At 66.8% G+C, this 57671-nt stretch carries 52 protein-coding genes and 1 tRNA gene (2 of these 53 running past the window's edge); 31 read left to right on the forward strand and 22 right to left on the reverse strand.

The window, feature by feature from the left end; translation table 11 throughout:
• A protein-coding gene (kdpA, locus tag QQ25_RS24810; RefSeq protein WP_082017679.1) for a potassium-transporting ATPase subunit KdpA crosses the window boundary here: on the reverse strand, positions 1-776 show its 5' portion. 883 nt of this gene lie to the left of the window's left edge; 776 of the gene's 1659 nt are visible here — the first part of the coding sequence; it begins with the start codon at positions 774-776; its stop codon lies off the left edge, out of view.
• Between the two features lie 373 nt (positions 777-1149).
• On the opposite strand from kdpA (QQ25_RS24810), the gene QQ25_RS30280 reads away from it, so the two are divergent.
• The 8 genes from QQ25_RS30280 to QQ25_RS24850 all read left to right on the forward strand — a co-directional run bounded on the left by QQ25_RS30280 (position 1150) and on the right by QQ25_RS24850 (position 12145).
• Positions 1150-1239, forward strand: coding sequence for a potassium-transporting ATPase subunit F (locus QQ25_RS30280; RefSeq protein WP_064875884.1), 90 nt, complete (start codon positions 1150-1152; stop codon positions 1237-1239).
• Complete coding sequence (kdpA, locus tag QQ25_RS24820; protein WP_039381586.1) at positions 1239-2909, forward strand: potassium-transporting ATPase subunit KdpA; 1671 nt, start codon at positions 1239-1241, stop codon at positions 2907-2909. Before QQ25_RS30280 ends, kdpA (QQ25_RS24820) begins: the two co-directional genes overlap by 1 nt.
• Before the next feature lies 1 nt (position 2910).
• On the forward strand, positions 2911-5061 hold the full coding sequence (gene kdpB / locus QQ25_RS24825) for a potassium-transporting ATPase subunit KdpB (RefSeq protein ID WP_039381587.1): 2151 nt from the start codon (positions 2911-2913) through the stop codon (positions 5059-5061).
• Position 5062: 1 nt separating this feature from the next.
• Positions 5063-5923: a potassium-transporting ATPase subunit C gene (locus QQ25_RS24830; protein ID WP_039381588.1), complete on the forward strand. Its 861-nt coding sequence runs from the start codon at positions 5063-5065 to the stop codon at positions 5921-5923.
• 19 nt (positions 5924-5942) lie between these two features.
• Positions 5943-8480, forward strand: a complete 2538-nt coding sequence (locus QQ25_RS24835; RefSeq protein ID WP_039324250.1) for a DUF4118 domain-containing protein — start codon at positions 5943-5945, stop codon at positions 8478-8480.
• Positions 8477-9178, forward strand: a complete 702-nt coding sequence (locus QQ25_RS24840; RefSeq protein ID WP_039324252.1) for a response regulator — start codon at positions 8477-8479, stop codon at positions 9176-9178. The genes QQ25_RS24835 and QQ25_RS24840 overlap by 4 nt, the downstream gene beginning before the upstream one ends.
• Before the next feature lie 110 nt (positions 9179-9288).
• Positions 9289-10194: a hypothetical protein gene (locus QQ25_RS24845; RefSeq protein ID WP_039381589.1), complete on the forward strand. Its 906-nt coding sequence runs from the start codon at positions 9289-9291 to the stop codon at positions 10192-10194.
• Between the two features lie 70 nt (positions 10195-10264).
• The gene (locus tag QQ25_RS24850) at positions 10265-12145 is read left to right on the forward strand and encodes a propionyl-CoA synthetase (RefSeq protein ID WP_039381590.1); all 1881 of its coding nucleotides are present in this window, start codon (positions 10265-10267) and stop codon (positions 12143-12145) included.
• Positions 12146-12214: 69 nt separating this feature from the next.
• Here the strand turns inward: QQ25_RS24850 and QQ25_RS24855 are convergent, their stop codons facing one another.
• Positions 12215-14158: a heavy metal translocating P-type ATPase gene (locus tag QQ25_RS24855; protein ID WP_039381781.1), complete on the reverse strand. Its 1944-nt coding sequence runs from the start codon at positions 14156-14158 to the stop codon at positions 12215-12217.
• A gap of 107 nt (positions 14159-14265) precedes the next feature.
• Here QQ25_RS24855 and QQ25_RS24860 point away from each other — a divergent pair, with 107 nt between their 5' ends.
• The 6 genes from QQ25_RS24860 (at position 14266) to QQ25_RS24885 (ending at position 19973) form a co-directional block, all read left to right on the forward strand.
• Positions 14266-14619 (forward strand): ArsR/SmtB family transcription factor, encoded by a 354-nt coding sequence (locus QQ25_RS24860; RefSeq protein WP_039324567.1) that lies wholly within the window; start codon positions 14266-14268, stop codon positions 14617-14619.
• Between the two features lie 500 nt (positions 14620-15119).
• Positions 15120-15824, forward strand: coding sequence for a ZIP family metal transporter (locus QQ25_RS24865; RefSeq protein ID WP_039381591.1), 705 nt, complete (start codon positions 15120-15122; stop codon positions 15822-15824).
• 25 nt (positions 15825-15849) lie between these two features.
• Positions 15850-16635 (forward strand): prolipoprotein diacylglyceryl transferase, encoded by a 786-nt coding sequence (locus tag QQ25_RS24870; RefSeq protein ID WP_039324262.1) that lies wholly within the window; start codon positions 15850-15852, stop codon positions 16633-16635.
• Positions 16632-17135 carry a hypothetical protein gene (locus tag QQ25_RS31415; RefSeq protein WP_234706190.1) on the forward strand — a complete coding sequence of 168 codons (504 nt, stop codon included), beginning with the start codon at positions 16632-16634 and terminating at the stop codon, positions 17133-17135. The genes QQ25_RS24870 and QQ25_RS31415 overlap by 4 nt, the downstream gene beginning before the upstream one ends.
• Before the next feature lie 8 nt (positions 17136-17143).
• Complete coding sequence (locus QQ25_RS24880; protein ID WP_039324568.1) at positions 17144-18703, forward strand: radical SAM protein; 1560 nt, start codon at positions 17144-17146, stop codon at positions 18701-18703.
• A 220-nt stretch (positions 18704-18923) separates the two neighbouring features.
• Complete coding sequence (locus QQ25_RS24885) at positions 18924-19973, forward strand: MPT63 family protein (protein WP_039381783.1); 1050 nt, start codon at positions 18924-18926, stop codon at positions 19971-19973.
• A gap of 265 nt (positions 19974-20238) precedes the next feature.
• Here QQ25_RS24885 and QQ25_RS24890 read toward each other — a convergent pair whose 3' ends face one another.
• From QQ25_RS24890 to QQ25_RS24910, 5 genes are all read right to left on the reverse strand, one after another.
• Positions 20239-21204: a Ppx/GppA phosphatase family protein gene (locus tag QQ25_RS24890; protein WP_052236062.1), complete on the reverse strand. Its 966-nt coding sequence runs from the start codon at positions 21202-21204 to the stop codon at positions 20239-20241.
• Positions 21201-21692, reverse strand: coding sequence for a DUF501 domain-containing protein (locus tag QQ25_RS24895; protein ID WP_039381786.1), 492 nt, complete (start codon positions 21690-21692; stop codon positions 21201-21203). Before QQ25_RS24895 ends, QQ25_RS24890 begins: the two co-directional genes overlap by 4 nt.
• The gene (locus QQ25_RS24900) at positions 21685-22395 is read right to left on the reverse strand and encodes an FtsB family cell division protein (RefSeq protein WP_039381592.1); all 711 of its coding nucleotides are present in this window, start codon (positions 22393-22395) and stop codon (positions 21685-21687) included. Before QQ25_RS24900 ends, QQ25_RS24895 begins: the two co-directional genes overlap by 8 nt.
• Positions 22396-22422: 27 nt before the next feature.
• Positions 22423-23706, reverse strand: a complete 1284-nt coding sequence (gene eno, locus QQ25_RS24905; protein WP_029107819.1) for a phosphopyruvate hydratase — start codon at positions 23704-23706, stop codon at positions 22423-22425.
• Between the two features lie 96 nt (positions 23707-23802).
• On the reverse strand, positions 23803-24534 hold the full coding sequence (locus tag QQ25_RS24910; protein WP_039324272.1) for a lytic transglycosylase domain-containing protein: 732 nt from the start codon (positions 24532-24534) through the stop codon (positions 23803-23805).
• Positions 24535-24742: 208 nt separating this feature from the next.
• Here QQ25_RS24910 and efeU point away from each other — a divergent pair, with 208 nt between their 5' ends.
• Genes efeU through efeB form a run of 3 tightly spaced genes read left to right on the forward strand, consistent with a single transcriptional unit; the run spans position 24743 to position 28198 of the window.
• Positions 24743-25720 carry an iron uptake transporter permease EfeU gene (efeU, locus tag QQ25_RS24915; protein WP_039381594.1) on the forward strand — a complete coding sequence of 326 codons (978 nt, stop codon included), beginning with the start codon at positions 24743-24745 and terminating at the stop codon, positions 25718-25720.
• Positions 25717-26889 carry an iron uptake system protein EfeO gene (gene efeO, locus QQ25_RS24920; protein WP_039324277.1) on the forward strand — a complete coding sequence of 391 codons (1173 nt, stop codon included), beginning with the start codon at positions 25717-25719 and terminating at the stop codon, positions 26887-26889. The genes efeU and efeO overlap by 4 nt, the downstream gene beginning before the upstream one ends.
• Positions 26870-28198 (forward strand): iron uptake transporter deferrochelatase/peroxidase subunit, encoded by a 1329-nt coding sequence (gene efeB / locus QQ25_RS24925; RefSeq protein WP_039324280.1) that lies wholly within the window; start codon positions 26870-26872, stop codon positions 28196-28198. The genes efeO and efeB overlap by 20 nt, the downstream gene beginning before the upstream one ends.
• A gap of 8 nt (positions 28199-28206) precedes the next feature.
• Here the strand turns inward: efeB and QQ25_RS24930 are convergent, their stop codons facing one another.
• From QQ25_RS24930 to mfd, 4 genes are all read right to left on the reverse strand, one after another.
• Positions 28207-29022 (reverse strand): serine hydrolase, encoded by an 816-nt coding sequence (locus QQ25_RS24930; RefSeq protein WP_039381596.1) that lies wholly within the window; start codon positions 29020-29022, stop codon positions 28207-28209.
• Between the two features lie 176 nt (positions 29023-29198).
• Entirely contained in the window at positions 29199-30404 is a 1206-nt protein-coding gene (locus QQ25_RS24935; protein ID WP_082017666.1) for a nucleoside triphosphate pyrophosphohydrolase, read from the reverse strand.
• A gap of 179 nt (positions 30405-30583) precedes the next feature.
• Complete coding sequence (locus QQ25_RS24940; RefSeq protein WP_039381789.1) at positions 30584-31177, reverse strand: hypothetical protein; 594 nt, start codon at positions 31175-31177, stop codon at positions 30584-30586.
• Positions 31178-31412: 235 nt separating this feature from the next.
• Entirely contained in the window at positions 31413-35045 is a 3633-nt protein-coding gene (mfd, locus tag QQ25_RS24945; RefSeq protein ID WP_039381597.1) for a transcription-repair coupling factor, read from the reverse strand.
• A 67-nt stretch (positions 35046-35112) separates the two neighbouring features.
• Between mfd and QQ25_RS24950 the strand changes: the two genes are divergently transcribed.
• Together QQ25_RS24950 and lysA are read left to right on the forward strand one after the other, a co-directional pair.
• Entirely contained in the window at positions 35113-35682 is a 570-nt protein-coding gene (locus QQ25_RS24950; protein WP_039324287.1) for a hypothetical protein, read from the forward strand.
• A gap of 81 nt (positions 35683-35763) precedes the next feature.
• Positions 35764-37104: a diaminopimelate decarboxylase gene (gene lysA, locus QQ25_RS24955; protein WP_039381599.1), complete on the forward strand. Its 1341-nt coding sequence runs from the start codon at positions 35764-35766 to the stop codon at positions 37102-37104.
• Here lysA and QQ25_RS24960 read toward each other — a convergent pair.
• From QQ25_RS24960 to QQ25_RS24970, 3 genes are all read right to left on the reverse strand, one after another.
• Positions 37084-37425 carry an ArsR/SmtB family transcription factor gene (locus QQ25_RS24960; RefSeq protein ID WP_039324291.1) on the reverse strand — a complete coding sequence of 114 codons (342 nt, stop codon included), beginning with the start codon at positions 37423-37425 and terminating at the stop codon, positions 37084-37086. The two genes, lysA and QQ25_RS24960, sit on opposite strands and share 21 nt — an antisense overlap.
• Positions 37418-37867, reverse strand: coding sequence for an SRPBCC domain-containing protein (locus tag QQ25_RS24965; protein WP_039381601.1), 450 nt, complete (start codon positions 37865-37867; stop codon positions 37418-37420). The genes QQ25_RS24960 and QQ25_RS24965 overlap by 8 nt, the downstream gene beginning before the upstream one ends.
• Positions 37868-37969: 102 nt before the next feature.
• Complete coding sequence (locus tag QQ25_RS24970; protein ID WP_039324587.1) at positions 37970-38563, reverse strand: TetR/AcrR family transcriptional regulator; 594 nt, start codon at positions 38561-38563, stop codon at positions 37970-37972.
• A gap of 85 nt (positions 38564-38648) precedes the next feature.
• Here QQ25_RS24970 and QQ25_RS24975 point away from each other — a divergent pair.
• The 8 genes from QQ25_RS24975 (at position 38649) to pth (ending at position 44775) form a co-directional block, all read left to right on the forward strand.
• A tRNA-Gln gene (locus QQ25_RS24975) sits at positions 38649-38720 on the forward strand.
• Between the two features lie 73 nt (positions 38721-38793).
• Positions 38794-40239, forward strand: coding sequence for a bifunctional UDP-N-acetylglucosamine diphosphorylase/glucosamine-1-phosphate N-acetyltransferase GlmU (gene glmU / locus QQ25_RS24980; protein ID WP_039324295.1), 1446 nt, complete (start codon positions 38794-38796; stop codon positions 40237-40239).
• 201 nt (positions 40240-40440) lie between these two features.
• Positions 40441-41421 (forward strand): ribose-phosphate diphosphokinase, encoded by a 981-nt coding sequence (locus tag QQ25_RS24985; protein WP_039324298.1) that lies wholly within the window; start codon positions 40441-40443, stop codon positions 41419-41421.
• Positions 41422-41787: an arsenate reductase (glutaredoxin) gene (gene arsC, locus QQ25_RS24990; RefSeq protein ID WP_039381603.1), complete on the forward strand. Its 366-nt coding sequence runs from the start codon at positions 41422-41424 to the stop codon at positions 41785-41787. It begins immediately after the preceding gene.
• 5 nt (positions 41788-41792) lie between these two features.
• Positions 41793-42428, forward strand: a complete 636-nt coding sequence (locus QQ25_RS24995) for an LpqN/LpqT family lipoprotein (RefSeq protein ID WP_039324591.1) — start codon at positions 41793-41795, stop codon at positions 42426-42428.
• 40 nt (positions 42429-42468) lie between these two features.
• The gene (locus QQ25_RS25000) at positions 42469-43341 is read left to right on the forward strand and encodes an oxidoreductase (RefSeq protein ID WP_039381605.1); all 873 of its coding nucleotides are present in this window, start codon (positions 42469-42471) and stop codon (positions 43339-43341) included.
• A gap of 169 nt (positions 43342-43510) precedes the next feature.
• The gene (locus tag QQ25_RS25005) at positions 43511-44167 is read left to right on the forward strand and encodes a 50S ribosomal protein L25/general stress protein Ctc (RefSeq protein WP_039324303.1); all 657 of its coding nucleotides are present in this window, start codon (positions 43511-43513) and stop codon (positions 44165-44167) included.
• A 32-nt stretch (positions 44168-44199) separates the two neighbouring features.
• Positions 44200-44775 (forward strand): aminoacyl-tRNA hydrolase, encoded by a 576-nt coding sequence (pth, locus tag QQ25_RS25010; RefSeq protein WP_039324305.1) that lies wholly within the window; start codon positions 44200-44202, stop codon positions 44773-44775.
• A gap of 10 nt (positions 44776-44785) precedes the next feature.
• On the opposite strand, the gene QQ25_RS25015 is transcribed toward pth, so the two are convergent.
• Together QQ25_RS25015 and QQ25_RS25020 are read right to left on the reverse strand one after the other, a co-directional pair.
• Positions 44786-45871, reverse strand: a complete 1086-nt coding sequence (locus tag QQ25_RS25015; protein WP_039381609.1) for a metallophosphoesterase family protein — start codon at positions 45869-45871, stop codon at positions 44786-44788.
• 70 nt (positions 45872-45941) lie between these two features.
• Positions 45942-46976, reverse strand: coding sequence for a 4Fe-4S binding protein (locus tag QQ25_RS25020; protein ID WP_039381791.1), 1035 nt, complete (start codon positions 46974-46976; stop codon positions 45942-45944).
• 108 nt (positions 46977-47084) lie between these two features.
• Between QQ25_RS25020 and QQ25_RS25025 the strand changes: the two genes are divergently transcribed.
• The gene (locus QQ25_RS25025) at positions 47085-47612 is read left to right on the forward strand and encodes a DUF6611 family protein (protein WP_039381792.1); all 528 of its coding nucleotides are present in this window, start codon (positions 47085-47087) and stop codon (positions 47610-47612) included.
• Between the two features lie 367 nt (positions 47613-47979).
• Here the strand turns inward: QQ25_RS25025 and QQ25_RS25030 are convergent, their stop codons facing one another.
• The 3 genes from QQ25_RS25030 to QQ25_RS25040 form a co-directional block, all read right to left on the reverse strand.
• Positions 47980-48414, reverse strand: coding sequence for a DUF4189 domain-containing protein (locus QQ25_RS25030; protein ID WP_039381612.1), 435 nt, complete (start codon positions 48412-48414; stop codon positions 47980-47982).
• 262 nt (positions 48415-48676) lie between these two features.
• Positions 48677-50314: a fatty acyl-AMP ligase gene (locus QQ25_RS25035; RefSeq protein ID WP_039324314.1), complete on the reverse strand. Its 1638-nt coding sequence runs from the start codon at positions 50312-50314 to the stop codon at positions 48677-48679.
• A 421-nt stretch (positions 50315-50735) separates the two neighbouring features.
• A complete protein-coding gene (locus tag QQ25_RS25040; RefSeq protein ID WP_201774267.1) occupies positions 50736-51704 on the reverse strand; it encodes a 4-(cytidine 5'-diphospho)-2-C-methyl-D-erythritol kinase in 969 nt (322 codons plus the stop codon).
• Between the two features lie 55 nt (positions 51705-51759).
• On the opposite strand from QQ25_RS25040, the gene QQ25_RS25045 reads away from it, so the two are divergent.
• Complete coding sequence (locus tag QQ25_RS25045) at positions 51760-52626, forward strand: serine/threonine-protein kinase (RefSeq protein ID WP_039381615.1); 867 nt, start codon at positions 51760-51762, stop codon at positions 52624-52626.
• A gap of 68 nt (positions 52627-52694) precedes the next feature.
• Here the strand turns inward: QQ25_RS25045 and rsmA are convergent, their stop codons facing one another.
• From rsmA to QQ25_RS25060, 3 genes are all read right to left on the reverse strand, one after another.
• Positions 52695-53594 (reverse strand): 16S rRNA (adenine(1518)-N(6)/adenine(1519)-N(6))-dimethyltransferase RsmA, encoded by a 900-nt coding sequence (gene rsmA / locus QQ25_RS25050; RefSeq protein WP_039381617.1) that lies wholly within the window; start codon positions 53592-53594, stop codon positions 52695-52697.
• Entirely contained in the window at positions 53591-54718 is a 1128-nt protein-coding gene (locus tag QQ25_RS25055) for a resuscitation-promoting factor (RefSeq protein WP_039324597.1), read from the reverse strand. Before QQ25_RS25055 ends, rsmA begins: the two co-directional genes overlap by 4 nt.
• Positions 54719-54815: 97 nt before the next feature.
• The gene (locus QQ25_RS25060) at positions 54816-55670 is read right to left on the reverse strand and encodes a TatD family hydrolase (protein WP_039381618.1); all 855 of its coding nucleotides are present in this window, start codon (positions 55668-55670) and stop codon (positions 54816-54818) included.
• A gap of 24 nt (positions 55671-55694) precedes the next feature.
• On the opposite strand from QQ25_RS25060, the gene metG reads away from it, so the two are divergent.
• The gene (gene metG, locus QQ25_RS25065; protein WP_039381620.1) at positions 55695-57242 is read left to right on the forward strand and encodes a methionine--tRNA ligase; all 1548 of its coding nucleotides are present in this window, start codon (positions 55695-55697) and stop codon (positions 57240-57242) included.
• A gap of 1 nt (position 57243) precedes the next feature.
• Positions 57244-57671, forward strand: the beginning of a protein-coding gene (gene gdhA, locus QQ25_RS25070) for an NADP-specific glutamate dehydrogenase (RefSeq protein ID WP_039324326.1). It continues 922 nt past the right edge of the window; only the first 428 of its 1350 coding nucleotides appear in the window; its start codon is at positions 57244-57246; the stop codon falls past the right edge of the window.

Below are 57671 nucleotides of genomic sequence, written 5' to 3' on the forward strand. Positions count from 1 at the left end.
AGCAGCATCGCAACGATTTCCACGACGTTGGTCAACGGTGTCGGGTTCTCGAACGGATGCGCACTGTTGACGTTGAAGGCGCCGCCACCGTCGCCCGACATCAACTTGATCGACTCCCAGGTGGCCACCGGACCACCGAGCAACGTCTGGCTGCCGCCGGAGATGGCCGAAACATCCTGAGCACCATGGACGTTGTTGACGACGCCGAGGGTCAGCAGGATCAAGGTGACGATCACCGACAGCGGCAGCAGGATCCGGACCACGGTGCGCACCAGATCCACCCAGAAGTTGCCGATCTCCTGGTTCTGATACTGTGCCAGCCCGCGGATCAAAACCACCGCGACGCACATGCCGACCGCAAGGCTCGTAAAGGCGTGCACGCCAAGGCCGGCCACCAGACCGACATGGCCGAGGGTCGCCTCACCCGGATAATTCTGCCAACTTGTATTGGTCGTAAACGAAATTGCCGTATTGAACGCTAATGCAGGCGTCATACCTTTATGACCCCATGGCTCGGGCAAATTCACCTGAAAAAGTAAAAGCCCGTACAGCAGCAGAACACTGACAGCCGAAAATGCCAGTACCGCACTCAGATAGCCGGTCCACCGCTGCTGCCCGTCTGACCGCACCCCGACCAGCCGGTAGATCACCCGCTCCACCCGCCAGTCAGTGCGTGCGGTGTAGACGGCCGCGATGTAATTACCCAGCGGGACATGCAGAAACACCACTAACGCGGCGATCGCGACCAGCTGGCCCCAGGCCGCCGGTCCCCACAGCGATGGATTGTCGATGACTCCAGCTCCTTCACGCGCCGACACTGTCGGCACACGGTAGGAACCAGCGCCGCGAGAAAGCGATGGCGATTACGTATTTCCTACGCCTCCGCCGGGTGCTGTTGACACCATCTTTACGCCGCTGACGAGGGCGGGGGCGGCCCCCGGGAAAGAACCCGTAAAGGTCCGGCAGCCGAGCGTAAAGAAGACATAAAGATCGTCGCCGGCCCCCGACGGCGGACGCACCCTTGATCAGTCGCCGAGAGCCGGCGGCCGTAAAACGTGTTGGAGAACCCATGTCCGTAGTGGTGTTCATCGTGCTGACAGTGGCGATCTTTGCGCTGCTGGGCCTGGTGCAGAAGTTGGTCGAAGGACTGTGAGCTACGAAAACATCGTCGGTCTGGGCCTGGCGATCCTCATCGCGCTGTTTCTCTTCGCGGCGCTGCTGTTTCCGGAGAGGTTCTAGTGACTACTACAACCGCGGGGATCGTTTTCCTCGTCGTCCTCGTCGTCGCGGTGGCTGCTGTGCACGTACCGCTCGGCGATTACATGTACCGCGTCTACACCAACGACAAGCACTCGCGGGCCGAACGCGTCATCTACCGCCTGATCGGCGCCGACCCGAAGGCCGAGCAGACCTGGGGCGCCTATGCCCGCAGCGTGCTCGCCTTCTCCGCGATCAGCGTCCTGTTCCTGTTCATCCTGCAGCTGGTGCAGGGCAGATTGCCGCTGCACCTCAACGATCCAGGCACTCCGATGACACCGGCGCTCGCCTGGAACACCGCCATCAGCTTCGTGACCAACACGAACTGGCAGGCCTATTCGGGTGAATCAACCCAGGGCCACCTGGTGCAGATGGCCGGCCTGGCGGTGCAGAACTTCGTCTCGGCCGCGGTCGGCATGGCCGTGGCGATGGCCTTCGTTCGTGGCCTGGTCCGGCGTAACACCGGCGACCTCGGCAACTTCTGGGTCGACCTGGTGCGCGGCAATCTTCGTATCCTGCTGCCGATTTCGATCGTCGGCGTACTGATCCTGCTCGGAGGCGGCGCGATCCAGAACTTCGCGCTACACAGCGAGGTCGTCAACACCCTCGTCGGCGGCACCCAGACCATCCCGGGTGGCCCGGTCGCCAGCCAGGAGGTCATCAAGCTGCTCGGCACCAACGGCGGCGGCTTCTACAACGCCAACTCCGCGCACCCGTTCGAGAACCCCACCACCTGGACCAACTGGGTGGAGATCTTCCTGATCCTGATGATCCCGTTCTCGCTGCCGCGCGCATTCGGACGGATGGTCGGTAACCCCAAGCAGGGGTACGCGATTGCCGCGGTGATGGGAATCATCGCGACCATCAGCGTCAGTCTGATGATGCTGTTCCAGCTGCAGGCCCACGGCACCGTCCCCACCGCCGCGGGTTCGGCGATGGAAGGTGTCGAGCAGCGGTTCGGTATCGCCAACTCGGCTGTGTTCGCGGATGCGACGACGCTGACCTCGACCGGCGCGGTGGACTCGTTCCACGACTCCTACACCAGCCTCGGCGGCATGATCACGATGTTCAACATGCAGCTCGGTGAGGTCGCTCCCGGCGGCGTCGGCTCCGGCCTGTACGGCATGCTGGTGCTGGCGATCCTCACCGTGTTCGTCGCGGGCCTGATGGTCGGCCGCACCCCGGAATACCTCGGCAAGAAGATCACCCCGCGCGAGATCAAGCTGGCCGCAACCTATTTCCTGATCACTCCGCTGCTCGTACTGACCGGCACCGCGGTGGCCATGGCCATGCCGGGCCAGCGGGCGGGGATGCTCAACACCGGGCCGCACGGCCTTTCGGAAGTGCTGTACGCCTTCACGTCGGCCTCCAACAACAACGGCTCCGCGTTCGCCGGCATCAGCGTCAACACCGAGTGGTACAACACCGCCCTGGGCCTCGCGATGGTGCTCGGCCGGTTCCTGCCGATCATCTTCGTGCTGGCGCTGGCCGGATCCCTGGCCCGCCAAGGCAGGACACCCGAATCCGTCGGCACACTGCCCACCCATCGGCCTCAGTTCGTCGGCATGGTCGCCGGCGTCACGCTGATCCTGGTCGCCCTCACCTTCTTGCCCGTGCTCGCGCTCGGACCCCTCGCTGAAGGAATTCACTGAAATGTCCGTACCTACCCTCGCTTCACCGTCGTCGCCCGCTCAGCAGAAACCCACTGGTTCCAATCGAATCAAGGGCGGCCTGCTGGACCCGAAGATGTTGTGGAAATCGACGCCCGACGCGCTGCGCAAGCTCGACCCACGCACGCTGTGGCGCAACCCGGTGATGTTCATCGTTGAGATCGGCGCTGTCTGGAGCACCATCCTTGCCGTGCTCAACCCGTCCTGGTTCTCCGGGCTGATCGTCGTCTGGCTCTGGCTGACGGTGATCTTCGCGAACCTGGCCGAGGCCGTCGCCGAGGGGCGCGGCAAGGCCCAGGCCGAGTCGCTCCGTAAGACCAAGACCTCCACGATGGCTCGTCGGCTGACCGGCTGGACCCCGGGGAGTCCAGGCCGCGAAGAAGATGTCGCCGCACCTCTGTTGCAGCAGGGCGACGTCGTCGTGGTCGAGGCCGGCCAGGTCATCCCCGGAGATGGCGATGTCGTGGAAGGCATTGCCTCAGTGGACGAATCGGCGATCACCGGTGAATCGGCCCCCGTCATCAGGGAGTCCGGTGGCGACCGCAGCGCCGTCACCGGCGGCACCACCGTGCTCTCCGACCGCATCGTCGTCAAGATCACCCAGAAGCCGGGCGAGAGCTTCATCGACCGGATGATCAACCTCGTCGAGGGCGCCAACCGGCAGAAGACCCCCAACGAGATCGCCCTGAACATCCTGCTGTCCTCGTTGACGATCATCTTCGTCTTCGCCGTCGCCACCCTGCAGCCGCTGGCCATCTTCTCCAAGGCCAACAACCCGGGTGTCGCAGACACCCTGGCGCTCAACGGAAACGGCATCTCCGGCATCGTCATGGTGTCGCTGCTGGTGTGCCTCATTCCCACCACCATCGGTGCCCTGCTCTCGGCGATCGGCATCGCAGGCATGGACCGGCTGGTGCAGCGCAACGTGCTGGCCATGTCCGGCCGCGCGGTCGAGGCCGCCGGTGACGTCAACACCCTGCTGCTCGACAAGACCGGCACCATCACGCTCGGCAACCGCCAGGCGGCCGCGTTCGTACCGCTGTCCGGTGTGACACCCGAGCAGCTCGCCGATGCGGCGCAACTGTCCAGCCTGGCCGACGAGACCCCGGAGGGGCGCTCCATCGTCGTGTTCGCCAAGCAGGAGTACGGGTTACGCGGCCGCACACCCGGCGAACTCGACCACGCGCACTGGGTGGAATTCAGCGCCAACACCCGGATGTCCGGTGTCGATCTTTCCGGTGACCATCGGCTGCGTAAGGGCGCCACAGGCGCGGTCGCCGAATGGATCCGCTCCGAAGGCGGTCGAGTGCCGACCGAACTCGGCGACATCGTCGACGGAATCTCCGCCGCCGGGGGAACCCCCCTTGCCGTCGGTCACGTGGTCGACGGAAAAGCCGAAGTGCTCGGCGTCATCCATCTCAAGGACGTCGTCAAACAGGGCATGCGGGAACGCTTCGACGAGATGCGCCGGATGGGTATCCGCACCGTGATGATCACCGGCGACAATCCGTTGACCGCCAAGGCGATTGCTGATGAGGCCGGCGTGGACGACTTCCTCGCCGAGGCCACGCCCGAGGACAAGATGGCGCTGATCAAGAAGGAGCAGGCCGGCGGCAAGCTCGTCGCGATGACCGGTGACGGCACCAACGATGCGCCCGCTCTGGCTCAGGCCGATGTCGGCGTCGCGATGAACAGCGGAACGTCGGCGGCCAAAGAGGCCGGCAACATGGTCGATCTGGACTCCGACCCCACCAAGCTCATCGAGATCGTCGAGATCGGCAAGCAGTTGCTGATCACCCGCGGGGCGCTGACCACATTCTCGATCGCCAACGACATCGCGAAGTATTTCGCGATCATCCCGGCGCTGTTCGTGGCCCTGTTCCCCGGCCTGGATCTGCTGAACATCATGCGGTTGCACAGCCCGCAATCGGCGATCCTGTCCGCGGTGATCTTCAACGCGATCATCATCGTTGCGCTGATCCCCTTGGCGCTCAAGGGCGTCCGATACACGCCGAGCAGCGCGTCCAAACTGTTGAGCCGCAACCTGTACGTCTACGGCCTCGGCGGCATCATCGCGCCGTTCATCGGCATCAAGCTGATCGACCTCGTCGTCCAACTCTTCCCGGGAATGTGACATGAAATTCTCCAACTTGCTCCGTCAACATGCAGCCGCCCTGCGGGCCCTTCTGGTGCTCACCGTGATCCTGGGCATCGGGTATCCGATCTTCATCTGGCTGGTGGCCCAGATCCCGGGCCTGCGCGACAAGGCCGACGGATCGCTGATCGAGGTGAACGGAAAGCCGGTGGGCAGCAGTCTGATCGGCCAGTCCTTCACCGATGCCGACGGCAATCCCCTACCCCGCTACTTCCAGAGCCGCCCGTCGATGGCCGGTGACGGCTACGACCCCATGGCCACCAGCGCGAGCAACCTGGGCCCGGAGAGCATCGTCGATGCACCCGACAAGCCGAGCCTGCTCACCCTGGTGTGCTCGCGCAGCGCCGCGATCGGAAAGCTCGACGGCGTCGACGGTGCCCGCCCGTTCTGCACCGGAGGCGGTGTCGGAGCGGTGCTGTCGGTGCTCGGTCCGCGGGACGCACGCGGAAACGTCATCCACCCGACACGGGTGATCAGCGTCAACGAGCCATGCGACACCGCGAGGGCGCCGTTCCTGGACGCCTATGAGGGCGTGCGGGTCGAATGCGCAAAGTCAGGTGAGGACTACAGCGCAGGCCAGATCGTGCCGATCCGCGGCAGCGCACCTGCCGAACCGCAGGTGCCGGCCGATGCGGTCACCGCCAGCGGCAGCGGGCTCGATCCGCACGTCTCGTTGGCCTACGCGGATCTGCAGGTCAACCGGGTGGCGAAAGCCCGCGGCCTGAACGCCGAACTGGTACGCGCCATGGTGGCCCAGCACACCGAGGGACGGACCTTGGGCTTCTTCGGTGAACCTCGGGTCAACGTACTCGAACTCAACATCGCCCTCGACTCGCTGTAGGCGCGAGGATGATGGTCTTGTGAGTACGCCGTCGTCGGGACCCGTCAAACGCGGTGAGCTGCGCATATACCTGGGCGCAGCTCCAGGCGTGGGCAAGACCTACGCGATGCTCGGCGAGGCGCACCGCAGGCTCGAACGGGGTACCGACGTGGTTGCGGCAGTGGTTGAGACGCACGGGCGCAAGAAAACCGCGAACCTGCTCGACGGCATCGAGACGATCCCACCGCGCTACGTCGAATACCGGGGAGGCCACTTCCCCGAACTCGACGTGGCCGCGGTGCTGGCGCGCCATCCGCAGGTCGTGTTGGTCGACGAGCTCGCCCACACGAACACCCCGGGCAGCAAGAACCCCAAGCGCTGGCAGGACGTCGAGGAGCTGCTCGCCGCCGGGATCACCGTGATCTCCACGGTCAACGTCCAGCATCTGGAAAGCCTCAACGACGTGGTCACCCAGATCACCGGAATCGAGCAGCAGGAGAAGGTCCCCGACGAAGTGGTCCGGGCAGCCGACCAGATCGAGCTGGTCGACATCACCCCGGAGGCACTGCGCCGCAGGCTGTCTCACGGCAACGTGTACGCGCCCGAGCGCGTCGATGCCGCGCTGTCCAACTACTTCCGGCGCGGAAATCTCACCGCGCTACGGGAATTGGCCTTGCTGTGGCTGGCGGACCAGGTCGACGCCGCGTTGGCCAAGTACCGTGCCGACAACAAGATCACGGACACGTGGGAGGCCCGCGAACGCGTGGTGGTCGCCGTCACCGGCGGTGCCGAGTCGGAAACCCTGGTGCGCAGGGCATCCCGGATCGCGTCGAAATCGAGTGCCGAACTGATGGTGGTGCACGTCGTCCGCGGGGACGGCCTGTCGGGGGTTTCGGCACCGCAGATGGGCAAGGTGCGGGAGCTGGCCATCAGCCTCGGGGCCACCCTGCACACCGTCGTCGGCGACGACGTACCGACCGCACTCATGGATTTCGCCCGTGAACGCAACGCCACCCAGCTGGTCCTCGGCACGTCGAGGCGGTCCCGCTGGGCCCGGATCTTCGATGAGGGCATCGGCGCCGCGGTGGTGCAGCAGTCCGGCAAGATCGACGTGCACATGGTGACCCACGAGCAGGCCCGCCGCGGGTTCGGGTGGTCGACGGCCACGCCGCGGCAGCGCCATGTCGTGTCCTGGCTGGCCGGCCTCGTGGTTCCCTCGGCGATCTGCCTGGCCATCGTCACCGTGCTGGACCCGTATCTCGGCGTCGGCGGCGAGAGCGCCTTGTTCTTCATCGGCGTGCTGATCGTCGCACTACTCGGCGGCGTTGCACCCGCGGGACTTTCGGCGCTGCTGTCCGGGCTGCTGCTCAACTACTTCCTGGTCGATCCGCGCCACACGTTCACCATCTCCGAACCCGACAGTGCCGTCACCGTTGTGGTGCTCCTGTTGGTCGCGGTGGCGGTCGCGGCGCTCGTCGACGGCGCCGCGAGCCGGGCTCGCGAGGCCAGGAAGGCCTCGCAGGAGGCGGAGCTGTTGACCCTGTTCGCCGGGTCGGTGCTGCGCGGTGCCGATCTGACCACCCTGCTGGAACGGTTGCGAGAGACGTACTCTCAGCGGGCGGTGAGCCTGCTCAGGGAAAGCGATGGGACGGCGGACATCGTGGCGTGCGTGGGCACCAAGCCGTGTGCCGACGTGGACACCGCCGACACCGCGATCGAAGTCGGCGACGACGAATTCTGGCTGTTGATGTCCGGGCGCAAACTGGCCGCCCGCGACCGGCGGGTGCTCAGTGCCGTCGCCAAACAGGCTGCCGGGCTGGTCAAACAGCGCGAACTCACCGAGGAGGCCGGCAAGGCGGAGGCCATCGCGCAGGCCGACGAGCTGCGCCGCTCGCTGCTCTCGGCGGTCAGCCACGACCTGCGCACCCCGCTGGCCGCGGCCAAGGCGGCGGCCTCGAGCCTGCGCAGCGAGGACATCGACTTCTCGGCCGAGGACACCGCCGAGTTGCTGGCCACCATCGAGGAATCGGTCGACGCACTCACCGCGCTCGTCGGCAACCTGCTCGACTCGTCCCGCTTGTCGGCTGGGGTGGTCCGCCCCGAACTGCGCCGGGTCTACCTGGAGGAGACGACGCAGCGCGCGCTGCTGGGAATCAGCAAGGGCGCCACCGGATTCACGCGAGAGGGGCTGGACCGGGTGAAGGTCGAGGTCGGCGATGCGGTGGCGATGGCCGACGCCGGGTTGCTCGAGCGGGTGCTGGCCAACCTGATCGACAACGCCCTGCGGTATGCACCCGACGGCCCCATCCGGGTCAGCGCCGGGCAGATCGCCGACCGGGTTCTGATCGCGGTGATCGACGAGGGGCCCGGGATGCCGCGCGGCGCCGAGGAACAACTTTTCGCACCGTTCCAGCGCCTGGGCGATCACAACACCACCATCGGCGTCGGGCTCGGTCTGTCCGTCGCCCGCGGCTTCGTCGAGGCCATGGGCGGGACAATCTCGGCGACCGATACCCCCGGCGGTGGCCTGACCGTCGAAATCGACCTTGCTGCACCGCCGAAGGACGAATCAGCATGACATCCACCAACGCTGCCAAGACCCGTGTCCTGGTGATCGATGACGAACCCCAGATCCTGCGTGCGCTGCGGATCAACCTGTCAGTGCGCGGCTATGAGGTCGACACCGCCACCAACGGCGGGCAGGGGCTGCGCGCTGCGGCCGATCACCGACCCGACGTGATCGTGCTCGATCTCGGCCTTCCCGACATGTCGGGAATCGACGTGCTGGCCGGCCTCCGCGGCTGGTTGTCGGCACCGGTGATCGTGCTCTCGGCCCGCACCGACTCGTCCGACAAGGTGGAGGCTCTCGATGCCGGCGCCGATGATTACGTCACGAAACCCTTCGGTATGGACGAGTTCCTGGCCCGGCTGCGTGCCGCGGTACGCCGCGGGGCGGCGGCATCCGAAACCGATGAGCCGGTGATCGAAACATCGTCGTTCACAGTGGATCTGGCCGCCAAGAAGGTGACCAAGAACAACACCGAGGTGCACCTGACCCCCACCGAGTGGGGCATGCTCGAGATGCTGGTGCGTAACCGCGGCAAGCTGGTGGGCCGCGAAGAGCTGTTGCGTGAGGTGTGGGGACCGGCCTACGCCAAGGAGACTCACTATCTGCGGGTGTATCTGGCGCAGCTGCGCCGCAAGCTCGAGGACGATCCGTCGCACCCGGTGCACCTGCTGACCGAGGCGGGTATGGGCTACCGCTTCCAGGAGTGAATTTTCTCCGACGAGCAGGTGCTGAAGTCCCGAATTCCCCGGACTGTCGGTAACTTGGCTGCGGGCCCCCGCCGCTTGCGGGGTTGCCCGCGCACGGGAGGAGTCCGACGATGCTGGACCGGTTGAAGTTCATGGTCGGCTTTGCCGACGCCTACCGAAGGTCGCGCAGCGCCGGCGCCGACCACGGCGAGGCCCTCGACACCGCTGCGCGCGACATGATGCTGCGCAAGATGGGCGGCGCCGACGAAGACACCGCCGCCGCCAAGAAGGTCCCCGCCCCGATTGCGGCGATCTGGCTCGACCCTGAGTCCGCCTGTGCGTTGGCCGACGGCGCGTGGTTCGGCGAAGGATCCTTCGAGATCACGCCACGCCACATCGACCTGCTACGACTGATGCGGTTCACCTGGGACGGCGCCGAGCGGGGCGCGCCGATGCTCGATCCGAAACAGCCGTACGGGCGCCCCGACCTCCTGAGGCAACTCGGTGAGACGTTCGAAACCGATGACGACGCGGATCTCGCGCGGCGGCATGTGGAGATGTTCTTCGTGCTCAGCCGAGCGTTGAAGCACGGCGCGCTGGAACCGGGCCGCCACCCGCTGCGCAACATCAGCGCGGACGACGTGCGCCGTGCGATGCGCGGCTATGACGTCACCGATACCGACCTCGGGCTCGACGCCGACGGCCACGTCGCGATCACCGATGACCATCTGCAGCTGTTGCGGGACATCGACATCCGCTGGCCGTCCACATCCGACTGCGAGGACCGTTTCGCAGCAGGTGAGTATCCGGCAGCCGCCGGGGATCCCAAGCGGCCCTACGGCGACTTCACCTTCATCGAGGTGGACATGGCCCGCATTCTCGGTGTGCTTCCGCCGGCCGACGACACCGGCATCTTCGAGCCGAGTCCAGAACTCGCCGACCGGCTGCAGCGGCTGCACTGGCAGATGCTGGTCGCGATGCAGGTATTCGCCGAGCAGGCCGACCTCGCCCCTGGCGTCTACCGGCTCTACGAATAGTTTTTCGCCAGGCCGGTTTTTCGCCGGGTTGCAACCGCGTTGCAACGTGACGCAGATTACGGTTCCTCCTATGTCAGGTGATCGTGCGCTCTACCGTGCTCTGTTCGAGGCCAGCCTCAACGACCCGGCCACCTTCTGGGCTGACGCGGCCAAAGCGGTGACCTGGACGTCGGAACCGCAGCGCATCCTCGACGACACCAACCCACCGTTCTACCGGTGGTTTCCCGACGGCGAGCTCAATACGTGTGCCAATGCCCTGGACCGGCATGTGTCCGAGCGTGGCGATCAGACCGCCCTGATCTACGACTCCCCCGTCACCGGCACCAAGGCCACCTACTCCTACCGCGAGCTACGCGACGCCACCGCCCGGTTCGCCGGGGCCCTGCGTGGGCTCGGGGTGAACAAGGGCGATCTCGTGGTGATCTACATGCCGATGGTCCCCGAGGCGGTCATCGCGATGCTGGCCTGCGCCCGCCTCGGCGCGGTGCACTCGGTGGTGTTCGGCGGGTTCGCCGCGCATGAGCTGGCCACCCGCATCGACGACGCCCGACCGGTCGTCGTGGTGAGTGCCTCGTGCGGAGTCGAGCCGACGCGCATCGTCGAATACAAACCCATGCTGGACACGGCACTACAAATCGCCGAGCACAAGCCCAAGGCTTGCGTCATCCTGCAACGCGAGCAGTGCCCGTGTGAGTTGGTGGACGGGCGCGACCACGATTGGCAGCAGTTGACGGCCGCCGCCGCACCTGCCGATCCGGTGCCGGTGGCGGCGACCGACCCCCTGTACGTGCTCTATACGTCGGGCACCACCGGTAAGCCCAAGGGCATCGTCCGCGACAACGGCGGCCACGCGGTGGCCCTGCTGTGGAGCATGCGCCACATCTACGACGTGGCGCCCGGCGACGTGTTCTGGGCAGCCTCTGACGTCGGCTGGGTGGTCGGCCACTCATACATCGTCTACGCACCGTTGCTTCTGGGCGCGACAACCGTTCTGTACGAAGGCAAACCGATCGGCACCCCCGACGCCGGGGCGTTCTGGCGCGTGGCCGCCGAGTACGGCGTCAAGGCGCTGTTCACCGCCCCGACCGCAATTCGCGCGATCAAGAAGGAAGATCCCGACGGCACACTGCTCGCCGATTACGACCTGTCCGGGCTCAAGTACCTGTTCCAGGCCGGCGAGCGCCTCGACCCCGACACCTATCACTGGGCCGCCGACAAACTGGGCATCCCCGTCGTCGATCACTGGTGGCAGACCGAAACCGGATGGGCCATCGCGGCCGACCCGATGGGCGTTGAGGCGCTGCCGATCAAGGCCGGTTCGGCCACGGTGCCGATGCCGGGCTATGACGTTCAGATCCTGCGTTCGGACGGCACCCGGTGTGAAGCCGGCGAGGAAGGCGCGATCTGCATCAAGCTGCCGCTGCCGCCCGGCACGCTGCCCACGTTGTGGGGAGACGATCACCGTTATGTCGCGTCGTATCTGTCGGCGTTCACCGGCTACTACCTCACTGGCGACGGCGGCTACGTGGACTCCGATGGCTACCTGTTCGTCATGGGCCGCACCGATGACGTGATCAACGTTGCCGGGCACCGCTTGTCGACCGGGTCGATCGAAGCGGTGCTGGCCGATCATCCCTCGGTGGCCGAATGCGCGGTGATCGGTGTGGCCGACGAACTCAAGGGACAGGTGCCGCGCGGCTTCGTGGTGCTCAAGAGCGGCGCGTCGACCGAGGGAATCACCCAGGAGCTCGTCGACCGGGTGCGTGAAAATATCGGCGCGGTGGCGGTTTTCAAGAAGGTCGATGTGGTCGCGGCATTGCCCAAGACCCGCTCGGGCAAGATTCTGCGCAAGACCATGCGCGGCATCGCCGACGGGCTGGACGAGCCGGTGCCCTCCACCATCGAGGATCCCGCGGTGCTCGACGCGCTCAAGAGTGTGCTCCGCCCCTGATTCCTCCCGCGAGCAGACGCAGAGTCGCACGAATCGGGGTCGAGAAGTGCGAGTCTGCGTCTGCTCGCGCTAACGACGCGAGGGCCAGGCCCGGTTGCTCAGCAGCCGCAGCCCGTTGAGCGCGACCAGGATGGTGGACCCCTCATGACCGGCAACACCCAGCGGTAAGGGCAAGTGCCCGAACAGGTCCCAGGCCACCAGGACGGTGATGACGGTGGCCGCGATGACCAGGTTGGCGATCACCAGCCGCCTGGCCCGCCGGGACAACGCGATCACCGAAGCGATCGCCGAGAGATCGTCTCCCACGGTGACGACGTCGGCGGTGTCGACGGTAAGATCGGCTCCGGTGCGTCCCATCGCCATCGATGAATGTGCCGAGGCCATGGCCGGCGCGTCGTTGACGCCGTCTCCGACCATGAGCACGCGTCGCCCGCCGGATTCCAGTTCGCGAACCGTGGCCGCCTTCTCTTCGGGCAGCAGACCGGCCCGCACGTCTTCGATGCCCAACTGCTCGGCGAGGTGCATGGCCGCGGCGTGATTGTCACCGGTGAGCAGCACCGGCGACACCCCGGTGAGCGCGCGCAACTCCTGCACGGTTGCCGCCGCACCCCGGCGGGCGTCGTCATGCAGTCCCAAGACCCCGACCGCCTCGCCGTCGGCGGTCACCACCACGGCTGTCGCTCCGGTGGCCTCGATCTCCGCCACGGCCGGGACCGTGGGACCCGAATACGCCGCCGGGCTGAGCACCTCGACCTGGCATCCGTCGACGACGGCCCGGACCCCGCGGCCTGCGCGGGCGGTGAAGCCGCCGGCCTCAGGCACCGCGACGGCGCGGGATGCCGCCTCGGCGGCGATGGCGCGCCCGATCGGGTGCTCACTGAATTGCTCTGCGGCAGCGGCGGTTGCGAGCACCCGGTCGGGCGACCACTCGCCGAGAGACACCACCTGCGATACCTGGGGAGTACCCGCGGTCAGTGTTCCGGTCTTGTCGAGCACGACGACATCCGTGTCGGCCAGCCGCTCCAACCCAACCGCTGATTTCACCAGCACGCCGTGACGGCTGGCGTTGGCTATCGCCGACAGCAGTGGCGGCATGGTGGCGAGCACGACTGCGCACGGCGACGCCACGATCATGAACGTCATGGCGCGCAACAGAGTTGAACGCACATCGGCGCCGAACACCAGCGGTACCGCGAAAAGCGCCACGGTGGCGGCCACCACGACCACCGAATAGCGCTGCTCGACCTTCTCGATGAAAAGCTGCGTGGTGGCCCTGGTCGCCGAGGCCTGCGCGACGGCTGCGACGATGCGGGCCATCACCGTGCTCGACGGGTCCTGCGTGACCGTGACCTGCAGTGCCCCAGAGCTGTTGAGCGTTCCGGCGAAGACATCGTCGCCGGGGTGTTTTGCGACCGGCAACGGCTCGCCGGTGATGGAGGACTGGTCGACGTCCGACGATCCGCCCACCACGGTGCCGTCCGCCGAGATCCGCTCCCCCGGACGGATCAGAATCCGGTCTCCGGGGCGCAACGACTCCGCGGCGACGACACGCTGGGCGTCGCCCTCGAGCAGTGTCGCGTCGGCCGGGGCCAGGTCGAGCAGACCGCGCACCGAACGTTCGGTGCGCGTGGTGGCAACGTCCTCCAACGCACCCGATGTCGCGAATATGACGATCAACAGGGCACCGTCGAACACCTGCCCGATCGCTGCCGCACCGATCGCCGCCAAGATCATCAGCAGGTCGACATCGAGCGTGCGGTCGCGCAGCGCCTGCACACCGGATACCGCCGATTGCCAACCGCCGGCGAGATAGCACGACAGATACAGCGCCCACCACAGCGGAGCCGGCGCATCGGCGAGCTGAGCGGTCACCGCGGCCAGCATCAAGACGAGGGCGGCGGCGGCCCAGCGCACCGACGCCAGGGACCCGATCCAGGTGCCGATGCCTGGCGGCCCGATCCGCCGGGCGTCGCCCTCTGGCGCAGATAACGGGTCGGTCGACACTGCGGTCATGAACTGCACCTCCCTCCCACTCTCGCCAACACACATCGCTGACATTTATACATGTAGAGATTGAAATGTATCACCGATGTTTTTGTCCACATGCTTGAATGAATGCCATGGGCCATGGAGTTGAGGGGCGTGCGACGCCGGCAGCTGCCCTCGACGCGGCCTCAGCGGCCAAAGTCGCCGAGACCCTGCAAGCGCTGGCCTCCCCCAATCGATTGCTGATCTTGACCCGGTTACGGGAATCGCCGTGCTCGGTCACCGAACTGTCCGCCGCGGTCGGCATGGAGCAGCCCGCGGTCTCCAACCAACTCCGGCTATTGCGGGCGCTGGGCCTGGTGACCGGCGACAGATCCGGCCGCAATATCGTCTACCGGCTGTACGACAACCATGTCGCGCAACTGCTCGATGAGGCCATCTACCACATCGAGCACCTCCGGCTCGGTGCCCGCGAAACCTCGGCCTGAGCCCTAAATTCGCTGCGGGCAAAGAGTTTCACGCATTGTTCACCTGTGCGTGCCAACCCGCAACAGACCGCATGGCAAAAACGCGCGCCATTGACGGAGTCCTTTATTTTCGCAGTGGGCCGAACTATTGTGAAGTCGTTATATGTTGATGTCCGCCCATACTCGGGAGTTTGCTGCCGGCCTTCCGGTGGCACCCGAAAAGTGAGGAGTTGAACAACGATGCGCATGGCAACCAAGGGATCGTGCACCTGTCGCTGCAATGCCTGCGACGGTGGCCACCACTGCGGCAACCCCCCGAACTGCAACGCGCGGCGCTGACGCCGTAGGTGGCCTGCCGCCCGGACAACCGGCGGCAGGTCACCGCGACACCCGCTACGCCGCTTGACCATCGGGCCACACCCCATCGATCGCACCGATCAGTCGTGCGATCTCGCGTCTCGTCGCGTATCTGACCAGTCCTCCTACCCGATTCCGGGCCTGCCCTGCCTTATGCTGCGGCTGTGCTCTCCGCGCTGACTTGGGGCCTGGTCGCTGCATCCTCACTGCTCATCGGAGCCGTCGCCGGCGTGGTGCGCAACTGGAATCGACGCCTCGTCGGGCTCGTCCTCGGCTTCGGCGCCGGCGCGCTCATCTCCAGCATCTCCTTCGAACTCGCCGAGGAAGGCTTCCGCGCCAGCGGCGGCTGGGCCGTGGCGCTCGGCCTGGCCATCGGCGCCGTGGTGTTCTACCTCGCGGACAAGGCAGTAGATCGACTGGGCCGCAATGGAACCCAGACCGCCGGACTCCCCCTGCTACTCGGCGCTCTGCTGGACGGAATTCCCGAGCAGGCCGCGCTCGGCATCGGCATCGCGACCGGAGCCGGTGTCAGCCTGGCCCTCGTGGTGTCGATCTTCGTGTCGAATCTGCCCGAGGCCATCGGATCGGCCAGCGACATGCGATCAGCCGGAGAGCCGGCCCGCCGCATCGTGGGCGGCTGGACCGCGATTGCCGCACTGTGCGCGCTGGCCACCGTCGCCGGCTACCAGCTGCAGAACGTAGCCGGCGCCCAGTTCCAGGGCGGCATAAACGGTTTCGCCGCCGGAGCACTGCTGGTCATGCTGGTGGGCTCGATGATCCCCGAGGCCACCGAGAAAGCCGGCGAGAACGCCGGGCTGGCAGCCGTACTCGGATTCGCGGTCGCCGCCGGTCTGTCACTGGCCGGGTGAACAAACTACGGGTTAGGTTCGGCAGGTGACTGCGCAGTGGCACCTCGGGCCTCTCAGCGTCGATGTGCACAACGTTTTCGTCGCGCTCGGCGTATCCGCCGCCCTGCTGGTGTTCATCTACGAGGCCCGCCGTCGCGGCGCGGTCAACGAGCAGTCCGTGGTCGCCGCGGCCGGTGCGCTGATAGGTGGCGCGATCGGGATGCGGTTGACCGGGTGGATGCGTCACCTGGACTTCAGCGCCAATCCCAGCCTGGCGCAGGCCTGGCAGTTCGGCTCACGCAGCATCCTCGGCGGGCTGCTCGGCGCCTACCTCGGCGTCCTCATCGCCAAACGGATCGGCGGTTATCGCGGAAAGACCGGCGACCTGTTCGCCCCCGCGGTCGCACTCGGCATGGCGATCGGCCGCATCGGCTGCCACCTCACCGAAGCCCCGGGCCGGCCCACCACGCTGCCGTGGGGCATCCATGCCCCGGTCGACACCCCGGAATGCCCCGGCTGCCTCGCCGGAGCGGCCATGCACCCGTCGTTCCTCTACGAGATCGCCTTCCAGCTCACCGCATTCGCCGTGCTGTTGTGGCTGCGTCCCCGCATCGTCAAGCCCGGTGAACTGTTCGTCCTCTACGTCGCCGGCTACGCGGTGTTCCGCTTCCTCGTCGAGTTCGTCCGGGCCAACGAGACCGTGTGGCTGGATCTCACCCGCCCGCAATGGTTCCTGCTCCCATCGTCGCTCATCCTGGGATTTCGGCTGTGGTACGGCTACCGCCGCGGGTACTATCGCAAACCAGCCCACTTCCAGGAGGTGCCCGCATGACGACACCGCCCGGCCCTCCTGACGTCCCGCCCCCGCCCGGCGAAGACCCACCGGAGTTCGGCCCACAAAGCTTTGAACCACAAGGGATCCCACCCGCCTACCACGGCGGCCAGACTCCACCTCCACCCCAGGGCCAGCCCGTCTACCCGTACCCGCCGGGCTATCCGTACGGTCCCCCACCGCAACCGCCACGGCGCATCTCGGTCCCCATGGTGATCCTCGGCCCGTTTCTTTACGCCGCACTCAACCTGATCATCGGGTTCGCCGCCTTCGTCGGCGCAGGTGCCGCCGACAGCAGCGGCGGCAGCACCAACGCGGTCTTCGGCGGTGCCGCTCTGCTCTTGGCCTTCATCGCGTTCGGCGCTGGGACCCTGATGTTGTTGTCGAAGAACCCGACGGCGAAGGGCCTCGGCATCGGACTGATGGTCGGCTGGGCGCTGGTCTCGCTGTTCACCGCCGGGTTCTGCACCGGCATCAACCCCGAGTTGTACGCCCTGTGAGCACCGGTATGGGGTTGCGCGGTGACCGCTTGCACCGGTACGTGAGCGCGTTCTGCCCGCGCTGTCATGACGAGGCACCCGAGCGCCCGTTGACCGATGTCGCGCGCCTGGCGGGCATCCTGGTCGAACGCGACGGACAGATCTGGCTCGAACGCGGTTGCCGTACGCACGGATTGGTGCGCACCCTGTACGACGAGGATCCCGAGATCCTGTCCTATCTGGAGGAGTGGACCGCGCCGACAAAGGCCCACACACCCGATGTCGCCGGCAACTTCGACCCGATACCTGCGGCCTATCTGCGTGGCTTGCCCGAGATGCAGACACAGCACACCTGCATCCTGCTGGAGGACATCGCCGAGACCTGCAACCTGCGCTGCCCGACCTGTTTCACCGACAGCTCACCCGATTTGCGCCACGTGGTGCCGATCGCGGACGTGCTGGCCAACGTCGACCAACGGCTGGCCCGCGAGAACGGGCGCATCGACGTCCTGATGCTCAGCGGCGGCGAACCCACGTTGCACCCCGACCTGGCCGCGTTGCTCGATCAGCTGGTCGCCCGTCCGATCACGCGAATCCTGGTCAACAGCAACGGGGTCCGCATCAGCAATGACGACGGGCTACTCGACCTGCTCACCACGCACCGCGAACGCGTCGAGGTGTACCTGCAGTACGACGGGTTGTCCGAGCAGGCGCACCGCCACCACCGCGGCGGCGATCTGCGGAGGATCAAACAACAAGCCCTGCAACGCCTGTCCGAGCGCGAGATCTTCACCACCCTGGTGATGACATGCGCGCTCGGGGTGAACGACGACGAGATCGGGGACATGGTCCAGCTGGCCCTGGACACCCCATACGTCGGCGGCCTCACCATCCAGCCGCAGTTCGGCTCCGGCCGGTCCGGAGCGATCGACCCGATGAACCGGCTCACCCACACCGGCGTGCTCAAGCGGCTGGGCCCGCAGACCGGCGGCGCCGTCACCTGGCGTGATCTGACCGCGCTGCCGTGCTCGCATCCACACTGCTGCTCGGTCGGCTATCTCGTCCGCGACGACAGCGATCAGTGGCGCTCGCTGGTATCGGTCATCGGCACCGAAAGCCTCAAGGACAAGCTGGGCCTGGTCGCCAACCGGATCGCCGACACCGAGATCCCCCGCGAGCTGCGGACGGCGGTGCGGGAATCACTGCTCGGCCTGCTCTCGGAGCAGTCCTCACTGTCGCATCCCCAGATCGGCGATGTGTGGCGCGCCATCTGTGAGAGCTGCGACCTGGGGATGGGGACCTTGCTGACCCTGGCTTCCTCGGCCCTGCCGGGCCGCCGCCGCAAGATCCGCGAGTTGCTCGGTGAGCGCGTGGTGCGGCTGACCGTCAAACCGTTCATGGACATCTCCACGATGATCGAGGAACGCCTGATCCAATGCTGCGTGCACGTCGGAACCCGCTCGGGCCAGCCCGATTCAGCCCAGCACCAGTGCGCGCCGTTCTGTGCCGTGCAGGCGTGGCCCGCGCTCGGGCGTCAACGACTGTCACTTTCGGCCGGACAGGCATTACCGCTCATCGAGATTCGATGACCGGGCGGACGACCTGGCCCTAAGGCCGGCGGCAACCGTGAGCGGGCAAGACCGGATGCGCAGGCACCCAGGTCAAGACGGCTTTCTGCCACGCACCGATGGCAGAAACTCCCAACTACTGTTCCTAACCGTCCTCTTAAGCTGCTAACTTGCCATGAAGTGGGTGTCCCACTGCCGGGGGCCTGCCACCTGTTTTTTGGACCAGTCAGGAGTGAATGCCTTGAAGAAGACGAATATCAGTGCGGCCTTTGCCGCAGCGGCCATTGCCGCCGCGGCAATCGTCGGCAGCGCCCCGATGGCGCTCGCTGACGACAGCGCCGTGACCACCGCCTCGCTCGGCAGCCAGGCCAAGCTGGACAACGGCGCCCAGGGCTGGACGGTCACCGACCTCAAGCCCAGCACCGACACCATCAACTACCAGCCGCGTGGCACCCTGTGGGAGGTCACCGCCACCAACGAGGCCCTCGAGGGCTCGGTGACGCCGATCGTCTCCAACTTCAACATCCGCGCCGCGGACGGGCAGAACTACCGCGCCCTCTTCCAGGTTCCCAGCACGCAGGGCGTCAACCCGGCCACCCTTGCCGAGGGCCAGAAGACCAGCGGCAAGATCTACTTCGACGTGACCGGCGCCCAGCCGTCCACCGTCGTCTACAACGCCGGCGGCCACGACCTGCTGGTGTGGGACAAGCCCGCCGCACCCGCCGCGGCCCCCGCCGCCGGTGCCCCGAAGCGTCCGGCCCCGGCTGCTGCCCCGGCCGCCACCCCCACCGCTCCGGCCGCTGCTCCCGCCGCCGCCACCCCGGCACCCGCCGCCACCCCGGCCGCACCGGCCGGCACCGGCGCGGGTAGCCGTGCGGCTGACCTGCCCGCCGCCACCCCGGCTCCGGGCGCTCCGGCTGCCACCCCGGCCGGCACCGAAGCCGTTCCGGCCGCCCCGGCACCTGGCGCTCCCGCCGCTCCGGCCACCGAGTCGACCCCGGTCGCGCACGGCACGCCGGTCTCCGAGGGTGCTCCGGCACCGGCCGCCGCAGGCGCGGGCAGCGCCGCCACCGCGGTTCCGCCGGCCGAGGGCGTGCCTGCTGAAGGTGCCCCCGAAGCGGCACCGGGCGCTCCGGCTGCCCCGGCCGCTCCGGCACCGGGCGCTCCGGCTGCTCCGGCTGCCCCGGCCACCGAGCCGGCGCTGGTTCCGGCCGGAACCCAGCCGGTGGTCACCACGCCTGCTCCGGCCCCCGCGGTCGCGCCGGCGAGCAACCACGGGACTGCGTCCTGATCTAGGTAGTCACGGCAACGGCCGGATGCGGGCAACCGCGTCCGGCCGTTGTTTTATGTGCGGGGTCCCGCGCTGCCCGGCGCCGCAGGCGCGCCCGCCGCTTTCTACACCAGGGCTGCCCGCCGCCGGGATCGCGACCCTGAGGTGGAAACCGGCGCGCCACCGCAGCAGGCGCGCCCGCCGCTTTCTACACCAGGGCTGCCCGCCGCCGGGATCACAGCCCTGATGTAGAAACCGGCGCGTGGAGAAGCGATTCGGAGACCGGTCAGGCTATCGACAGCGCGATGCCGTCGAGAATGTCGTGCTCGCTGACCACCAGTTCATCGATACCGGCCCGCTCACCGAGCACGGCCGCCAATTCCTCGACGATGATGGCACCGCCGCCGATCACGTCGGCCCGGCCGGCATGCATCGGCCCGAGCGCCAGGCGTTCGGCCTTGGTCATCCCGATGATCTGCTCACACACCGCGAGCAGGTCGTCGAAACCTATGCGCGACAGGTGAATTGCCTCAGGGTCGTATTCGGTCATGCGCTGCGCCAGGGCCGACAGCGTCGTCATCGTGCCGGCCACGCCCACCCAGGTGTGCGCGCCCTCGACCGGGACCACCCGAAGCGCTGCGGCCAGACCGTCGCGGGCCACCGCGCGCGCCTGCGCCACCTCGGCAGCGGTGGGAGGATCGGAGTGCAGGCACCGTTCGGTCAGCCGGACACAGCCGATGTCGGCGGAGAAGCCCGCCTGCACCACCGTGTCGCCGCGGACCACCTCGGTCGAGCCACCGCCCAAATCGACGACAACGAAAGGCCCTGCGGCAGGATCGAGTTCACCGACCGCACCCCGAAAGGACAACTCAGCTTCCTCGGTGCCGGTGATCACCTCGGCCACCGATCCCGGAACCACCCCGCCCAACAGGCGCGCGGTCATCGCGAAGAACTCGTCGCGGTTGCCGGCATCGCGCGCCGCCGAGGTCGCCACCATCCGAACGGCGGCCACGTCGTGTCCGGTCATGAGTTCCACATAGTCGGCCAGCGCGGACTCGGTGCGTGCCAACGCTTCCGGGGCGAACTCGCCTGTGGCGTCGACGCCCTGACCCAGCCGCACCACCCGCATCTCGCGGTGGACATCGCGCAGCTTTCCGTCCACGACGTCGGCGATCAGCAGGCGAATCGAGTTGGTGCCACAGTCGATTGCGCCGACCCGGCGCGCGCCATCGATCGCGCCGACTCGCCTCAAACCCACACCTCACGATCCAGGATTCCGGCCATCGCCGGCTCTACCGCCAATACGGCCAGGGCCTCATCACCAAAGGGATTGACCCCGGGGCCTTTTGCCAACGAGTGCGCCATCACCACGTGCAGACACTTGACCCGGTCCGGCATGCCGCCGCCGGTGAACGTGGTACCCAGCGGTTCGATCGCATCCCGCTCGGCCAGATAGGACTCATGCGCCCGCAGGTACGCGGCGGCCAGCTCTTCATCCTGCTGCAGCCGCTCCGACATCTCCCGCATCAGCCCCGAGGATTCCAGCCGACTGGCGGCAGCGGTGAGCGCCGGATGTGTCAGGTAGTACAGCGTCGGGAACGGCGTGCCGTCGGGAAGTCTGGGCGCGGTCTTGACCACTCCGGGCTCGCCGTTGGGGCAGCGGTAGGCGATCTCGAGGACTCCGCGCGGTTCACGGCCCAATTGCCGTGTGACGGCCTCGATGTCGGCGGGATCAACCATTGGGGCCTCGGGGTTGGACGGGCGGCGGCGGGGCCGGCGGCCCGCCAGGAGCAGGCCCACCAGGCGCCGGCGCCGGCCCACCGATGGTAGGCGAAATCCCATGCGGCTCATCGGCAATCGTGTGCCACAGCGAGGTGTACCAGGGCTGCCCCGCAGGCACGGTCGAGCCTGGCAGGACTGGCTGGCCGTCGTCACCCGACACGACCGCCCCCGGCGGCAACTGCACCTGATACGGGGTGTCGCCGGGCATGACGAAGCCCAGGCGTTCCCTGGCCTGCGCCGCGATGTACACCGGGTCGGCCAGCTTCACCTTCTGCTGCTCCAAGTCGGCGATCTGAGCGCGCAACTGTTCCTCGCTGGCCTTCAGTTGTTTCATCTCGGTGCGCTGGGCGAAGTAGGTGCGCACCGGCCCGGCGATGGTCAGGGTGAGCACGCACACCACCGCGGCCAGGATCGCCGCCCGGCGGGCCGTCGACCCGAACCGCTGTTCGGACTGCAGCTCCGCCTGTTGCTGAGCCTGCACCGCAATGGCTTTGGTGACCTTTTCATCAGCCACCGGCTCAGCCTGCGCCGGACGGGCCTCGGCCGGCCGGCGGCGCGGCTGCGAAGCGCGCGGCCGATTCGACTCCCCGGCCTTGCCCGGCTTGCCGGGTCGGGAGGCCGGGGACCGTCGCTTCGGATCAGGCCGCTTCGCTTCGGGCATCGACGTATTGGTGCGCAGGTGCCTGCGTTACTTGGCCTCGAACCGAGGGAACGCGAGATCGCCCGCGTAGCGCGCGGCGTCGCCGAGCGCCTCCTCGATGCGCAGCAACTGGTTGTACTTGGCCACCCGCTCGCTGCGAGCCGGAGCACCGGTCTTGATCTGACCGCTGCCCACCGCGACGGCCAGGTCGGCGATGGTGGTGTCCTCGGTCTCACCGGAGCGGTGGCTCATCATGGTGCGGTAACCGCTGTTGTGCGCCAGGGCAACGGCATCCAAGGTTTCGGTGAGCGTGCCGATCTGGTTGACCTTCACCAGCAACGCGTTGGCGGCGCCACGCTCGATGCCGTCCTCAAGACGCTCGGGGTTGGTGACGAACAGATCGTCGCCGACCAGCTGAACCCGGTCACCGATGGCCGAGGTCAGCGCGACCCAGCCGTCCCAGTCGTCCTCGGACAGCGGATCCTCGATCGAGACCAGCGGGTAGGCGTCGATCAGACCCGCGTAGAACTCGGACATCTGCTCGGCGGTACGGGTCTCCTTCTCGAAGGCGTAACCCGAACCCTCCGTGTAGAACTCAGTGGCGGCCACGTCCAGCGCCAGCGCCACGTCGCTGCCCAGCTTGAACCCGGTGGCCTCGATGGCCACCGCGATCAGGTCCAGGGCGGCCTTGGTGCCCGCGACGTCGGGGGCGAAACCGCCCTCGTCGCCGAGACCGGTCGACAGCCCCTGCTTCTTGAGCACCGACTTGAGCGAGTGGTAGACCTCGGCGCCCCAGCGCAGCGACTCCTTGAAGGAGGGCGCACCGATCGGGGCGACCATGAACTCCTGGACATCCACCCCGGTGTCGGCGTGGGCGCCGCCGTTGAGGATGTTCATCATCGGCACAGGAAGGATGTGCGCGTTGGGTCCGCCGAGGTAGCGGAACAGCGGCAGTGCGGCGCTGTCGGCCGCGGCCTTGGCCACCGCCAGCGAGACGCCGAGGATCGCGTTGGCACCCAACCGGGACTTGTCGGGCGTGCCGTCGAGATCCAGCAGGGCCTGATCGACCAGACGCTGATCATCGGCGGCCTGGCCGATGATCGCCGGGGCGATCTCGTCCAGGACGGCCTCCACGGCCTTCTCGACGCCCTTGCCGCCGTAGCGGGAGCCGCCGTCGCGCAGCTCCACCGCTTCGTGCTCGCCGGTCGAGGCACCCGATGGCACCGCAGCCCGGGCGAACGTGCCGTCGGTCAGGGCCACCTCGACCTCGACCGTCGGGTTGCCACGGGAGTCGAGGATCTCGCGGGCTCCAACCTGCTCGATGATGGGCACTGGCTTCTCCTTATTGAGTCCTGCGTGTAGGGATGAGACTAGACGTGGGGCGCGCGTTGGCGTGTTCGGGCGTGTCACTCGCGATGCTCAATTGGGTCACAAGCCGTGGCCCGCCGCGTAGGCCGTCGCCCAGTCACGGACCATGCGGGCGTACTGCTCGGAGTTGTTGTAGGCCTTCAGCGCCTTCATCCAACCCCTCGGGGTGGCGAGTTCCTTGCCGTACCAGCACAGCAGACCGGCCGCCGAGAGTGCGGCGTCGTCGAAGTTGTCCGGGCTCACCACGCCGTCGTTGTTGGCGTCCACCCCGAAATGACCCCAGGTCTCCGGGATGAACTGCATCGGCCCCATGGCGCGGTCCATCAGCGGATCGCCGTCCAGACGGCCCTTGTCGGTATCGGGAATGCGAAGGTTGCCGGCGGTCCCGTCCAGCTGCACACCCCGGATCGGCGGAGTCACGTCGCCGTTGCGCGCGACCATCGCCCCGCGGTAGGTGCCGTGGTGGCTCTCGACCATGCCGATGCCGGCCAACGTGGTCCAGGCCAGCTTGCAGTTCGGGTTCTCCACCTGGGCGACGCGGGCGGCATAGGCGTAGGCCTCCAGCGCATTGACGGGCATGCCCAGTGCCGGCGCCCGCTGCGCCGCCCAGTCATGCAGCTGGTCGGCGGGCCGGCCCTTTGCGTAGGTGTCGATCGCGGGCACAGCATCGCCGGCCGGCGGCGGCACACCTTCGGGAATTGGGGTCCCCAGATGCCACGAACAGCTGGATGCCAACAGCAGCGCTGTCGCAGCAATTACGGCGACAGCCCGCAGCCAACGCACTGGCGACACCGGACTCCCTCAACCCCGCTCTATCTGATTGGCCATCGTCGCATGCGCGGCTACGAGTGTGTCGGGCGACGGGCCCCTGCCGGAAGAACGCCAGGTGAAGTCAGTCGTACTCACAGACCCCCCTGCTAAGGTGAGCCACGCCTAGCTATGGCAAGGCAAGGCTAGGTTTTTTATGGTGTTATCACCCCGGTCGAGCGAGGACGCTTTGATGACTGCCATCTCGGACGTTCCGACCAGCACGCTGGCCGCGTCCAACGTCACGTCGCAAGTGTTCGGTAGCGGCCTGATCGGTTTGCGGGAAGGCCTCGAAGCCGCCATCGTGGTGTCGATCCTGGTCGCTTTTCTGGTCAAGTCCGACCGCCGCGACGCCCTCAAATGGGTGTGGCTCGGCGTGGGCGCCGCAATCGCCATGACCGTCACCGTCTTCCTGGTGATCCAGTTCGGTGAGAACACCATCAGCGGGCTCGGCGCTGAAGCCATCGCGGGTATCGCCTCCCTGATCGCCGTCGTCATCGTCACCACCATGGTGCTGTGGATGAAGAAGGCCGCCGCCTCGATGTCGGGCCAGCTGCGCGGCGAGATGTCGCAGGCCCTGCAGACCGGCGGCCTGGCGGTGGCGCTGCTGGCCTTCCTGGCGGTCGGCCGTGAAGGCGTCGAGACCGCGTTGTTCATGGTCGGTTACGCCGAGGCCGAGACACTCTGGCCGCTGACCGGCCTGATCATCGGCGTACTGATCGCCGCGGCCATCGCCTACGGCATGTACGCCGGCGCCGTCCGGATCAACCTCGCCAAGTTCTTCAAATACACCGGCATCTTCCTGATCGTGGTGGCGGCCGGAATTCTGGCCTACGGCATCAAGGCGCTGCAGACCGTGGGCTGGATCCCCGGGCTCAGCGCCAAGGCCTTCGACATGAGCGGCGCATTCGACTGGTCGGCCTGGTACGGCGAGATCATCCAGGGCGTCTTCAACATCGACCCCACGCCGACCGTGCTGCAGTTCAGCGCCTGGCTGGCCTACATCGTCGTGGTGCTGGCGGTGTTCCTGAAGCCGCTGCGGACCACGGGTGCGGCATCAACCGGTGCTCCGACCTCCTCCGAGACTTCCTCTGAGACTTCCTCCGAGACTTCCTCCGGGCCGACCGCCGAGCCGGAGAACTCCAATGCATCCGAAAGGTCGACCAAGTGAAGCTGACTCCCGCCGTCAAGACCGGATTCGCGGCCACCGCCGCGGTACTGGCCGGCATCTCGATGAGTGCATGCCAGGCCAAGGAGGCCGACACCGGCGGTGCAAACGGTGACGGCGCCAAGGGCAGCCAGATCACCGTCGACGCCTCCGACACCGAGTGCAAGCTGTCGGGGACCACCGCGACGACCGGCCCCAGCACCTTCGTGGTCACCAACTCCGGCAACAAGGTCACCGAGTTCTACGTCTACGGCGAGGGCGAGCGGGTCATGGGAGAGGTGGAGAACATCTCCCCCGGGCTCAAGCGTCAGCTGATCGTTCAGCTCACCCAGCCCGGCACCTACCAGACCTCGTGCCGCCCCGGCATGGTCGGTGAGGGCATCCGCGGCAATTTCGTGGTCAGCGGCGAAGCGGTCCAGGTCGACACCGAGGGCAAGTTCAAGGAAGCCGCCGACAGCTACAAGCGCTATGTGATCAGCCAGGCCGACGCCCTGGTCCCCGCGACCGAGGCGTTCGTCGCGGCCGTCAAGGCCAAGGACATCGCGGCGGCCAAGGCGCAGTTCCCCACATCACGCGTGTACTGGGAGCGCATCGAGCCGGTGGCCGAGTCGTTCCCCAACGATCTCGATCCCCGGGTGGACCTGCGCGAGGCCGACTTGGAACCGGGCCAGAAGTGGACCGGATTCCACCGCCTCGAGAAGGACCTCTGGGTGACCGGCTTGCAGCCCGACACCAACGCCATCGCTGATCAGCTGGTGGCCGATGTGAAGGAACTGCAGGCCAATGTGAAGGCTGCGGACTGGACGATCGACTCCACCCAGATCGCCGGCGGCGCGCAAGGTCTGCTCGACGAGATCGCGATCAGCAAGATCTCCGGCGAAGAGGACATCTTCAGCCACACCGACCTGTGGGATTTCAATGCCAACGTCGAGGGCTCCCAGACCGCGGTCGCCTCGGTGCGGCCGATCCTCGACGAGCGCGACGCCGAGCTGGGCAAGCGGGTGGACGCCAGATTCGCCGATGTGGAGAAGTTGCTGGAGAAGTATCGTGAGGGTGACGGCTTCATCTCCTACGACAAGGTGACCGAGCCGCAGCGCCAGGAACTGTCGCGCGCCATCGACGCGCTGAGCAAAGAAGTGAGCCAGGTACAAGGTGTCATCGCCCACCAATGACCCGGTAGCGGCATCGGAATCCGCCCCGGCTGCCGAGCAGACCGCCGGATTCTCCCGGCGCAAGCTGTTCGGCGCCGCCGGCGTCACCGCTGCAGTGGTCGGCGCGGCCGGCGCGGGTGCGCTGGCCGGCCATGCTTCCGCTGCCAGCGTCCCGCACGGTGCCCTGCAAGGTCCTGTGCCGTTCCGTGGTGAGCGGCAGGCGGGCATCATCACCGAGGCGCAGGACCGGATGCATTTCTGTTCCTTCGACGTCACCACCGACAACCGCGACGACGTCATCGCGCTGCTCAAGCAGTGGACCCAGATGGCCGAGCGGATGACCCGCGGCGAGGAGACCGAAGAGGGCGGTGCGGTCGACGGCAATCCGTACGCACCGCCGTCAGACACCGGGGAGGCCCTGGGCCTGCCCGCCTCGCAGCTGACCTTGACCATCGGGTTCGGGCCGTCGTTCTTCCTCAAGGACGGCAAGGACCGCTTCGGTATCGCCGACAAGCGGCCCGCCGAGTTGAAGAACCTGCCGAAGTTCCCCAACGAGACCATGGACCCGGCCCGCTCAGGGGGCGACATCTGCGTGCAGGCGTGTGCGAACGACCCGCAGGTGGCGGTGCACGCGATCCGTAATCTGGCCCGGGTCGGGTTCGGCACGGTCGCGGTGCGCTACTCGCAGCTGGGCTTCGGCCGTACTTCGTCCACCACCCGCGACCAGGCCACGCCGCGAAACCTGTTCGGGTTCAAGGACGGAACCAACAACATCAAGGCCGACGAGTCCGAGCTGCTCGACAAGCAGGTCTGGGTCGCCGAGGGTGACGGGCCGGCCTGGCTGACCGGCGGCACCTATCTGTTGACGCGACGCATCCGCATGCGCATCGAGAACTGGGACCGCACCACGCTGCTGGAGCAGGAACGCGTCATCGGCAGGCAGAAGGGCACGGGCGCACCCAACGGGTTGGCGGACGAGTTCGACGAGATCGACTTCGAGATCACCGACGGCAAGGGCAATCCCAAGGTCGACGTCGACGCACACGTCCGGCTGGTGTCGCCGCAGAACCTGGGTGGCATCGAAATCCTGCGCCGCGGTTACAACTTCACCGACGGCTCAGACGGATTCGGCCACCTGGATGCGGGCCTGTTCTTCATCGCATTCGTGCGCAGCCCGGAGAAACAGTTCATCCCGATGCTGGGCGAGATGTCCCGCAAGGACGCGATGAACGAGTACATCACCCACACGGGGACTGCCATCTTCGCCTGCCCGCCGGGGCTGCGTGACGGGGACACCTCGGCCTACTGGGGTTCGACGCTGTTCGAGTGATCTCGGGCTCAACCGTTGGGGCCGAGCAGGATCTGACTGAGCCGGGTGGTGGTCGCGACGCCATCGTCGTAGCCGCCCTGCCCGTTGAGCCCGTTCATGATCGCCAGCGTGTAGCGCTGGTTCGGACCGGCGAAGCCGACCGAGTTGATCACCCAGCCGCCCTGCTCCTGCGACCACCCGTTCTTGTTACCGGGGCTCATCGACGGCCCGGCGCCCCACACGCCCCACTGCTGGTCCCCGCCGACCCGCTGCATTTCGGCGACCACGGCGGACGTATCGGCCGGATTCAGTTGGGCCAGCGTGTAATTCATCAACCGGTCGAGATCGTTGGTGGTGGATTTCTGGAAACCCCAGTACGGGAACATGTCACCAAATCCCGGCTGTGGCCGCAGGTCTGTCATGCCGTAGCGCGGGAAGCCGGCGTTGAACGCCTTGTGATCGGGTCCGCCGTAGCGGGTCCACAGCGAATCGGCCGCCGCGTTGTCGGAGTTCCGCAGCATGTTCTGCATGAGTTGCCGGTCGTTGCCCGACAAGCGCAGTGCCCCGGCACGTTCGCGGCTCAGCAGGTCGACCACCATCGCCAGCTTGATGGTGGAGGCGGTCCAGATCATCGCGTTCGCGTTGGCATTGGCGTACCGCGTGCCCGACGACCGATCACGCACCACATACCCGACGGTGCCCGGCCGTGACGCCAGATACGTGTCCGCCGCCGCGATGCGCGAGCGCAGATCACAACCAGTGGCCGCACAGTCCGCATTGGCTTGCGGTGCAACCGTTCCCAGGCTGAGCGCCAGGACGACGGCAGCGATCCGCAGGACTCTCACAGCCTCACGCTAGTTCGACCGGGCCGTACCCTCCTGCCCACACCGCCGTCGCGCGCCGAGCTGAAACCTCGCCGTTGTCAGTTCGTGACGGGCGAGGCCAGCACCCGTTCAGCCAGCCCCGAGGTGACGCGTTGTTCGCGGCGCTACGCTGTCGCGCACGGCGGGCAGTTCGGCTGTCAGTCGGAATCCGCGTCCTTGGCGTCCTCGGCGTCCTCGGCGCGGTCGATGTCCTGTGCGCCATCTGCTTCTTCGACGTCGTCGACGGCATCTCCGCCATCGACGGTCTCTGACGCATCGGCTTCGCCGGCGTCGTCCGATTCCTCGGCAGAGTCGGCGGAATCGACATCCACGACATCGTCGGATTCCTCGTCGGGATCCCCGGCATCGGTCGCCTCGACCTCAACCTCATCCGACTCGACCTCGTCGACCTCAAGTTCGGCAACCGCACCCGGCCAGTAGGTCCGCCACTCCTCCTCGGTGATCGACCCCAGCGGTGACACGTCGAGTTCCTCGGGGACGTCCTCACCACGACGGCCCGCGGCCACATCGGATTCCACCACCCGTACGGTGTCCATGAACTCCAAAACCGCGTTGCGCAAGTCATTCTCAGGGTCAGCGTCCGCCGAAACCACCACTGACGTCAGCGCCGCGGGCACCAAGTCGGCGGGCAACCCGGCCTGCGCGACCCGGGCGAGCACCTTCTGTGCCAGCGCCAAAGCCGGTTGCCCCGTGGGCACATCGTCCATCGATGACCCGCGAGCCTTCACCTTCTGCTCCTGGGCCTTGCGCTGCTCCCACTGGGCCAGCTGCTCGTCCAGCGAAATCGATTCTCCGGCGAGCACTGCCGGCACACGGTTGCCGAGCTTGCGCACAAGCGAATCGGCGACGTCGTCGATATTGAACGGGTGCACGGGGGCATCTTCGGCGATGCGGGCGTGGAACAGCACCTGCAGCAGCACATCGCCGAGTTCTTCTCGCAGTTCGTCGGCGTTACCGCTGCGCACCGCGTCGAACAGTTCGTAGGTCTCCTCCAGGAGATAGCGACGCAGCGAATCGTGAGTCTGCTCGCTCTCCCACGGCCCGTCGGTGCGCAGCTTGTCCATCATCGCCACGGCGTCCACGAGCCGCTCCCCCGCCTGTGCCCGCGGGGCGGCAATCAACCGGTCGCCGGCTGCCAAACGGGTCTTGACGGCCGGATGCTCCGGGTCCGAGGACAGCAGCACGGGCGCATCCTCACCGTCGTATGCCGGCCGCGCCGCCGGCAGCGACCACGGCACCTTGACCGGCATTTCCTCGGTGTACTGCACATCACCGGTGAGCAGATCGATCGCGTCGACGGGGATCAGTGACGGACGTCGCGGGTCGACCAGGACGACCGTCATCGGGCTTCACCCCTCACCATTTCGACGAGATTTGCTGATCTCGGTTATACCAACACTTTGCCGGACTTCGACGCACCCGTGAGCACGGCTAACGCTGCGATTCGCGGCCCCGAACTGTCCCCACACGGGATGGCCGCCCTGCCCGAAGGCAAGGCGGCCATCATGTCACAGCCGGTGACTTACGACTCCGGCGGGAACTCGCCTTCCGGAATCACCCAGTGACCTGGGGTCTCGTCGAAAAACGGATTGACGATGCCGTTAACCGTCGGCAACTTCTTCAGCTGACCGGGCGGAATTCCGAAGAATGGATTGGCAACGCCGTTGACAACCGGTGAATTCATCAACTGCCCCGGGGCGATGTTCTCGTTCGGCAGCCGGAAGAAATTGTTCACCTCCGGGAACTGCACGGTGGGCACGTTCACATCAGGAACATTCACACTCGGCACATTCACATCAGGAACGTTCACACTCGGCACATTCACATCAGGAACATTCACACTCGGCACATTCACATCAGGAACGTTCACGCTCGGCACGTTCACATCGGGAACGTTCACGCTGGGCACGTTCGCATCGGGAACGTTGACGCTCGGCACGTTCACATCCGGAACGTTCACACCAGGCAGGTTCACGTTCGGGACAGCCGGACCAGGGATCGGAGGCGGCTGGGGTACGTCCGGCGCGGCTGCTGCCAGGCCTGCGCCTAACCCGAGCCCGCCGAGTCCCAGTGCACCGGCCATCGTGGTGGTTACTGCGATCTTCTTGATTTTCATGGTCACTCCTTCGCCTTGCGTCACCGCGACGATCACCTATCGGTAGCAATCGCGTGATGTTCGGTTTAGGAAATTGCATGACCGCCCTCTGGCCGACGATCTTGCCGCCTCTTCATTGACGACAATGCAATACCTTGACCCCCCGACGTGTATGTCGGATCGCAGCGCCGGAGCGTTATCAGCAATGACGAATTCGATTCCCGCCGGCACGCAGAAATGCGCGACCACCAGGCAATCAGCGCGAAAAATCGAGATCCGCGGTGATATCGACGCTGTCCTGCGCCTGACCGTGCAGAACCAGCACCAGACCAGCCACCATTCGGACAATGTCGAGGTCACGGATCCGCGGCGAGCCGATGCCGTCGCTCTCACGTGGGATCGGCACCTGAACAACCGATGTGGTGGCCCGGTAGTGCGCACCGGGGTACATCCGCTTGAGCCGCAGCTGCGCGGAATCGGGCAGCACCAGCGGTGACAGCTTGATCGTCGACGCCGACACGGCGCCGATCTCGGTGATGCCGTACTCGCGGCACAACAGCCGCAACCGCGCCACCGCCACCAACCGCTGGGCCTCCACCGGAAGCGGTCCGTAGCGGTCGACGAGTTCGTCCACCACGGCTTTCACGGCGGCCTCGTCCGTGGCCGCAGCCAGTCGCCGGTAGCCTTCCAGCCGCAGCCGGTCACTGCCGATGTACTCCGGCGGCAGATGTGCATCGACCGGCAGATCGACCCGCACCTCTTTCGGTTCCTCCGGTGTGGCAACGGTTTTCCCGTCGGCCGCGGCCCGATAGGCCTCCACGGCCTCGCCGACCAGCCGTACATACAGGTCGAAACCGACGCCCGCCACGTGACCGGACTGCTCCACCCCGAGCACATTGCCCGCGCCGCGGATCTCCAGGTCCTTCATCGCCACGGCCATACCGGCGCCCAGCTCGTTGTTCTGCGCGATGGTGGCCAGCCGGTCATATGCCGTCTCGGTCAGCGGCGAATTGGGTGGGTACAGGAAGTAGGCGTAACCACGTTCGCGGCTGCGGCCCACCCGGCCACGCAGCTGATGCAGCTGCGAGAGCCCGAAGGTGTCGGCCCGCTCGACGATCAACGTGTTGGCGTTGGAGATGTCCAGGCCGGTCTCGACGATCGTGGTGCAGACCAGGATGTCGTACTCACGGTTCCAGAAACCCTCGACGGTTTTCTCCAGGGTCTCCTCGTTCATCTGTCCATGCGCCACGACGACCCGCGCCTCGGGCACCAGCTGGCGGATCCGCGCCGCGGCCTGGTCGATGGTGCGCACCCGGTTGTGGATGTAGAACACCTGCCCGTCACGCAGCAGCTCACGGCGCAGCGCCGCGGCCACCTGCTTGTCGTCTTGCGGGCCGACGTAGGTCAGCACCGGGTAGCGCTCCTCGGGCGGGGTGAGGATCGTCGACATCTCGCGGATGCCGGCCAGGCTCATCTCCAGGGTGCGCGGGATCGGTGTGGCGCTCATGGTGAGCACGTCGACGTGGGTGCGCATCGACTTGATGTGTTCTTTGTGCTCGACGCCGAACCGCTGTTCCTCGTCAACGATGATGAGGCCCAAGTCTTTCCAGGTCACACCGGTCTGCAGCAGCCGGTGCGTACCGATCACCACGTCCACCGACCCGTCGGCCATGCCCTCCATGGTGGTCCGCGACTCGGCCGGGTCGGTGAACCGCGACAGTCCCTTCACCGTCACCGGGAAGCCGGCCATCCGGTTGGTGAAGGTCTGCAGATGCTGGTCGGCCAGCAGCGTCGTGGGCACCAGCACCGCCACCTGCTTACCGTCCTGCACAGCCTTGAACGCCGCCCGCACCGCGATCTCGGTCTTGCCGTAGCCCACGTCGCCACAGATCACCCGGTCCATCGGGACCGGCTTCTCCATATCGGATTTGACCTCGGTGATGGCGGTCAGCTGATCCACCGTCTCGGTGAAGCCGAACGCATCCTCCATCTCGTTCTGCCACGGCGTGTCGGGGCTGAACGCATGCCCTGGCGCCGATTGCCGCTTCGCGTACAGCGCCACCAGTTCACTGGCGATCTCACGAACAGCCTTGCGGGCCTTGGTCTTCGTGTTGGCCCAGTCGCTTCCGCCGAGTTTCGACAGCGACGGCGCTTCACCACCGACGTAACGTGAGAGCTGATCCAGCGAATCCATCGGCACGTAGAGGCGATCGGCTCCGCCGCCTCGCTTCGACGAGGCGTACTCAAGGACCAGGTATTCGCGTCGGGCCCCGCCGACCACCCGCTCCGTCATCTCGACGAACTTGCCGATGCCGTGCTGATCGTGCACCACGAGGTCGCCGGCGCTCAACGCCAACGGATCGACGACGTTACGACGTTTGGCCGCAAGCCTTTTTCCCTCTGAGGCCGTCACCCGGTTACCGGTCAAATCGGTCTCGGTGATGATCACGAGCTTGGCCCCGGGCAGGATCACGCCGTCGTGCAGCGGCCCTTTGAGCACCCCGACCACACCGGGCTTGGGAGCTGTTCCGGGCTCCAACATCGCTGCGGGCGTGTCGGATTCACCGAGCTGCTCCACGATGCGATGTGCGGTACCGGTGCCCGGGGTGACCACCGCGGCATGCCCGCCAGTGGCCACGTGGGCCCGCAGCATCGCGAAGATCTCCTCGAGACTCTGCTGACTGCGCGCCGAGGGTGAGGGCCGCAGGTCGAGCTCGGTGGCCTTGCCGTCAGGCAGCTGGCTCAGCGTCCACCACGGGTGCCCACCGGCCACGGCGTCTTCACGGGCCTGCGAGAAGGGAACGAATCCGGACGCGCCCAACGCCTCGATGTCGATCGGCGCATCGCCACCGACCGCGGCCACCGACCAGGAGGCCTCCAGGAATTCCTGCCCGGTCTTGATCAGGTCGGCCGCGCGGGTACGCACCTTCTCCGGGTCGCACAACAGCACCGGGGCACCCGCCGGCAGGTGATGCGTCAGCGTGGTGGGCTGCACCGGGTGCAGCAACGGCAGCAGCGCCTCCATGCCGTCCACCGGGATGCCCTCGGCGAGTTTGGCCAGCATGTCCGGCACGCTGCCCGGGACGTTGTTCTCGTGGACGGGGTGCTCCTGGGACAGCACCGCGGCACGCTCACGCACCTCGGCGGTCATCAGCAGCTCGCGGCACGGCACCGCGACCACGTCCTGCACCGGGATCTCGGGAATCGAACGCTGGTCGGCGATCGCGAACATCCGCATCTCTGAGATCTCGTCACCCCAGAACTCGACACGCACCGGGTGCTCGGCTGTCGGCGGGAACAGGTCGAGGATGCCGCCGCGGACAGCGAACTCCCCGCGTTTGCCGACCATGTCGACGCGCGTGTAGGCCAGGTCCACCAGCCGGGCGATGACGGCCTCGAACTCCGCTTCGGCGCCGACGGTGAGGGTGACCGGCTCCGTGCTCACCACATCGGGGGCCATCGGTTGCAGCAGCGAGCGCGTGGTGGTGACGATCACCCGCAGCGGCGGCCCCAGTCTCGCGTCGTCGGGATGGGCGAGCCGACGCAACAGCAACAATCGGGCACCGACAGTCTCGACACCCGGGGACAAACGTTCGTGCGGCAGCGTCTCCCACGACGGGAACAGGGCGACGGCTTCGCCGATCACACCGCGCAGTTCGGCGGTCAGGTCGTCGGCTTCGCGCCCGGTGGCGGCAACCACCAGCAGCGGCCCCTGTTGGGCCAGGCCGGCAGCCACCAGCACGCGGGCACTGGCCGGGCCGACCAGCGCGAGATCGGCGGGCCGGTCGGCGGCACGGCGAAGCACGTCCTGCAAGGACGGGTCGGTCAATGCCAGTTCAACGAGACCCGCAATCGGGGTCTGGACATGGTTGTGCCCCGGTGCGGTCATGATGAGGCCATTCTACGGGCCCCCGATTTCGGCTCCGCCCCGATCTCCGCGGGGAGATCATGGACCGATGAAGCGTTGGGCAGCGGCGCTCGCGGTGGTGCTGACGGTGGCGCTCGCGATCATCTGGCTGACCAATCGGGACACGTCGACATCCACGCACGAGGCGGTACCGACGCACCTCGGACCGGACGGCATACCCGACTTCGCCGCCTACCCGGCCGTCGACCCAGCCCAGTACGTCCTGCGCCAGGGCCAAGGTTTCCCGGTCCAAGGGTTTCGCACACCCGCGGGTTTCGTCTGTCTGACCACCCAACACCGGGCGATGTACGCACTGGACTGCCGCGGGCCGTTCGTCGACGCCCCCGACGGTGCCAACCTCGCGCACTTGTTCAGTTACGGCACCACCAACGGCGCGATCCCGATCGACTTCTCCCACACCGACAAGCCACTCAGTCCGGTCGACGGTCTGCGCGAGGACGAGGCGCCGATGCTGCCCGCCGGCGAGCGCTTCGACCTCGGCAACGCCACCTGCGTCCACACCGACGACATCTTGCTGGCCTGCCGGATGGCGGACCCGGTGAAGGGCAACGGGTTCATCGCGACCACCACGGATACGAGGACGTTCGGCAGAACCTGAGGCCGTCAAGATCGGGCCGGCCGCCGTCAAGGGATCGTCAAGGCCGATGACGCAGGCCCCGGCGAGGCCGACGGTGTAGTCATGACCCTGCTGGACATCCTTCCTTCGCTTCGCGGCACCACCCGACCACGACTCGATCCGAACATCTGGCCGCTGACCACGGGTGTCGACGAGGACGGCCGCATCGCGATCGGACGGGTGCCGCTGACCGAGATCGCCGACGAATACCGCACCCCGGCCTATGTCCTCGACGAGACGGATTTCCGGACGCGGGCCCGCCGCTACCGCGCTGCCCTCAGTCAGGCAGAGGTGGTCTATGCGGGCAAGTCGTTGTTGACCACCGCGGTCGCCCGCTGGGTTGCCGAGGAGGGCCTCGGGGTGGACGTCTGCTCGGCCGCCGAACTGGCGACAGCGCTGGCCGGCGGCGTCGCACCGGCCCGCATCGTGATGCACGGCAATGCCAAATCGTGCGACGAGTTGCGCGATGCGATCGATGTTGGCGTGGGCCGCATCGTGATCGACTCCCCGATGGAGATCACCTACCTGGCCGGGCTGGCGCGCCGAACACAGCCGGTGCTTATCCGGGTGACGCCCGACATCGACATCCACGGCCACCGAGCGGTCACCACCGGCGTGACGGACCAGAAGTTCGGCTTCGCCCTTGCCGACCGTCGAGCCGCCCGCGCCGCCGCCCGCATATTGGCCACGCCGAATCTGGATCTTGTCGGCCTGCATTGCCATATCGGCTCACAGATCACCGATCCGTCGCCGTACGGAGAGGCCGTGCAGCGGTTGATCGGCGCGATGGCCGACATCCGTGCCGAACACGGGCTGGTGCTGACCGAGCTCAACATCGGTGGCGGCCATGGGGTTCCGTATGTCCGCGGTGACGCGTCCCTCGATATCGGCGCGCTTGCCGCCGTCGTCGACGACGCGCTGACCGAGGCGTGCGCAGCCGAACGGTTCCCTCGGCCGCGTCTGGTCGTCGAACCCGGCCGCGCCATCAGTGCGCGGGCCGGGGTGACGTTGTATCGGGTGTGCGGAGTCAAGTCCCAGCCCGGCGGACGCACCTTCGTCGCGGTCGACGGCGGCATGAGCGACAACCCGCGGGTCGCTCTCTACGGCGCCAAATACACTGTGGCTCTGGCAAACCGGCATCCGCTGGGGCCGACCATGGTGGCCACCGTGGTGGGCCGGCATTGCGAAGCCGGTGACGAGATCGTCCACGACGTGGAACTGCCCGCCGATATCCATGCCGGCGATCTGCTGGCCGTGGCCTGCACCGGGGCCTACCAGCACAGCATGGCCTCGACTTACAACATGGTGGGCCGCCCGCCCGTGGTGTCGGTGCGTGATGGTGCGTCGCGGGTGTTGGTGCGCCGGGAGACGACGGCGGACCTCCTATCGCGGGATTTGGGTTGAGCCGTCCCGCTCGGCAGCATCCTTGATCCTGGCCAGCCGGCGTTCCCAGCCGGCCGCGATACCGTCGAGCCGGCGCGCCACCTCGCTGAGCCGAGCACCCACCGCCTCGTATTTGACCTCACGCCCCACCCGGGTGGCCACCACCAGACCGACGTCAGTGAGCACCTTCAGATGCTTGGCGATGGCCTGGCGGCTGATCGGGAGCTCGTCGGCCAGTGACGACGCGGACGCGGGCCTACGACCGAGTGCGACCAGTACCTGCCACCGGCTGTCGTCGGCAAGCGCGGCGAAAACCTGCACCGGCGAGGCGTTCTCATGCATCGGCGGCGGCCCCCACCAGATATTTCTCGGCGACTTCGAGCTCGAGCGTCCAGCCGCCGGAGTGATCGTCGAACCGGGAACGGCGGTCGGCCTCGGGCTCGTCGAGCGAGGCGAAACCACTTTCGACCACCCGCAGCACCACGCCGGATGGGGCTGGGGTGATCCAGAATTCGACGAGGGTGGACGAGCTGTCCAGATTGTCGGCGTCGATGTGCCACCGGAAGGCCGCGTAGCGCGGTTCCTCGAGTGCGACGGTACGCAACGCGAACTTGCCGTGCGTGGGGTCGGTGACGATGGCGACGTCGCCGTCACGTTCGATGCGGTGTTCGGTGATGCGCTCCTCGTTGATGTACCAGCCGGGTTCGCTCACCAGGTCCCAGACGCGTTGCGCCGGTGCGTCGATGGTGATCTCCCGCTCGATGCGGTCGTAATCGGTGGTCATGTCTGTGGTCCTCTCCTGCGGGGCTCTTGCAACCCAAGGGTTGCACATACCACCCCATGCTGCAACCCCAAGGTTGCAGTTAATGCGAACGAGCGCCCAGCGCTACTCCTCGTGCAGGACCGGGTCCGACTCCAGATGCGTCAGGCCGTTCCAGGCCAGGTTGACCACGTGCGCGGCCACCACTTCCTTCTTGGGCTCGCGCACGTCAAGCCACCACTGCGCGGTCATCGACACCGATCCGACCAGAGCCTGGGCGTACAGCGGCGCCAGGTCCGGGTCGAGGCCGCGGCGGGAGAAGTCCCCGGCCAGGATCGAAGACACCTGATTGACCGCGTCGTTGAGCAGCGTCGCGTAGGTCCCCGACGTGATGGCCGCAGGGGAATCGCGGATCAGGATGCGGAAGCCGTCGGTGTGTTCCTCGACGTAGGTCAGCAGCGCCAGGGCCACCCGCTCGACCCGTACCCGCGAGCGGTTGTTCGTCAGCGACGAGGTGATCCCGTCCAGCAGCGCCGACATCTCCCGGTCGACGACGACGGCATACAGACCCTCTTTGCCGCCGAAATGCTCGTAGACCACGGGTTTGGAGACGTTGGCGCGCAGGGCGATCTCCTCGATCGAGGTGCCCTCGTAGCCCCGCTCGGCGAACAGCGACTTGGCGATCTCGATGAGCTGCTGTCGCCGTTCGGTGCCGGTCATCCGCGCCCGAGGGGCCCGGATTTCCTTGTCGGGTGCTGCCACGCATATCAGGCTAGACCGTTCGACTAGAGTCTCTCCCGAACATTCCGTCGTGGTGTAATCGGCAGCACCTCTGATTTTGGTTCAGATAGTTCAGGTTCGAGTCCTGGCGACGGAGCAGACGATCCCGCGAACGCCCGCGACGACCCGCTGTTGACGGCGGGTCGGCGGAAAGGACAGAAGGGGTACCTGTGTCAAGCACCGAGGCCGCAGTCGTCGTACTGGCAGCAGGTGCCGGGACCCGAATGCGCTCGGACACCCCGAAGGTGCTGCACACCCTGGCCGGCCGCAGCATGCTCAGCCACGCGGTGCACACCGTGGCCAATGCCGCTGCCCAGCATCTGGTCGTCGTCCTCGGCCACGACCGTGAGCGCATCGCCCCCGCGGTCGGCGAGCTGGCCGACAAGCTGGGCCGCACCATCGACGTCGCGATCCAGGATCAGCAACTCGGTACGGGCCACGCCGTGGCCTGCGGTCTCAGCTCGCTGCCCGACGAATTCGCCGGCACGGTCGTGGTGACCTCGGGTGACGTGCCGCTGCTCGACGCCGACACCCTGGCCGGCCTCATCGAAACCCACAGCGCGGAAACCGCCGCGGTCACCATCGTCACCACCACCGTGCCCGACCCGACGGGCTACGGCCGCATCCTGCGTACCCAGGACAACGAGGTCATCGGCATCGTCGAACAGGCCGACGCCACCGAGTCACAGCGGGCGATCCGCGAGGTCAACGCCGGTGTGTACGCCTTCGACATCGCCGACCTGCGCTCGGCGCTGAGCAGGTTGAGCTCCAACAACGCCCAGCAGGAGCTGTACCTCACCGACGTCATCGCGATCGTGCGCCAGGACGGCCGGACGGTGCGGGCCATGCACGTCGACGACAGTGCCCTGGTGGCCGGCGTCAACGACCGGGTGCAGCTGGCCGATCTGGGCGCCGAGCTCAACCGCCGCATCGTGGCCCGCCATCAACGCGCCGGTGTCACGATCATCGACCCGGCCACCACCTGGATCGACGTCGACGTGACCATCGGCCGCGACACCGTCGTGCGCCCAGGCACCCAATTGCTCGGCACCACCGAGATCGGTGCCGGCTGCGAGATCGGTCCGGACTCCACGCTGACCGACGTCGAGGTGGGTGACGGCGCATCGGTGGTGCGCACGCACGGCCAGCTCGCCGTGATCGGTGCAGGCGCAACCGTCGGCCCGTTCACCTATCTGCGGCCGGGCACGGTCCTCGGGGCCAAGTCCAAGCTCGGCGCGTTCGTCGAGACCAAGAACTCCACCATCGGCACCGGCACCAAGGTGCCGCACCTGACCTACGTCGGCGACGCCGACATCGGTGATCACAGCAATATCGGTGCGTCCAGCGTGTTCGTCAACTACGACGGCGAGACCAAGAACCGCACCACCGTCGGCTCTCATGTGCGGACCGGGTCCGACACCATGTTCATCGCTCCGGTCACCGTCGGCGATGGCGCCTACACCGGCGCGGGCACCGTCCTGCGCGACGACGTCCCGCCCGGTGCGCTGGCCGTCTCGGACAACGCCCAGCGCACCATCGAGGGCTGGGTGGAGCGCAAGCGTCCGGGCTCGGCCGCTGCTGAAGCCGCTCGCAAAGCCCAGGACGAAGGGGCTTAGCCAGCGGCCGGTGGACAACCGGTAGTACCGAGGATTGCGGTCAATATTGAGCAGCAATCCTCGGTGCTGATGGCGATCGGCTGCGACGCAAGCACGACGGAACCGACGTTTCGTGTTGGCAATCTGGTAACCCGGCTACGAACTACCAGAAACGCTACGTACGATTGCTCCGTATCGATCCCCAACCGCGAAGGCAGCCAAGTGGCCACGGACTGGACCGACAATCGAAAAAACCTGATGCTGTTCTCGGGGCGCGCGCACCCGGAACTGGCAGAACAAGTGGCCAAGGAACTCGGTACCGAGGTGACCGCGCAGACAGCGCGGGACTTTGCCAACGGCGAGATCTTCGTCCGGTTCGACGAGTCCGTGCGCGGTTGCGACGCGTTCGTCCTGCAATCGCATCCGGCTCCACTCAACCAGTGGTTGATGGAACAGCTCATCATGATCGACGCGCTGAAGCGCGGTAGCGCCAAGCGCATCACCGCGATCCTGCCGTTCTATCCCTATGCGCGCCAAGACAAGAAGCACCGCGGCCGCGAGCCCATCTCGGCCCGCCTGGTCGCCGATCTGCTCAAGACCGCGGGCGCCGACCGCATCGTCTCGGTCGACCTGCACACCGACCAGATCCAGGGCTTCTTCGACGGGCCGGTGGACCACATGCGCGGCCAGTCGCTGCTGTGCGGCTACATCGCCGAGAACTACAGCGATTCCGACATGGTCGTCGTCTCCCCCGACTCGGGCCGCGTCCGGGTCGCCGAGAAGTGGGCCGACGCCCTGGGCGGCGTCCCCCTGGCCTTCATCCACAAGACCCGCGACCCGCTGGTGCCCAACCAGGTCAAGGCCAACCGCGTCGTGGGTGACGTCAAGGGCAAGACCTGCATCCTCACCGACGACATGATCGACACCGGTGGCACCATCGCCGGCGCGGTCAAGCTGCTGCGCGAGGACGGCGCCAAGGACGTGATCATCGCCGCCACCCACGGGGTGCTGAGCGATCCGGCCCCCCAGCGGCTCGCCGAATGCGGCGCGCGCGAGGTGATCGTCACCAACACGCTGCCCATCACCGAGGACAAGCAGTTCCCACAGCTGACCGTGCTGTCCATCGCGCCGCTGCTGGCCAGCACCATCCGCGCCGTGTTCGACAACGGCTCGGTGACCGGGCTGTTCGACGGGTCCGCCTAGATGCCAGCTGAACCTGCTGTGCGGCCCGCCGCCGTCATCTACCACAACCCCAAATGCTCGACCTCACGCAAAACACTGGAACTGTTGCGCGAGAACGGCATCGAACCCGAGGTCGTTCAGTACCTCAAGACGCCGCCGACGCGCGCGGAGTTGAAGAAGATGATCGCCGAGGCGGGAATCGACGTGCGGACCGCGGTGCGCAAACGCGAATCCCTTTATACCGAGCTGGGTTTGGCCGACGCGTCCGACGAGGAACTGCTCGATGCGATGGCCGAGAACCCCATCCTGATCGAGCGGCCGTTCGTCGTCACCGACAAGGGCACCCGGCTGGCCCGGCCGATCGATTCGGTGCGCGAGATTCTGTGAAGCGGCTGCTCGTCACCGCCGCCGCGCTGGCGGTCCTGGCCACCGGTTGTGGCGCCGAAACACCTGACTACAAGTCGATCTGGACCACGAGTTCGACGACTCCGGCGGCCCCGGCCGACAACCAGCCAGTGCCCCTGTGGCAGTTCCTGGAGGACTCCGGCGTCGTCGGCGAGCCCATCGCGCCCGAGAAGATCCCGCATCTGAGCGTCACCATGCCCAGCCCGCCGGGATGGCACCCGTACAACAATCCCAACCTGGCCCCAGGTACCCGGATGATCGCCAAGGGCGACACCTACCCCACCGCGATGATGCTGGCCTTCACCTTGCACGGCGACTTCGACGTGCCCAAGGCACTCAAAGAGCACGGCTACGCCGATGCCCAGCTGTCGGAGAACTTCAAGCAGCTCAACGCATCCAACGCGGACTGGAAGGGCTTCCCGTCGGCGATGATCGAGGGCAGCTACGACCTCAACGGCAAACGCATGCAGAGCTACAACCGCGTCGTCATCGCCAACGACGGGCTGCAGCCGCCGCAGCGCTATCTCGTCCAGCTGACCGTGACGACCTACGCCGACGAGGCTGCCGCCCAGGGACCGGACATCGAGTCGATCATCTCGGGCTTCAACATCGCCAAGAAATGAAGCCGCGAAGAACTGCCGGCACGACCGTAGGGTGGTCTGCATGAGTGGATGGACCAGCGCCGACCTGCCATCGTTTTCCGGTCGCAGGGTGATCGTCACCGGCGCCAACAGTGGACTGGGGCTCGTCACGGCGCGTGAGCTCGCCCGCGTGGGCGCCAAGGTCACCGTCGCGGTGCGCAACCTGGAGAAGGGCACCGCAGCGGCCGAGACGATGACGGGTGGGCAGGTCGAGGTGCGCAAACTCGACCTGCAGAACCTGGCCTCGATACACGAGTTCGCCGAGACCGTCGAGAGCGTCGACGTGCTGGTCAACAACGCCGGCATCATGGCCGTGCCGCTGAGCCGGACCGCCGATGGGTTCGAGAGCCAGATCGGCACCAACCACCTCGGCCATTTCGCGCTGACCAACCTGCTGCTGCCCAAGATCAGCGACCGGGTGGTGACGGTGTCGTCGCTGCTGCACTGGATGGGAAAGATCAGCCTGCGGGACCTGAACTGGAAATCCCGGCCGTACTCGGCATGGCTGGCCTACGGGCAGTCCAAGCTGGCCAATCTGATGTTCACCTCCGAGTTGCAGCGCCGGCTGACCGCGTCGGGCTCACAGGTGCGTGCAATGGCCGCCCATCCCGGCTATTCGGCCACCAACCTGCAGGGCCAGACCGGCAACAAGTTCGGCGCCAGGATGATGGCGACCGCCAACCGGGTGTTCGCCAGCGAGCCGTCGTTCGGCGCACGTCAGACCCTGTTCGCGGTGTCCCAGGACGTTCCCGGCGACAGCTTCATCGGGCCGCGGTTCGGCCAGTTCGGCCCCAGCGGACCGGTCGGGCGCAGCCCGCTGGCCCGGCGAGCGGGCACCCAGCGGGCTCTGTGGGAGCTGTCCGAACAGCTCACCAAGACCACCTACCCGCTGTAGCGCGCTCCCGCCGATTTTCGGGAGCGGCCCGGTCTTTGCTACCCTGACCTGGCGTCACGGCGAGGGTGGACCAACTGGACCACCGTTATCGGCGGGAACTTCTTCAAGTGTTGCGACCCTTGCCGTGCTGACGATCTGACCGCAGTACCGCAATTAGAGGAGCAACATCATGGCCAAGGCCGCCGCCAAGAACATCCCGAACAAGCTGACCGCCGCCGTGCGTACCCGCACCGGTAAGGGCGCGTCGCGCCAGGCCCGCCGCGACGGCAAGGTGCCCACCGTGCTGTACGGCCACGGCACCGAGCCCCAGCACCTGGAGCTCAACGCGCGTGAGTTCGCCGCGGTGCTGCGCCACGCGGGCACCAACGCCGTGCTGACGCTCGACATCGAAGGTACCGAGGCACTCGCGCTGACCAAGGCTCTCGACATTCACCCGATCCGCCGCAACATCCAGCACGCCGACCTGCTCGTCGTGCGCCGCGGCGAGAAGGTCACCGTCGAGGTCAACGTCGTCCTCGAGGGCGACGCCGTCCCGGGCACCCTGGTCACCCAGGAGACCAACACCATCGAGATCGAGGTCGACGCCATGTCGATCCCCGAGCATCTGACCGTCTCGATCGAGGGCGTCGAGGCCGGCACCCAGATTCTCGCCGGCCAGGTCGAGCTGCCCGGCGGTGTTTCGCTGACCTCGGATCCCGAACTGCTGGTGGCCAACATCGTCGAGGCCCCGAGCGCCGAGGACCTGGAGTCCGAGGGTGCCGGCGAGACCGCCGAGGCCGCCCCGGCCGAGGAGCCGGCCGCCGAGCCTGCCGAAGAAGCCGAGTAAGTACGAGTCGCGACACTCAGGGCACTGCGCGAATGGCCGAGCCGCTGCTGGTGGTGGGCCTGGGAAATCCCGGGCCCGCCTACGCCAAAACCCGGCACAATGTCGGGTTCATGGTGGCCGATGTACTGGCCGCCCGCATCGGCTCGGCCTTCAAAGTGCACAAGAAGTCCGGTGCCGAGGTGATCACCGGCAGGCTCGCGGGAGCCCCGGTGGTACTGGCCAAACCTCGGTGCTACATGAACGAGTCCGGCCGTCAGGTCGGACCGTTGGCCAAGTTCTACTCGGTGCCTCCGGGCCGGATCGTGGTGATCCACGATGAGCTCGACATCGACTTCGGCCGGATCCGGCTCAAGGTCGGTGGCGGCGAGGGCGGCCACAACGGACTGCGTTCGGTGGCATCAGCACTGGGCAGCAAGGATTTTCAGCGGGTTCGCATCGGAGTGGGCCGCCCCCCGGGCCGTAAGGATCCGGCGGCGTTCGTGCTTGAGGCGTTCAGCGCCGCCGAACGCGCCGAGGTGCCGACGATCTGCGAGCAGGCCGCCGACGCCACCGAGCTGTTGATCGCTCAGGGCCTGGAGCCGGCCCAGAACACCGTGCACGCCTGGTGATTCCGCTCCGTCACCGGAGGAACGGCCGGTCCAGGGTGAGCGTGCGCTCCGCCGGTGCGTACCAGCCCTGCGGCGCATGCTGGTCGGTGTGCAGATAGCACTGCACCCGCACCTCGCGACTGCCTGGCCGAAATGTGAGCAGCCGGCTGATCGGCAAGGTCGTGATCGGCATGTGATGGCGACTCAATGACGCCACATTCATGAAATAGGTTCCACCCCAAGCCTGCTCGATATGGGTCTTGCCGCCGTGGGAATCGTCGGGATTGGTGTGGGTGTGACCGGCCAGCCACAGCGCGACCGCACCCGGATGCTCTGTGAGGTAGCGCTCGAAGGCCCCGGAGTCCGGCTTGCCGCCGACCCAGTACAGATAAGACGCGCCCTGCGGAGTCCCCTCCGGGAACGGGCGGTGGTAGTGCTCGTAGAGTTTTCCGTCCGCACCACGGCGCACGCCTTCCCACTCCCCCGACGCCACCGTGGTGTCCTTGAGGACATAGTGGTGCACCGTGATGATGACCGAATCACGGTTTTGCTCAACCATGTTCGCCCACCAGTCGAAGGTCTCGGCGGAGACGACCCCACCGGGGTTGCCGCCGAGTGTGCCCCGACCGACGGACTGAGACGGCTCGTTGCGGTCACTGAGCATCAGGAACAGCAGGTTGCCCACCCGGAATGAGTACCGCTCCCAGGTCCCGGTGACCGGGTAGGGCCGCGCGCCGGCATGGACCCCGGAATGTTCGGTGTGCGCGCCGAGCGGGTCGATCCACTTCTGCCACCACCAGGCGTCGGCCTCGGAAAGGCCGCTGCGGTCGTGATTTCCGCACACCGAGTACACATCTTCACGACGGTGCCTGCGCAGCGCCGCGAGCTGCCGGCGGACCTCCCATCCCTCGGCATCGTCGGGCAGGCTGTGATGGGCACCGGACATGTCGCCGACATCCACCGCGATATCCCAGTCGAAAGCCGGACCACCCTGTGTACCACCGAATTCCGACTGCCGGATGGCCTCGGCAAGACTCTCCCGGCCGAACTGCTTGTCCGTCCCCACATGGGCATCACCGAATGCCCACAGCCGAAAGTCACCCTGCTGCGTCGCCATCGTGGCGAAACCTTAGCCACGCCGGGGAGATACCGTCCGGCATTGCGCTCACGGAGATTTCAACGACCCCTCAGCGCCCACTGATTCCGCTGTCCACAACCTTCACCGTCTTGTGCGGATACCGCTTCTCGGCGTGCGCCTTGGCCGCCGAGTTCGGCAGCACATACAGCGTCTCCCGCTTGTCCTGCAAAGGTTTGAGCACCCGGTCCATGAACTCCTTGCGGTCATCGAGGTAGGGCTCGATCACGTCCTCCCCGGCCGGGCACACCGCCAGACAATACGCAGCCTTGTAGTTGGCCTTGAAGGACAGGCTCTGCCACATCGAGGCGTTCTCGGAATCGCTGACCCGGGACCGGAAATCGGTCGCGTCGGCACTGTCGGCGACGGTCTGCACCCAGTCGGTGAATCCGCCCATGAACTCGCGGTAGTTGTGCACCGAGCAGGCGACGAAGTCGAACTCGCCGTCCTTGCCGATCGCCCCGACCGGGCAGGCCGCCACGCACAGCTTGCATTCCAGGCAGGGTGAATAGTCCAGCGGCACACCGTAACTGCTGACCGGCGTGCCCACCATGATCGTGGCCAGCAGGATGAAGTTGCCGAACCTGGGGTGGATCACGTTGCGATGGATCCCCATCACGCCCAGGCCGGACGCCACCGCGACGGGCTTGTGCGCCACCACCCAGATCCGTCCGGGGTACCTGTCCATCTCCATCGGGAAGGTGGCCGACGGGTTCACCGCGCGATGGCCGGCATCCTCCAACGCCCGGGTGATCCGGTGTGCGGCCTCGTTGATGATCTCGCCGCTGCGGTGAAACTCCTGGTTGGCGACGCTGCGGGTGGACGAGCGCACGTTGTCGCGGTTCATCTTCACCACCAGCGAGATGTAACCGCGCACTCCCGGCAGTGCGGCCTCGGCATGTTCGCGCTCCGACGCCAGAGCCGGATCGTCGACACTGGCGAAGGCCACGTCGTCGGCACCGGCGTCCAGGCACAGCGCGCGCAGCCAGTCGGCGTCGATGACGTCGGGAACCGCCGAGTCCGCACGGGCGCGCACCGCGCGGACAGTCGGGTGGTCGGCCAGTCGGGGCGGCAGTTTCGGCTTCATCAGGCTGAGTATAGTGACATATACCCAGCCCGCAAGGATCTGACCGATCGGCGTAAAGAATCCGTTCACGCGGTATGCGCGCACGTGCGCAGCGGGTACACCCGAGATATGAACGGCAACCGGCTCCTGCGGCCCGCGCTCGACGGCTCCCGGGCGTGGGGTTGCGTGCAGGTGAGGCCCGGACGCTTCGGCATCACCTACTACCGGCTGGTGGTCTATCCGCCGGGCCTGAGCACCCCCGAGCACCGCCTCGTCCGGCTCGCCCGGGGATGGCCCCTGTGGGGAATGCTGGTGTGGCTGCTGTGCCAGCTCTGGCTGGGCGGGCAGATGTCGCCGTGGCCCGCGTTCGGGATCTCCACCGCGGTGTTCCTCACCTCAGGAGCCGTCGTGCTCGGCCTGTCCGGCAGCGCGTTCTACCGCGTGCGAACACTGTGCGCGACGACGATGGCCGGCTGCGACGATCCGGCGTCTGCCGCCGCCCGCGAACGCCTCGTCGTGCTGGCCGCCGAGCTCCTACACGCCGACAAGCGGCACGCTCGCGGTGAGATCACCGCCGTCGATCACGAGCTGATCTGGTGGCAGGTCTACAACCGGATGCAAGCCGACAAGCCCGCAGACACCAAGCAGAGCAACTGATTTCGGACGCCTTCGAGGGAACCACGACCACCGTGAGCGGGCGCATCACGAAAAGCTACGCCCGCTCACGGTGCTGAGTACGGTCTCGGGAACGGCTAGCGGCGAGCGCCGGGCATCCCCAACCACGGGAACACCGGCAGATTGGCCGGCGGCGCCGTCGTTCCCGGCCTGGCCTTGATCGAGGTACTGCCATTGGTCGTGCAAATCGTCTTGGTGGCCGTGTCCTGGCAGGTCGGTCGAGCACTTGCAACCGGAGCTGAAACGACCGACACGGCAGCCAAACTCGCCATCAAAAACGCAAACGTGCCGCGACCAGTCATCCTGTCCCTCCCTTTCGGGGCTACGACCGCCGACATCCGCCCGCTCATCACGGGCAGGCCGATACGACGACGGGGGAATCCGCATCGAGCGGAGTGTTGTTCGCTGCCGCCCGGTTGAACGCGTCCTGACGGGCGGCCTCGACAGTCGGCCCGGCACCGCCGGCCACGACGCGGTTGCTGTCACTCGCGACGGACACGATGCACAACCGGTCGTTGGTCACCTCATCGGCGGTGCACTCCACACCTCCCGCGCTCTGGCAGGCCGCGATCACCGCCGCCGAAGCCTCTTCGCCCGTATCACCGGTAGCGGTGAAACCCGCTATGGTGTCGATGAATTCGCCGGTACCGACAGCAGCAAAAATATCCTCGGGGTCACCCTCGACATATCCACCCGGGCCACCGGCCCATGCGGTTCCCGCGGTGATCCCGGCGGCGATGACGCCCGCCCCCAGGATCGCCGAAACCCATTTGGATTTGACCATTCCAGTCCTCTCCTCAAAGTGTTTTCTGCGACAGAATACAAAAACATCGCATTAACAATGAGCAAATTGACTGTGCTGTCATCACCTTTGTTCTATTGCACGGCGCATCCGAGGGTGTGCGTCGCCGAAAAGCATGCAGAAACGCGGCGTTTCGCCGGGGCTCAACTCAGACGTGCGCGAGGGGCCGCGGAGACACTGAAAGTGCTGCCGCCAGGAGCGGTTCGCAGTACGGAACCGCACGCTCGCGGTGAGAAATGTCGGGTCAGCCGGTGACCAGCGAGACCGAATTGGCGCGACGAAGCTTGCCCGACGGCGTCTTGGGGATGCTGCCAGGCCCGAGCACCACGACATTGCGCGGACGCATGTCCACCTCGGAGACCACCTCGTGGGCCACCTGATGTTCGATACGGCGCACCTCGGCCGGATCCTGCCAGGCGTTGGATTCGACGGCGACGGCGAAGGTCTCGCGCGAGTGCCCGGCGTCCAGACGCACCGCGACGGCGCAGCCGGGGCGGACGCCCTCGACGCGGCCGGCGGCACGCTCGATGTCGGTCGGGTAGATGTTGCGCCCGGCCATGATGATCACGTCCTTGACGCGACCGCACACGATGACGTTGCCCTCTTCGGTGATGTAGCCGAGATCGCCGGTGTCGTACCAACCATGCTCGTCCTGGGCCGGCAGGAAACCGCCCATGGTGATGTAGCCGGGAGTCAGCGATTCGCCGCGGAGCTCGATGACACCGACACCGCGGGCGGGCATCACATCACCGTGCTCGTCGACGACTCGGGCTTCAAGGTCGCGCAGCAGCGGGCCGAGTGAGGCCAGCCGGCGGGTGTTGCCCTTGGTGGCGGGCACGGCGCGGCGCAGCGCGGCCAGCAGGTCGGCGTCGACCTCGTCGACCACCAGGCCCGCCCCACACGGGGAGAACGACACCGCCAGGCAGGTCTCGGCCATGCCGTAGGCCGGCAGGATCGCGTGCGGGTCGAGACCGAACGGTTTGCCCGCGTCGAGCAGGTCCTCGACATCGGCCGGCTCCACGGGCTCAGCGCCGGAGAGCGCGAACCGCAGCGTGGACAGATCGAAATCGCCGGGCTTGGCCTGACGGCGCAACCGCTTGGCGAACAACGCGTAGGCGAAGTTGGGCGCCGCGGTCATGGTGCCCTTGTACTTGTCGATGAGCTTGGCCCACAGCAGGGTGTCGCGCAGGAAGTCCATCGGCGTGACCTTGACGAGCTCGGCGCCGAAGTACATCGGGATGGTGAGGAAGCCGACCATGCCCATGTCATGGAAGCAGGGCAACCAGCTGACCATGACGTCCTTGTCGACGTCGTACTGCGCGCCGATGAACATCGCCTCGGCGTTGGAGTGAATGTTGCGGTGCGTGATCTGCACGGCCTTTGGTGAACCGGTCGAGCCGGACGTCAACTGCATCAGGGCCAGATCGTCCTCGCCGGTTTCCACCGGGTCGATCGGGTCCGCGGCCAGCAGGTCGGCCACCTTGACCACCTTGATGCCTTTTTCTTCCAGCACCGGGATGGCGACCAGGAACGGCTCGGAGACGATGACGGCGTCGGCCTCGATCATGCCGATGACGTTCATGGTGTCCTCGGCCCACACCGCCAGGTCGGTGCGCGGGGTGGGCTGATGCAGCATGGTCAGGCTCGCGCCGCGCATCCACACACCCTGGGCGGTGGGCGCGATCTCCACCGGGAAGCCGGCCAGCACGCCGACGGCGTCGCCATGGCCGATACCCGCGGCGGCCAGGCCGCCCGCGATGCGCCGGGCCCGTTCGTGAACCTCACCCCAGGTGTGGCGAACCGGCTCGTGCGGCTCGCCGGTCACCATGCCGCGCTTGCTCTCCCGAGCGTTGCGGTACATCTTCTCGGTGAATCTGCTCACGACGACCTCCTTGGCTTCCGCGACCGCAGCACCGGCGGCAGTGCGCCAGGTGCAGTTGCCCGGTTATCCATGCTCCGCCCGCCGTGCACTGCTTGTCGGTAGGCGCGCGCATACGATTGGGGAGCATTTATGTCTCGAAAAGGTGATGCCCCAGAGCCGGGGATACAGCTCCGCGACCGCCCACCGTCATGGGAGGCGGGCGCACAAGTCGCCGACGCAAGATCGCTAGCATTCACCGCCGATCATCTTAAGAGACCCTTAAGTAACTGGCCAAACCCTCGCGTTAATTGAGGTCTGCGTCACAGTCTCAGGCCGAGGCCAGTTGGACTGCGTCGTTTTCTACTCAGGGGTTGGACCGGCGCAAAGTTCGCAGCCCTGGCGTAGGAAACAGCGGACGACGGCAGAGCAGCCCGACCGCCCGTCAGGCCGACGTGGACGGCTCGGGAACCACCCGGGCACCGCTCACCGGACCACTGGCCACCCGCACTGTCCGGCACACGCCCGCTCCCGCCAACTCCGCACCGACATCCACGGCAGACGTCGAGGACGGGCACAGGAACGCGCACGTCGGACCCGATCCGGACACCATCCCGGCCAGCGCACCGGCCTCCACCCCGGCACGCAAGGTCCGGCGCAGGTCGGGGTACAGGCTCAGTGCCGCCGGCTGCAGGTCATTGCCCAGCAGGGCGGCCAGTTCGGCCGGGTCACCGGAAGCCAGCGCCGCCAGCACAGGCTCGGGCTCCTCGGCCCGCGGCGGGCCTCCGGTCGAGGTGTCCGCGCGCAGCCGATCCAGCTCGCCGAACACCTTCGGGGTGGACAGACCCTTGTGGGCGAACGCCAGCACCCAGTGAAAGGTGCTGCGGGCCAGAACCGTGGCCAGCTCCTCACCACGCCCAGTGCCCAGCGCAGTGCCGCCGTGCAGCGCGAACGGGACGTCACTGCCCAGCTGGGCGGCCAGGGCGTGCAGATCGCGCCGGGGCACCCCGAGCTCCCACAGCGTGTTCATCGCCACCAGCACCGCGGCCGCGTCGGCACTGCCGCCGGCCATGCCGCCGGCGACGGGGATCGACTTGTCGATGCTGATCGACACATCCGGCGACCGGCCCACATGATCGGCCAGCAGCTCGGCGGCGCGCCAGGCCAGGTTGCGCTCGTCGGTGGGCACCGACTCCACACCCTCGCCCTCGACCGTCAGCGTCAACAGGTCGGCATGGCGCACCGTCACCTCGTCCAGCAGCGACACGGCATGGAACACCGTGGTGAGGTCGTGGTAGCCGTCGTCGCGCACGTCGCCGACGGCCAGATACAGGTTGACCTTGCCGGGGACACGCACGGTGACAGAACCGGTGGGAACCCACTCGGATGCGGTACTGCCGTCGGATGCTGACACGGCCACGACACTATCGCCGCGAACCCACGGTTGTCGGTGAACTTAAGCTGAGACGGTGCCCTCACCCGAGGTGATCGTCGCCGGATACACCGCGGTGAAAGTCATGGGCACCGGCGGCTCAGCCGTCGTGTACCTGGCCCGCGACCCCGACGGGGCCACCGTCGCACTCAAAATTCTCGATGACCGGCACCGCCAACCGGCCCATCTGGCGCGCCTGCAACGCGAGTTCGACTTCGCCCGCAGGCTCACCCATCCCCACATCGTCACGGTGTTCGCGGCGGGCCCGGGGTGGCTGGCGATGGAGTTCCTCGACGGCGGCACGGTGAACAACCTGCCCGCCATCCCGCAGCGGCTCACCGCGTTGACCCAGATCGCGGGGGCACTCGACTTCGCCCACCGCCGCGGGATCGCGCACTGCGACGTCAAGCCCGCCAATATCCTTGTCGATGAGCCGTTTTCGCGGGCAGTCCTGATCGACTTCGGCGTCGCGCACTCGATGGCCGAGGACGTCGCCGCCCGGCTCGCCCACGATCGTCCCGCGCGGATGAGCCTCGACCCGGCCCGGCGCATCACCCGTCAGCCATCCCAACCGCATCCGAACATCCAAGCGTCACTGCCCTATTCGGCACCCGAACTGCTCGTCGGGCGGACGCCGTCGGCCGCGACCGACCAGTACGCGCTGGCCTGCACAACGGTTGAACTGCTCACGGGAGCGCCACCCTTCACCGCGGATACCGCGGTGACCCTGATCGATCAGCAGCTCTACAGCCGACCACCACGAGTATCGCAGCGGTGCAACTGGATTCCACGCGCGGCAGACTCGATCATCGCCAAGGCGATGGCCAAGGAGCCGGACCGGCGCCACGACTCGTGTTCGGAGTTCGTCGGACTGATCACCGAGGTGATCGAGCCCCCTGGGTGAGCCCCGGTGCGAAGAAGATCGCGAGATTCTTCGAGAATCTCGCGATCTTCTTCACGTTCTGCGCTGGGTCAGTGCGCCGCCTCGACCTCCGCCGCGGCCTCGCCCTCAGCTTCTTTGGCCCGCTGCAACAGCCGGACGAAGTCGGCGATGCCGAGTGTCTCGCCACGGCGCGACGGGTCGATACTGGCGGCCAGCAGCCGCTCAGCCGACTCGTTACCCGAACCCGCCCAATCGGCGAACGCGTTGCGGGAGGTCTTGCGCCGTTGCGCGAACCCGATGTCGATGAGCTTGAACACCTCATCGCGGAACGCGGCGTCCGTCGGCCACGGCGACGTCTCGTACCGGTCGATGCGGACCAGTCCGGAGTACACCCGCGGAATCGGCCAGAACACCGTCGGCGACACCATGCCGTGCCTGCGCACGTTTCCATAGAACCGCGCCTTGGCACTGGGTACGCCGTAGTCCTTGCCACCGGGTTCAGCCGCCAGCCGCTCGGCCACCTCGGCCTGCACCATGACCATCACCGTCCGGATCGACGGGAACTCGGCCAACAGGTACAGCAGCGCAGGCACCGCCACGTTGTACGGCAGATTCGCCACGAGCGCCGTCGGTTGATCGGTCAGATCAGACGGCATCAGTGTCAGGACGTCCTGGTTGATGACGGTCAGCCGGTTGATCTCGCTGTGGGAGTGATCGGCGATGGTGGCCGGCAATTGCCTGGCCAGCACCGGGTCGATCTCCACTGCGGTCACCCTGGCGCCACGGTCCAACAGGGGCAGGGTCAGTGACCCGAGACCCGGTCCGACCTCCAGCACATGGTCGTTCCGGTGGATCCCGGAGGCCGACACAATGCGCCGAACGGTGTTGGCATCATGAACGAAGTTCTGGCCAAAGGCCTTGCGTGGACGAAAATCGATTTCTTTCGCCAAGCGTCGTATCTCGGTCCGCCCGAGCAGTCGAATAGTCAGCGCGCCCCAATCCTCCCACTACACACCGGCCAGGCTCCCCATCCTTGCCGGGCCTGCGTCACCGTAGCAATCGCAATCTGCTCTTCTCTTGTCGCCAGATCGGCTCTCGGAGCATACCGCAGACCACCCTGTCGCTCCCAGGTGTTTTGGTCGAATTGGACGCCGCCAAAGAATCCGTTACCTGTGTTAATCGCCCAGTTACCTCCCGCTTCGCACTGCGCGAGAGAATCCCATTGCGCTCCGTTGGAGACGGGCGGCACTTCGGTGCCAGGCTTTGCTCCGACTCGGAGCACGCCGTCGCGGGCCGGCTCGATCACGACATTGGCTACTGGCAGCCTGCCGGTCTCCACGCCGTTCACCTTGGCCACCGCGTAGGTCACGTCCTGGGTGCCCGGGGCGCCCGGGTCCTCGACGACCTGGCGGCTCATGTTCATGCTGGTGTCTTCGATGCGCTTGTTGCCCGGGGTGAGCGGAATCCGCTGGGTGACCTTCTCGATGCGCATGCGGGTGACCTGAACGTGCATACCCTCGGTGACCGGGGTCGATGCCGGCGGAACCACGGTGTCGTTCTGCTCGAGTGGTGCGCCCGCGGCGGCCAGCAGGCCGGCCACGTTCGGGGCGGCCAGGTGCACGGTCTGCACGTTGCCGCCGTCGTCGATCCGGACTGTCTTGGCGCTCACCACGGGCAGTGCCATACCGCCCAGCGGCACCCTGCTGCCGCGGGACGCCGCCGCCGGCGCCTTGTCGGTCATCTTCAGCTGCGCGAGGGCCTCGTCGACGGTCGAGGCCGTGGTCCAGACCTGCTTGCTGTCATTGCCGTCCAACGACAATTCCAACGGCCGGCTGCGGCGCAGGACGATGGTGTCGGCCTGGTGCACGGACTCGTCGGCGGAGGGGTAGAGATCGTCGCGGTCGCCTACCGAGAATCCGTTCTCCTCGACCACATCGATCACCCGGGACTTCATCGTCGTCACCGTCATCGGCGCTCCGTCGACGCTCAGCGTGACGGTCTTGTGCGATCCGACGGCGTAGCCCCCGGCCGCGGTGAGCGTGACCAGCAGGGCTCCCACCACGCCACGCAGCAGCGGAGATCGGGATTCATGAAGTTTGTTCAGAGCGTCCACAGTTCTCGCGTTCTTCCCCGGACCCACGGCGCAGTTCACCGCCGGCCAGTAGAGCGTTTGATCACAAGACGGTAACGAAAAGGTCTAGCACCGGCAACTACGCCGGGCGATTCCCGTTAAGTCCGTACACCCGCGCCGCAGTGGCTGCGGTCTCGGACGCGACCTCCTGGGCGGGCCGGTCCAGCAACTCTGCGAGTGCCCGCACAGTGTATGGCAGGCAGTACGGCTCATTCGGCGCTCCGCGATACGGGTGCGGCGTCAGAAACGGCGCGTCGGTCTCCACCAGCAGCTGGCCGGGCGGGATCAGCCGGGCGGCTTCCCGCAGCTCAGTGGCGTTCTTGAAGCTCACCGTGCCCGAAAGGCTCAGCACCCAGCCCGCCTCGACGCAGGTGTGGGCCATCTCCGGTCCGGACGAAAAACAGTGGAAGATCACTGTCTCGGGCGCCCCTTCGGCGCGCAGCACATCCAGAACTTCGGCATCGGCATCCCGGTTGTGGATCATCAGCGGCTTACCGGTGCGCTTGGCCAGGTCGATGTGCCACGCGAAACCCTCGCGCTGCTCGGCCGGTGTCGCGCAGCCGTCCAACCGGCCCGGCCAGTACAGGTCCATCCCGGTCTCCCCGACCGCCACCACCCGCGGATGTACGGCCAGCCGCTCCAATTCCGCCCTGGCCGCGTCATCCAGCGCATTGGCCCGGGTGGGGTGCAGCGCCACCGCGCCGTAGACCCGGTCGTCGGCCTCGACGGCCGTGGTGACCCAGCGTGCCGAGTCCAGGTCGTCGGCGATGGTGACCACCGTGCCCACCCCGACGGCCGCCGCGCGGTCCATGATGTCGCGGACGTCGGCGGCGCTCTGCGCACCGCAGGCGTCGAGATGGGTGTGTGCGTCGACCAGTGGAGCCAACGGCTCCGGGGCCGGCGGTCTCTCCCTGGCTGAGCGTTTGGAACCCACCGCAACACAATAAGGTGGGACCAAATGAGTGAGCCTTTCTACATAACTACGGCCATCGCGTACCCCAACGGCGCGCCGCACATCGGGCACGCCTACGAGTACATCGCCACCGATGCGGTCGCCCGGTTCAAGCGACTCGACGGCTTCGACGTGCGCTACCTGACCGGTACCGACGTCCATGGCCAGAAGATGGCCGAGACCGCCGCTGCCGAGGGCATCTCGGCAGCGGAGCTGGCCAACCGCAACTCTGACGTGTTCCAGCGGCTGCAGGAGAAGCTCAACATCTCCTTCGACCGGTTCATCCGCACCTCCGACGCCGATCACTATGAGGCGTCCAAGGAGATCTGGCAGCGGATGAACGAGGCCGGTGACATCTACCTGGATTCGTACAAGGGCTGGTACTCGGTGCGTGACGAGCGCTTCTTCACCGAGGGCGAGACCACCGAGCAGCCCGACGGCACCCGCATCGCCACCGAGACGGGCGCTCCACTCACCTGGACCGAGGAGCAGACCTACTTCTTCAAGCTGTCGGCCTATGCCGACCGGCTGCTGGCGCACTACGAGGCCAACCCGGAGTTCATCGCACCCGAGGTCCGGCGCAATGAGGTGAAGAGCTTCGTCTCGGGCGGGCTGCGCGATCTCTCCATCTCTCGCACCACGTTCGACTGGGGCGTGCCGGTCCCCGGCCATCCCGACCACGTGATGTACGTGTGGGTGGACGCGCTGACCAACTACCTGACCGGGGTCGGCTACCCCGACACCGATTCGGCTGCCTTCCAGCGGTACTGGCCGGCGAATCTGCACATGATCGGCAAGGACATCATCCGGTTCCATACCGTGTACTGGCCGGCATTCCTGATGTCGGCGGGGATCGAACTGCCGCGCCGGGTGTTCGTTCACGGCTTCCTGCTCAACAAGGGCGAGAAGATGAGCAAGTCGATCGGCAACGTCGTGGACCCGGTGAACCTCGTCGACACCTTCGGGCTCGATCAGGTGCGCTATTTCCTCCTGCGCGAGGTGCCGTTCGGTCAGGACGGCAGTTACAACGAAGACGCCATCATCGGCCGGATCAACGCCGACCTGGCCAACGAGCTGGGCAACCTGGCTCAGCGCTCGCTGTCGATGGTGGCCAAGAACCTCGACGGTGTGGTGCCCGATCCGGGTTCGTTCACCGACGACGACACGGCCATGCTGAGCGCGGCCGACGCCCTGCTGGAACAGGTGCGCGCACACTACGACGTGCCGGCGATGCACCTTGCGCTGGAAGCGATCTGGTCGGTTCTCGGTGCGGCGAACCGCTATTTCTCCGCCCAGGAGCCGTGGGTGCTGCGGAAGTCCGATGATCCCGCCGACCAACAGCGGTTCGGTACGGTGCTCTACACGACGCTCGAAGTGTTGCGCATTGCAACGCTGCTCACGCAGCCGGTGATGCCGGACTCGACGGCCAAGCTGCTCGACCTGCTGGGCCAGCCGACCGACGCACGCGACTTCGACTCGATCGGTACCCGGATCAAGCCCGGAACCGAACTGCCCGCTCCGACGGGGGTTTTCCCCCGCTACCAGATGGACTGACATGGCCGGACTACACGAGAAACTTCAGGCGATCTACGAGGAAGTGGGGCAACGCAACGCCGGCGAGCAGGAGTTCCACCAGGCCGTCTACGAGGTGCTGACCAGCCTGGGACCCGTGGTGGCCAAGCATCCCGAATACGCCGACGGCGCCATCATCCGCCGGCTGTGCGAGCCCGAACGCCAGATCATCTTCCGGGTGCCCTGGCATGACGATTCCGGCACGGCACAGATCAACCGCGGCTTCCGCGTCGAGTTCAACTCGGCGCTCGGACCGTTCAAGGGCGGTCTGCGCTTCCACCCGTCGGTCTACCTCGGCATCGTGAAGTTCCTCGGCTTCGAGCAGATCTTCAAGAACTCGCTGACCGGTCTACCGATCGGCGGCGGCAAGGGCGGTTCGGACTTCGACCCCAAGGGCCGCTCCGATGCCGA

The sequence above is a fragment of the Mycolicibacterium setense genome, assembly GCF_000805385.1.
Taxonomy (GTDB): Bacteria; Actinomycetota; Actinomycetes; order Mycobacteriales; family Mycobacteriaceae; genus Mycobacterium; species Mycobacterium setense.

What these genes read in the sequence shown, in the direction of transcription:
- metG (WP_039381620.1), top strand. Translation starts at nt 55,695, where the DNA reads ATGAGTGAGCCTTTCTACATAACTACGGCCATCGCGTACCCCAACGGC.
- QQ25_RS24970 (WP_039324587.1), bottom strand. Translation starts at nt 38,563, where the DNA reads ATGACCGGCACCGAACGGCGACAGCAGCTCATCGAGATCGCCAAGTCG.
- QQ25_RS24900 (WP_039381592.1), bottom strand. Translation starts at nt 22,395, where the DNA reads ATGCCCGAAGCGAAGCGGCCTGATCCGAAGCGACGGTCCCCGGCCTCC.
- QQ25_RS25005 (WP_039324303.1), top strand. Translation starts at nt 43,511, where the DNA reads ATGGCCAAGGCCGCCGCCAAGAACATCCCGAACAAGCTGACCGCCGCC.
- QQ25_RS24940 (WP_039381789.1), bottom strand. Translation starts at nt 31,177, where the DNA reads ATGAAAATCAAGAAGATCGCAGTAACCACCACGATGGCCGGTGCACTG.
- QQ25_RS24830 (WP_039381588.1), top strand. Translation starts at nt 5,063, where the DNA reads ATGAAATTCTCCAACTTGCTCCGTCAACATGCAGCCGCCCTGCGGGCC.
- QQ25_RS25025 (WP_039381792.1), top strand. Translation starts at nt 47,085, where the DNA reads ATGAACGGCAACCGGCTCCTGCGGCCCGCGCTCGACGGCTCCCGGGCG.
- QQ25_RS25015 (WP_039381609.1), bottom strand. Translation starts at nt 45,871, where the DNA reads ATGGCGACGCAGCAGGGTGACTTTCGGCTGTGGGCATTCGGTGATGCC.
- QQ25_RS24860 (WP_039324567.1), top strand. Translation starts at nt 14,266, where the DNA reads ATGGGCCATGGAGTTGAGGGGCGTGCGACGCCGGCAGCTGCCCTCGAC.
- QQ25_RS24960 (WP_039324291.1), bottom strand. Translation starts at nt 37,425, where the DNA reads ATGCATGAGAACGCCTCGCCGGTGCAGGTTTTCGCCGCGCTTGCCGAC.
- pth (WP_039324305.1), top strand. Translation starts at nt 44,200, where the DNA reads ATGGCCGAGCCGCTGCTGGTGGTGGGCCTGGGAAATCCCGGGCCCGCC.
- QQ25_RS24850 (WP_039381590.1), top strand. Translation starts at nt 10,265, where the DNA reads ATGTCAGGTGATCGTGCGCTCTACCGTGCTCTGTTCGAGGCCAGCCTC.
- arsC (WP_039381603.1), top strand. Translation starts at nt 41,422, where the DNA reads ATGCCAGCTGAACCTGCTGTGCGGCCCGCCGCCGTCATCTACCACAAC.
- QQ25_RS24845 (WP_039381589.1), top strand. Translation starts at nt 9,289, where the DNA reads ATGCTGGACCGGTTGAAGTTCATGGTCGGCTTTGCCGACGCCTACCGA.
- QQ25_RS24950 (WP_039324287.1), top strand. Translation starts at nt 35,113, where the DNA reads ATGAAGCGTTGGGCAGCGGCGCTCGCGGTGGTGCTGACGGTGGCGCTC.
- QQ25_RS25030 (WP_039381612.1), bottom strand. Translation starts at nt 48,414, where the DNA reads ATGGTCAAATCCAAATGGGTTTCGGCGATCCTGGGGGCGGGCGTCATC.
- QQ25_RS25020 (WP_039381791.1), bottom strand. Translation starts at nt 46,976, where the DNA reads ATGAAGCCGAAACTGCCGCCCCGACTGGCCGACCACCCGACTGTCCGC.
- QQ25_RS24855 (WP_039381781.1), bottom strand. Translation starts at nt 14,158, where the DNA reads ATGACCGCAGTGTCGACCGACCCGTTATCTGCGCCAGAGGGCGACGCC.
- QQ25_RS31415 (WP_234706190.1), top strand. Translation starts at nt 16,632, where the DNA reads ATGACGACACCGCCCGGCCCTCCTGACGTCCCGCCCCCGCCCGGCGAA.
- lysA (WP_039381599.1), top strand. Translation starts at nt 35,764, where the DNA reads ATGACCCTGCTGGACATCCTTCCTTCGCTTCGCGGCACCACCCGACCA.
- mfd (WP_039381597.1), bottom strand. Translation starts at nt 35,045, where the DNA reads ATGACCGCACCGGGGCACAACCATGTCCAGACCCCGATTGCGGGTCTC.
- QQ25_RS24935 (WP_082017666.1), bottom strand. Translation starts at nt 30,404, where the DNA reads ATGACGGTCGTCCTGGTCGACCCGCGACGTCCGTCACTGATCCCCGTC.
- QQ25_RS24965 (WP_039381601.1), bottom strand. Translation starts at nt 37,867, where the DNA reads ATGACCACCGATTACGACCGCATCGAGCGGGAGATCACCATCGACGCA.
- kdpB (WP_039381587.1), top strand. Translation starts at nt 2,911, where the DNA reads ATGTCCGTACCTACCCTCGCTTCACCGTCGTCGCCCGCTCAGCAGAAA.
- QQ25_RS24895 (WP_039381786.1), bottom strand. Translation starts at nt 21,692, where the DNA reads ATGGTTGATCCCGCCGACATCGAGGCCGTCACACGGCAATTGGGCCGT.
- QQ25_RS24840 (WP_039324252.1), top strand. Translation starts at nt 8,477, where the DNA reads ATGACATCCACCAACGCTGCCAAGACCCGTGTCCTGGTGATCGATGAC.
- QQ25_RS25000 (WP_039381605.1), top strand. Translation starts at nt 42,469, where the DNA reads ATGAGTGGATGGACCAGCGCCGACCTGCCATCGTTTTCCGGTCGCAGG.
- QQ25_RS24880 (WP_039324568.1), top strand. Translation starts at nt 17,144, where the DNA reads ATGGGGTTGCGCGGTGACCGCTTGCACCGGTACGTGAGCGCGTTCTGC.
- efeU (WP_039381594.1), top strand. Translation starts at nt 24,743, where the DNA reads ATGACTGCCATCTCGGACGTTCCGACCAGCACGCTGGCCGCGTCCAAC.